This is a genomic window from Staphylococcus sp. GDH8C109P, assembly GCF_017893405.1.
Classification (GTDB): Bacteria; Bacillota; Bacilli; order Staphylococcales; family Staphylococcaceae; genus Staphylococcus; species Staphylococcus cohnii.
Map to the genome: position 1 here is coordinate 57,672 of NZ_JAESMX010000027.1, position 56,763 is coordinate 114,434.

The following is a 56,763-nucleotide window of genomic DNA, read 5'->3' on the forward strand; positions in this document are numbered from 1 at the left end:
AATCATTGATAAATTGTTGTTAACGCTAGCTGGTATTACGCTTTTTGTAATGGTTATCTTATCGATTTATCAAGTCGCAACACGCTTTATTTTTAACACACCAAGTACGACGAGTGAAGAAATTGTTAGATTCTTGTTGATATGGTTTGGATTATTGAGTGCAAGTTATGTCTTTGGGATTAAACAGCATATTGCCATTGTATTTATCAGAGAAAAGTTACCTGAAAAAATACAGCTATACTTGGAAAAGATTTCGGACATTATATTAATTATCGTGGCACTCGTACTCATGATTTGGGGTGGCTTTGAAGTTGTGAAATTGACTTGGTCTCAAATCGCACCGTCAACAGGTTTATCAATGGCAGCGATGTATGGCGCATTGCCTGTTTCAGGTGTATTTATGATTTTTTATGCATTTTATAATTTATTAAGTAAAGAGGAAATGACTGCAGTTCAAGAGCATGATGAGCTTGAAGGCGGTGATGGCTTATGACAACAATAGCAGGATTAGTATTATTCATCACTTTCTTCATTTTTCTTATCATTGGCTTACCTATTGCATTAGCGATTATTTTAAGTTCTATTATTACGCTGTTATTGATTTTACCATTCGATGTCACTATCGTAACTGCAGCACAGCGTATGGTAACTGGTATTGATGATTTTACGATGTTAGCGATTCCGTTATTTGTGCTAGCGGGTATCATCATGAACAACGGTGGTATTGCATTTAGATTAGTTAACTTTGCGAAGGTGCTCGTTGGCAGATTACCAGGATCATTAGCCCATACCAATATCGTTGGTAATATGCTCTTTGGATCCATCTCTGGTTCGAGTGTAGCTGCAGCAGCTGCCATGGGTCGTATAATGGGACCTATGGAAAAAACACAGGGTTATAAAAAAGAATACTCGGCAGCAGCAAATATCGCATCAGCACCTTCAGGTTTACTCATCCCACCAAGTTCACTACTGATTGTTTATTCATTAGTCAGCGGCGGGACATCCATTGCAGCACTATTTATCGCGGGTTATATTCCAGGGATTTTATGGGGTATTGCGTGTATGATCGTTGCTTATGTAATGGCGAAAAAACAAGGGTATAAAGTATCAGAGAAAATAAGTTGGAAAGATAGATTATTCTTAACATTGGATGCATTACCAAGTTTGTTTTTAATTGTAGTGGTTATCGGCGGTATTGTCGGAGGTATATTTACAGCAACAGAAGGTGCAGCAGTCGCAGTTTTATATTCTGTAGTACTTTCGTTGATTTATAAAAGTTTAAAAATCAAACAATTATCCAACGTTATCAAAGAAACAGCTGAAATTAGCGGAATGATTTTATTCTTAATCACCGCTTCGGCATTATTTTCACTTGTGATGAGTTATACCGGTTTACCAGAAGCGATATCCAATGGCATTATCTCAATGACTGACAATCCGATTGCATTGTTATTATTAATCAACGTTATTTTATTAGTCATTGGTACTTTTATGGATATTACACCAGCAGTACTTATATTCACACCAATCTTTTTACCGATTTCAGAAGTATTAGGACTTGATCCAATTCATTTTGGTATCATTATCGCGTTTAACTTATGTATTGGTAATATCACACCACCAGTTGGTAGTGCGTTGTTTGTGGGCGCAAGTGTAGGCGGTGTGCGTGTTGAATCAGTATTTAAATATTTAATTCCATATTTTGTAGCATTAATTATTTTAATGCTCATCATTACTTTTATTCCACAATTATCACTATTCCTTCCAAAATTACTAGGATTATAGAAAAGGAGCAATTATATGACTTTAATTAATGATAATTTTTTATTAAATAGTAAAACAGCAGTAAAGCTATACCAAAAGGTTAAAGATTTACCAATTTATGATTTCCATTGTCATTTAGACCCAAAAGAAATTTACGAAAATAAAAATTATGACAATATTACACAATTATGGTTAGGTGGAGATCATTATAAATGGCGTTTAATGAGAGCTTATGGCATTGAGGAAGCTTTTATTACAGGCAGTGTTGATGATTTTGATAAATTCCAAGCATTTATGCATATGTTACCGTATGCTATTGTGAATCCGATGTATCATTGGTGTGCATTAGAATTAAAACGTTATTTCAATGAAGATACAGATTTAGATAAAGTGAATATCAGTAAATTATATAAATCACTAAATAAAAAGTTAGCAAAACCTTCACATACACCACAAAATTTAATTAAGCAAAGTAATGTTAAAGTGGTATGTACAACGGATGATCCATGTGATGATTTGAAATATCATAGGTTATTAAATGAAGATAGCAACGTTACATTTAAAGTCATCCCTACGTTTAGACCGGATAGTTATGTTTTCTTAAATAATGAGTCTATCCATACAAAAATTGACCAATTAAATCAAGCGACTGATTGTGATGTTGAAGACTTAAATACTTACATTGATGCGTTAAAAGCGCGTGTACATTATTTTGATAGACAAGGTGCACGTAGTTCAGATCAAAGCTTTGAAAAGACCCCGTTAGTAACAGCAACTGTTGAAAAAGCGACTGAAATTTATAATGCGCTAAAACGTGGTGAACAAGTAACAGAAACTGAACAATACGAATTAGCAGGTTATATATTAACTGAAATTAGTAAAGTTTACGAAGAATTAGGTTGGGTTGTACAATTCCACCTTGGACCAACAAGAAATAATAACTCAAGCATGTTTAAAATTACAGGACCAGATAGTGGCTTTGATAGTGTAGGCGAACAGCTAAGTGCTAAAAAATTAAATGCCTTATTAGATCATCTAGAACAAAATCATGCGTTATCAGATACGATTATTTATCCAAATAATGGTAATGACCATTTAATGGTACAAGCAACTGCAGGGAACTTTACAAATAGTAATCACAAAGTCCAACTCGGTGCTGCATGGTGGTTTAATGACACAAAAGAAGGCATGGAGCAACATTTAGTAGAGTATGCTAATGTCGGTTTATTATCCAAATTTGTAGGTATGCTGACTGATTCACGTAGCATGATTTCGTATACACGTCATGAGTACTTTAGAAGAATATTATGTAATTTCTTAGGAGATAGAATTGAAAAAGGTGAGATTCAATTATCAGAAGAAACCATCACTAATATAGTGAAAGATATTTGTTATAACAATGCAGTAAAATTATTCAAAATAGAAGGCGTTGAGGAGGTATAACCATGGAATTATCATTTCGTTGGTATGGAGAAGATGACCCGGTAACATTAAATAATATAAGACAAATTCCAGATATGAAACAAATTGTTACGGCTATTTATGACATTCCTGTGGGAGAAGTCTGGACTAAAGAAAAAATTGCAGCATTAAAACAGTCAATTGAAGATGCAGGTTTGAAGTTTGAAGTTGTAGAAAGTTTACCTGTCAGTGAGGAAATAAAGCTTGGTACAGATAAACGAGATCAACTCATTGAAAACTATAAAACTTCATTGATTAATCTCGCTGAAAATGGTGTTAAAACGGTAACTTATAACTTTATGCCAGTATTTGATTGGACACGTTCGCAATTAGATTATGATTTGTCAGATGGTTCCAATACATTGATTTATAATCATGATCAAATTAAAGATATTGATCCACTAACGACGAATTTAAATCTACCAGGTTGGGATGAAAGTTACACACGTGAAGAGATGAATCAACTGATTACATCTTATCGTGAAACATCTGACGAGCAATTATGGGATAATTTAAAATACTTCTTAGATGCGGTGTTACCAACTGCTATCGAACATGATGTGGATCTGGCTATACATCCGGACGATCCACCTTGGCCGATATTTGGGATACCACGTATCATTAAAAACAAAGAAAGTTATGAACGTTTATTATCCATTAGCAATGATACACATAATGGTATTTGCTTCTGTACTGGTTCATTAGGCGCTTTAGCAGAAAATGATTTGCCGAGTATGATTCGAACATTTGGTGATCACATTCATTTTGTACACATGCGAAATGTTAAACGTATTGGTGAATATTCATTTATAGAAACAGGTCATTTATCTAAACATGGTTCAGTAGATATGAAAGCTGTTACTGAAGCGTTGAGAGATATTGATTACAAAGGTACTATCAGACCCGATCATGGACGTATGATTTGGGGAGAAACAGGTAAAGCTGGTTATGGCTTGTTCGATAGAGCTTTAGGTGCTACGTATATTAATGGATTAATAGAAGGAGTGAGTAAATAATGGCAACACAATTCAAAGATGTTAATGTCGTTATTACAGGTGCGACAGGTGTCATTGGTTCTACTTTTGTCAAAGCACTTGTAGAGAAAGGCGCGAATGTAGGGATATTAAGTCGTTCCGAAGACAAAATTGTGGAATTACAAGATGAAATTGATAAAGACAGACAGCAAACGGTAGGGCTAGTAGCAGATGTGCTAGATAAAGCAGCTTTAGAGCAAGCGAAACAAACATTCAATGATAAGTTTGGCGCAATTACGATACTTATCAATGGCGCAGGTGGTAATCATCCTGATGCGACAACGAATGATGAAATGTACGACAAAGCAGGCGACAAAACGTTCTTTGATCTTACAGAAGAAGGTGTAGATAAAGTATTTAAATTAAACTATACTGGCACATTTTTACCATCACAAGTATTCGGCAAAGATGTAGTTGCGTCTGAAACAGGAACAATTATCAATATTTCATCTATGAACGCATTTACACCGTTGACAAAAATTCCAGCGTACAGTGGTGCAAAAGCTTCAGTAAGTAACTTTACACAATGGTTAAGCACTTACTTTGCAGGACAAATTCGTGTGAATGCAATTGCACCAGGATTTTTCGAAACAAATCAAAATAAGGCATTGCTAAGAAATGAAGACGGTTCATATTCAGAACGTGCTCAAAAAATACTTTCGCAAACGCCAATGGATCGTTTTGGTGTACCTGAAGATATTTTAGGCACATTATACTGGTTAATGGACCACGATATGAGTGGTTTTGTCACAGGTATTGTAGTTCCAGTTGATGGTGGCTTCTCATCATATTCTGGCGTATAAATTAAATAGAATAATCAAATAAAAAATCAACACTTTCACTGTTATGAGATGAAAGTGTTGATTTTTTTGTTGCAGCACTAGTTGATTAAAATAGCAGTGATTCTATTCGTCTTGATAAGTAATATTATTGCGATATAATACATCTTCTAATTAGGACGGAAAAAATATTTGTTATCAATATGTTTTATTTAGTAGGTATTTTTCCAGCATTATACTTAGTTGAAAAATATGGAAGAAGACCAACTTTGATATGGCCCTTCTTGATTACTGCACTAGCTTTGTTATCATTAGGTATAGTATCTGGAGGAAGCGCTCCATTTTTAATTATACTTGTACTATTTATTATTTACGGTATTTTCAATACAGCGATGGGAAGCCATCAATGGATTTATCCATATGAACTATTCCCAACTTATGTACGTGGTACAGGTGGAGGCTTTACTACTACTGTGAGTCGATTAGCATCCGCTTTAAGTACATTTTTCTTTCCGATGATTTTAGAAAATTATGGGTTAAGTATAACAATGTATATTTCAGCAACCCTATTGTTTATTGGTTTTATACTGTCAATTTGTATGGCACCGGAAACGAAAGGGAAAAATTTAGAAGAGCCAGGAGCTATTTAGGTTAAATTTTAAAGTTTTTGGTCTAGGTATAAATGAATGGCTTTGATTTAATTGAATACGATTGTTTTGAGCTGAATGAAGCGAAAAGTTGACTAGATAAATTGTTTATTAATCCTAGTTATTTTTGCTGGGGCGAGGCAAAGGCATCTACTATGAAAGTATGATATTTGTCTCGCTCTCGTTTGTTTCGATTGTTGTGTTTTAATCTATCGGCACAACGATTATTTATTTTGAAAACCTGATAAATAGTACATAGTAACTAACTTTGAAGGGGATGTATGATTAATGAGCAAAGATAATAAGGCTGCAGTTAAGACTGCGCTCGCTTATCTTAGTTTTATAGTTGGCGCAGGATTTACAACGGGCCAAGAACTATTACAATTCTTTGTTAACCATGGAAATTATACATATATTGCAGTAATTCTTACAGGTATTATTGTAACGTTTGCAACTAGACAAATTTCAAAAATTGGTTATCGTCTGGACGCGAATACATATGAAATTTCATTGAACCATATTTTCGGGAAATATGTCGGTAAGGTTATAGATTATTTAACAATTTTCTTTTTATTTGGTTTAACTGTCGTCATGATTGCTGGTGGAGGCTCTGCGCTTTATCAAGGGTTTGGACTTCCGATGTGGACAGGTTCATTAGCGATTGTAATTTTACTTTTTATTGTACTGCAACTTAGATTTAATAAAATTATGACAATATTAAGCGTAGTGACACCGTTTTTAGTAATCGCAGTTTTAGTGATTGCGGGCTATAACATTATTAATCCTACTATTCCATTTTCAGAGGTAGCACAATATACAAAACCATCTAAAACGTCTAGTTCTATATGGTGGTGGGATGCGATTGTTTATGGAGGATTAATTATTGGAAATAGCTTTAGCTTCTTAACCATCGTTGGTAGTGATGCTATGAGTCATAAAACAGCGCGTAGAGGAGCATTTTATGGTGGCCTATCATTTAGTATATTATTATTAATTATGACGTGTGGATTAATGGCTAACATCCAAAATGCTAATAGTGTAGATATTCCTACATTATTATTGGCCAATGATATACATCCTTATATAGGTATATTTATGTCAGCAGTGATGATTGGTGTTATTTTTAATAGCTGTATCGGTATGTTGTATCCATTTTTAAGTAGGTTTACACGACCAAGTAGTAAAGGCTACGTTGCACTTTTAGCAATTTCTCTAATTGTAGCTTTTATCTTAAGTTTTATTGGTTTTGTAGATCTTGTAAACTTTGTGTTTAAAACATTTGGTTATATCGGTCTGTTTATCAGTGCTGCACTATTAATTAGATGGGTTTATAATAAATTTAGTGAAAAACGTTTAATGTAATCACTAAAAGCGTAAATAAAAGACGTATAGTTACCAATTTTGTAAGCAATTGGACTATACGTCTTTTTTATTTAAGACAAGAAACTTGTGATTGCGTCAACTAGACTATAAAGGCCTAAGAATGTGACGATTAAAACAACGATAAAACCGATAATATTAAGCCAAATGTTATTGACAAAACGGCCCATTAGATTTTTCTTGTTGATGATAATAAAGATGAGTATGGCAACGATAGGTAATATAATACCATTTAAAGCTTGTGCCACTAACAATACTTCTAATGGTTCAAATCCGAGTGAAGATGTTGTAATGCCAATAAGGATAATGACTGTAAATACGATCTTGTATTTTTTACTTTCCATGCCACCTTTCCATCCCAATAAGCTACTTATTGTAGCTGCCGCACCAGTAGGGGAAGCAATCGCTGATGAAAGCCCGGCTGCAAACAAACCAATGCTAATTGCAAAGGGTGCAGCATCACCTAAAACTGGTTTAAGTGGTCCAGAAAGTTGAATAATACTTTTGACTTCATCGCCTCGAATTAATGTGGCAGCGGCAATAAGAATAGCTGCCGAAATAATTCCACCAACAGTGATTGAAATAATAGTATCCCAACGCGCAAATTTGAGTTCTTTTATACCATTAAAACGTTCGTGTACTGCTGTAGAGTGGATGAAGAAGTTATAAGGCACTACTGTTGTTCCAATTAATGCTATGACAGTTATAATAGAGCCATTAGGAATCGTAGGTACAAATACACCCTTTAAAATACCGAAAATATCTGGCTTAATCACAACCATAGTTGTAATAAAGATGATGCCCATGATTACCATAAGGAAAATCATTATTTTTTCTAAAAATTTATAGTTACCAAATAAACCGATAAGTAAAATAATAAAGCCGATGATAGGCGCTACTAGATTTTCTGGTAAATTTAATAGATATGCTGCACCGAGTGAAGTTCCAATTAAATCGCCACTAATATAAGCTGCACAGCCAATGGTTACGGCTATTAAGGTAAACCATACAATAATCAGTTTACCTACTTTATGGGCAAATAATTCTTGTATTGCTTCCCCTAAACCTTCTCTTGTGACGAGTGACAGTCGAATAATCATTTCTTGGAGTACGATGGTTGCAACAATTGAGAATACAACAGCCCATAATAGACTATAACCAAACCCAGCGCCACCTTGTGTCATCGTTGTTACGGTTCCGGGACCAATAAATGAAGCGGTGATAATCATACCAGGACCAAGAGATTTAATAATCTTCCTTACATTTTTGACCAATGTCATCACCCCTCATTATTTCGTTTTATTTAAATAATTTACATGACCCGCAAGCACATATAATACAGCTGTTGAAACGAAGTGTGCAGAATTCTGGTTTGCATCTTGCATTGGGTAAACTTCTACATAATCCATACCGCATAGGCCTAATGCACCAAACTCATATATCATTGTTAATAGTTCATAAGAACTTAGCCCATTGCCATCTACAGGACCGCCTGGATTAAAGGCAAAGTCTAGTACATCACTGCAAATCGTTAAATAGACGACATCTACATCTTTACTCGCCTGAGCATAAATGTCTCTAGCATATTGCTTTAAATCTTTTGCTGCTCTAATATCATTAATCGTAAGTGTTACTGCACCAGCTTCTTGAGCATAACGGCCCGTCTCTGGTTTGTTTCTAGGACCATGAATACCTGTATGAATGATACTTTCATTACGTATACCGTCTGTTTCGTATAATCTCATGAATGGGGTATTACGGGCGTAAATTTCTCCTTCATAATCGGGCATATTGTCATAATGCGCATCTAAATGTATAATGCCCACTTTTTTACCCGTTTCTGTCAGTGACTTAAGAATAGGGTAAGTGACACCATGTTCACCACCAAAACCAACTAAAAATTTTCCGCTTTTCCATAGCCTTTTAGTGAATTTTTCAATGTTTTCATAGCTTTGTTGATTATTGTGCGCAACAAATGGTACATCACCGACATCTCCCATTGTTAAATGTTCACTAATATCAATATGGTTCAACTCTGGTAAATATTGACTATAACGTGCTGAACAAACTCTAATTTGCTTTGGACCTAATTCAACCCCCGTATAGTCACCCCAAGTACTTTCACCTTCAAAAGGTGCACCATAAACAATAACATCTGTATCTAAATTATCTGTGGATGTAAGATTTTTACTATTTAAAAAACATGGTACATTACCATAAATATTGTTTTTCATAATGTATAACCTCCCCTTTGTTGTAAATAAGTATATATTGGATAATTTTTTATTTCAAACAAATTCAGAAAATTCTATTTTTAAATCTTTTGAAAATGTAAATATTTCAATAGGAAAGTGTTTTTATTTTGAAATTTGATTAAAGCACGAATGATAAAGTAAAAAAAGCTGATTCAAATTTGAATCAGCTTTTTGCGACATAAAATAGAAAATTAGTATTATGCCCAGCCACGGAAACGTGTTGCTTCAGCTGTACGTTTAAGACCTACAACATAAGCTGCTAAGCGCATATCCATTTTTCTATTTTCTGCCAAATCATAAATTTTATTAAATGCTTCAACCATCTTTTCTTCAAGTTTCGTGATAATTTCTTCTTCAGACCAATAATAGCCTTGATTATTTTGAACCCATTCGAAATAAGATACCGTTACGCCACCTGCACTAGCAAGTACATCTGGTATGATTAAAACGTCACGGTGCGTTAGTATTTTAGTTGCTTCTTGTGTCGTAGGGCCGTTAGCTGCCTCTGCCACAATTTTAGCTTTAATTAAATGTGCGTTTGTTTCTGTAATTTGATTTGATAATGCTGCAGGAATTAAAATATCACAGTCGAGTTCAAATAATTTTTCATTAGGAAGAACTTCTTCAAATAATGGTGTTACACGACCATGTTGTTCCTTCAATGCTAGAAGATGTTCAATATCTAGACCTTCAGGATCATATAAAGCGCCTCGACTTTCCGATATAGCCACAATTTTAGCACCTTTATCATGCAAAATTTTAGCTATGAAACTTCCGGCATTCCCAAAACCTTGAATCACTACACGAGAACCTGCGATATTAATATTTCGACGTTTTGCAGCTTCTTCAATTGTGATTACAGCACCTAGCGCTGTAGCACGATTACGGCCTTGCGAACCACCTAAAGAAAGTGGTTTACCTGTAATAAACGCAAATGCATTTGAACGGTTGATTTTACTATATTCATCCATCATCCAAGACATAATTTGGGGGTTCGTATATACATCTGGTGCTGGAATATCACTGGCAGGTCCTACAAATTGCGAGATAGCTTTGACATAGCCACGTGATAAACGTTCTAGTTCTAAATTACTCATTTCTCTTGGATCACATATGACACCGCCTTTACCACCACCAAAAGGTAAGTTTGTGATACCGCATTTCATTGTCATCCACATTGATAATGCTTTGACTTCTTCTACATTCACGTCAGGGTGGAAGCGAATACCACCTTTTGTTGGGCCAACAGCTTGATTGTGTTGCGCACGATATCCTTTAAACGTTTTGACAGTGCCATCATCCATGCGTACAGGAATTCGAATTTCTAAAAATCTTAAAGGTTCTTTGACAAGTTCATACATACCATCATCAAAACCTAATTTATGTAGGGCTTCTTTCATAATTTCTTGAGTCGAAGTTACTAAGTTATTATTTTCTGTCATGTTTATCTCCTCTATCATTACTTCAATATATAAGTTACTTATATATAAATGTTATCGATAATAAGATATAAAATCAATACATAATAACTGAATTTTTATAAAAGTTAGAAAATTCAATTAATATAAAGGTGTATAATTTTTTGTGAATAAATATTCCATTTTAAGCTTAAATAGTGATTAAATATTGCAGAGGATACCAAGAAAACACATTACAGTGGTGAAAACCAACATTACAAAATTGATTAATTATACTTAAATCTTAATAGATATTGAAAAGGGAATGGTGTTGTAGATCGTTATATTTAATGTTACTAAAATATAAGTGCTCATGGGATAGTTATAAGTGATTTTTAATGTTGTACGAAGATGGATAGTCATGATTAAAAACGTATATATTTATTAGAATAGTTATATTTTTTATGACTCGTTACTTTGTGTATTGCTTATCTATATTGGACTATGTCATAACTAGACTTCTCTACAATAGCTGTGAACAATGAAGTAACATTCGGCTTAATTGTTATATTTTATATAGATCTCACTTCACAAAAATAATATAGAATATAATGTACAATGAAAAAACAAATGAATCATATCGTCAATGACTAATAAATTTAATTGTATAAATAAAATAATAGTGTAATAACACAATTTTATTTAAAATAATTTTGAGGAATAGTTGTAATTTTCAGAAATAAATAATATTATACAATCAAACATTTTTGATTTATAGTATTTTGCAACTTGAAGTTAAGGGGTATGATTTTAAGTTCTATATGTTGATTATGTTTTAAAACAAAGGAATTGGAGCAAATTTATGACAAATAAATTAAACAGAGAGTTAAGCAATAGACACATTCAACTTATTGCTATTGGTGGTGCTATTGGTACTGGCCTATTTTTAGGGGCGGGTCAGTCTATCAGTTTGACTGGGCCATCGATATTACTCACTTACATTATTGTAGGTTTTGTTTTATTTTTATTTATGCGCGCGATGGGGGAAATGTTGCTTGCTAATACAAAATACAAAACATTTGCAGATATTGCTCATGATCAAATTGGGCCTTTTGCCGGTTTTGTAACAGGATGGACGTATTGGTTAACATGGATAACTTCAGGTATGGCGGAAATTACAGCTGTTGCGAAATATGTAGAATATTGGGTTCCAGATTTACCAAATTGGATTACATCATTAGCTTGTATTTTAATACTCATGACTTTTAACTTAACGAGTACTAAAATGTTTGGTGAGCTAGAATTTTGGTTTGCCATTATTAAAGTTGTAACGATATTATCACTCATTGTTGTGGGTGTAGTGATGATTATATTTGCGATACAAACGCCATTTGGAAAAACGAGTATATCTAATATTTATAGTAACGGTGGATTATTTACACATGGTGCTTCTGGATTCTTTATGTCATTTCAAATGGTTGTTTTCTCATTTACAGGTATAGAAATTTTAGGTATTACAGCAGGTGAAACGAGAAATCCACATAAAACGATACCTAAAGCAATCAATAGTGTACCTATCCGTATTTTATTATTTTACGTGGGTGCTTTAGCCGTTATGATGTCCATTATCCCTTGGCAAGATATAGATCCGAACAATAGTCCATTTGTTAGCTTATTCGCATTAATTGGTGTACCATTTGCAGCTGGTTTAATCAATTTTGTAGTACTTACAGCAGCATCATCGGCTTGTAATAGTGGTATTTTTGCAAATAGTAGAATACTCTTTGGGCTGTCAGAAAAAGGTCAAACACACCATTTGTTAATGAAAACGAATCATAGAGGTGTTCCTTTTGTGGCAATACTTGTCACTTGTGCGTTATTATCTATAACTGTACTTTTAAATTATTTTATTCCAAATGCGACACAGGTATTTTTCTATGTAACTGCAATTTCAACTATTTTGCTAGTTGTAGTATGGATGTTTATCATGCATGCTTATGCAAAATATGCGAAGTCAAATCCTAATAACCACAAAGAAAGTCAATTTAAGTTACCGGGTGGTATTCATACTGCAAGGTTAGTACAATTATTCTTTGTCTTTGTGTTGTTGATATTATTTATTGTACCTGACACTAGAATGGGTGTTGTGTTGTCGCCAATATGGTTTATCTTATTGGGACTTATCTATTTTAATTACACGAAAAAAGAAAAAGCACTTCAATCACAATCCAAAGAAAAAGTATAATAAAAACATTTTTAGGGAATATAACCAAAGTAATGATTACGTATAGGTTATATTCCTATTTTTTTAGGAGGAGAAAAATGGCGATACAATATGCTAAAGATCAATCAGGTGTTTATCAAACAATAAATTTGAAGATTAAGAGTGACGCACATAGTATTTTTGATTATTTAAGTACCACGGAAGGGATACAGCAATGGTTTCCCCAATTGTCATTTCAAGAACGAATAGAAGGTGGAAAAATGTTGTTTCACTTAGATGATAGTGAAGATTTAGAAATGCGTATTACACATTTTGAAGCAAATAAAGCGATTGGTTTTACTTGGGATATTGGGAAAGTGAAATTTGAATTATATGAACACCAATCATATGTAGAACTCATTTTTTACGAATACTTACCTTTTGAATTTCCGCATATTACATTAGATTTTGCTGGATGGCAATTTCAAACAGAAAGTATCAAAAGTATAGCCGAAACAGGTAAGCCGTTAGAGCAACAGGATTGCGATTTTGAAGTGAAGAAAACTGAAATTGAAGCCAGTTTGGCTGTGATTTAAAGTGAAATGCATTAAAAATTCATCAAAAAATAAGGCAAGCAAACGGAAACGCATTTCGTTTGCTTGCCTTATTAATACGACCAAAATATACGGTGACTGAAAATTTTTATTTTAAGAAATTATTTGCACATCAATGATTTGTTTAGATTATATATGCTTAATATTAATAACTGGTGTTTTTAGCTACTTTTTTTCCATGTAGAATGAAATAAAGTACTATAGATAAAACAACGAGTACAGCCATAGTGATATATAAATTACGATAACCCATAATTGGGATGATCACACCTAAAATAAATGGTCCTATGCCAGCTCCAAAATCTGCAAACATATAGAAAGTAGAAGTTGCAAGTCCAATTTTTTCTACTGGCGACTGTTGTATAGCAATAGCTTGCGCACTTGGAATGATTGTACCGTAACCAATACCAATAAAAATTGCTGAAATAAGCAATAATAAACTTGTATGTGTTGCACTTAAAAGTATGAGTCCAAACATGAAGCTAATTAATACTGGGTACATCACCTTATTTTCACCGAAGTGATCATAAATTTTTCCAGTAAACGGACGTGTAACAAAAGTACTCACTGCATATACAATAAAGAAGAAACTAGATGCCGTAGCAAGGTTGATTTGTTCTGTATAAACAGTTAAAAACGATAATACACTAGAATATGCGATACCAACGAATATGATAACAAAGGATATTGGTAATGCTTCTTTTTGGATATAAGCACTAAGTCCTTTTTGCTTAGGTACATTGTCCGTTGTTGACGGTTCTGGTTTTGGTAATCCTTTGATGAATAATGAGATAACAAAAGCGAAAATAATAACTACCAAGCTAACGATAAAAATAGATTCGAAACCAAATCTTTGATTTAATATGATACCAGTGAATGGTCCGATTGCTGAAGCGGTTGTTACACTTAACGCATAATAACCAATACCTTCACCTTTACGTTTATCTGGAATAATTCTAGATGAAATTGTACCAGTTGCAGTTGAAGATAAACCAAAAGCAATACCATGTAATAATCTTACTATCATTAATATAAGAAGACTGTTGATTGCAAAGTATAAAGCAACAGTGATGATTGAGAAAATAATACCATATATTAATACTTTTTTAGGTTGCAGATTATCGATAATTCTTCCCGATACTAAACGTCCAAATAACATACCGATGATGAATATACCAGCTGCTAAACCACCCATGCTTTCCGAAGCGTGGTATTTATCAATCGTAAATATAGTGACAGTAACGATTAATGTATAATGTATTAAATACATTAAAAAGTTTGTAATTGTAATGAAGATAAAATCTTTTGACCAGAGTTTATCGTACATATTTAATACCGTCCTTTAATATAAATTTTTAACCATGATTTATTATAATAGATAATATATACTAATGTATAATTAGAATTTTTAAAGTTTACATAAGTTTTACTAATGCAAGGAGAGATATAATGAATTTTGAACAATTATCGTACGTAAAAAAGATTTATGAGTTAGAATCTATTGTTCATGCTTCGGAAGCTATGCATATTAGCCAATCAGCAATGAGTCAGTCTATTGCTAATTTGGAGTCAGAGTTAGGATATAAAATTTTTAGTCGTTCCCGCAAAGGGACATTGCCGACGGAGGTTGGAAAGCGACTTATACCTTTGATTATAGATATTTTAGAAGCTCAGGCGGGTTTATTATCTGAAGTAGAAGCATTACATAGTAATATCAAAGGTTCATTGAAAATTGCTACCATACCAACTTTATTCAATAAAATTGTACCTAAAGCTTTATCAAATTTTAAAAAAGACTATGCGCATATTGACGTAGAAGTATTTGAAAGTGATAGACAAGAAATTATAAAAATGATTGAAAATAATGAGATAGACATCGGGCTTATAGGAAAAACTGAAAATGAAACTTTTAGTCATCGTATTGTCCCACATTCGTTAAATTTATCTACTGATTTTAAACTCATTGTACCTAAAAAATCTAAATTGTCTTTAAAAAGCATGGTTGAAATGGAATCGATTAAACAGTTTCCTTTTGTCTTGTATGATCGCAATTTTTATCATAATAACTTTAAAGCATTTGAAGATGAGAATGGGCCATTAAAGATTGTGTTTAGAACGAATAACCCAAGTGTATTGATTAAAACAGTTTCTGAAGGATTGGGTGTAAGTATTGTATCGAGTTTGATGCTAGAAGATGATCCATTTATATTAAATGGTTTAATTGAGATGCTACCCATTGGTTCACCGTTTGATTATTATATTTATTTTACAGCTTTAACGAATGTTGATCACGTTAATGAACAAACAATTCGTACTTTTATTGAGTATTTAAAAAAATAAAGTCCCACTAACTCAACAAATTGAGAAGTGGGACTTATGCATGAGCTTTAGCGTTATGTTTTCAAATGTAGGCATCGCTACAGGGGGGAGGACGAAATATTATTCTTTAAAATAGATCTCTATCTCATTACCCCTTATTTTGTGTTTGATATTCTAGCATGGTTAACATACTAGTTTAGATATAAAATTTATGACTGTATTTTATCAACGAATTGATGAAATTGTGTAATGTCTGACAATTGTTGGTTACATTTAATACTGTCAAAACAAATGTAGTCACCTTTTTTGGTATATTGTCCATCACCAGAAGTACGGGTTTACGCATAAATAAAGCGACATTAGATTCTTTGTTACAAATTGCGCAATAACCCTTAACGGTTTGGTTAGCAATGTCACCATAAAACCCAGTTAGTAGTCCTTGTTCGTCATAATAGATGATGAATTTTCTGTTTGAAGCGATATCGTTCCATCCAATATAAGTACTTTCCAAAAGAATTTCATCGCTAATAAGTGGTGATTTAAGCTTTTTAATTTTACGAAAAGTTTTTTCAACTTGCTTCTTTGAAGGGTGTTCAAATGGTCTGACATATGTTTGCAAAATTGCTAATATCTTATCTACTTGGGCTTTAGAAATGCGTATATTCATTAATTTTTCAATAACTTCAATCAGCGTATCGTCTGTTTGATAAAACTGTTGATAAATGTCTTCTTTGGTTGTTTCCTTTATTGAAGTAATTGTATTTAAGTCATTTACAGATTTATAAGCGTTAAGTAAATGTGCGATGCGTTCTTTGATATAGTTAAATTGATATGGATAAAGTTGTTTTTCCAATTTTTAAATTCCTTTCACATTATAATTCTTAAAAGCAAAAGATGCTTTGTGAAAAGAAATTTTAAACAAAGCATCAAACTATAGATAGTAATTGCTTTGTATTAATAATGAAGCATTGTTATGCAACATATCATCATCTCCACGTAATGTATTTGTTTGTTTTATATCAAATTCATAAGGAAATGTCAAAATCAATAGATGATAAAGTTTTCTCATGAATTGAGATATAAAAACTTAACAGCAATCAGTTTTTACCTGCAATATCATTAAACTATAACAAATCGATTTATGTACACTCGTGGTATACAAAAAAGCGCTTTTATAGTATAATATTTATAAATACTAGATGTTTGTCCACTACAAAAATACATTACATTTTCTGTAATAAACAAGGGAGTTTTTGATTATGAAAAAGATAATGATTACAGGTGCTTTAGGTCAAATTGGTACGGAGCTCGTAGTAAAATGTAGAGAGTTATATGGTAATGACAATGTGCTTGCTACAGATATTAGAGAGCCAGAAGCTGGTTCAGCGATTGCTGATGGCCCATTTGAAATTTTAGATGTTACAGATAAAAACAAAATGACGGAAATCGTAGAGTCATTTAAACCGGATACTTTAATGCATATGGCTGCACTATTATCTGCAACGGCCGAAAAAAATCCACAATTTGCATGGGATTTAAATATGGGTGGTCTTTTAAATGCTTTAGAAGTAGCTCGAGAATGTGATTTACAGTTCTTTACACCAAGTTCAATTGGTGCATTTGGACCTTCAACACCGAAAGTAAACACACCACAAGTTACGATTCAACGACCAACTTCTATGTATGGTGTTAATAAGGTTGCTGGTGAATTATTATGTCAATATTACTTTGATAAATTTGGTGTAGATACAAGAAGTGTTAGATTCCCTGGATTAATATCACATATTAAAGAGCCTGGTGGCGGTACAACAGATTATGCAGTAGATATCTATTTTAAAGCAGTTCGTGAAGGACAGTACACAAGCTATATTGCTAAAGATACATTTATGGATATGATGTATATGGAAGATGCGGTTGATGCAATTATCAAGTTAATGGAAGCAGACGGTGTGAAATTAATTAATCGTAATGCTTATAATTTGAGTGCAATGAGCATTGAACCAGAAATGGTCAAAGCGGCAATTCAAGAACATTACCCAGATTTTAAATTAAATTATGAAGTTGACCCAGACAGACAAGGTATTGCGGATAGTTGGCCAAATAGTATTGACACTAGTTGTGCTAGAGCAGAGTGGGACTTTAATCCTAAATATGATTTGGCTAAAATGACAGAAGTGATGCTTAAAGAAATCTCGAAAAAAGATAAAGTCAGATAATTATCTTTGGAATGAATGATGAAACGATGATTAACTTATAATAACCTTTTTCAAAATAAAAGCGCTAATTCATTACGGTTAGTGCTTTTTGATATTTAAATTTTTACAATTTTGATTGGATATGCTTGTCTGGGGGATTTACATATTTCAAACCTATAATCTTTCAGTCCTCTTATTTTCTTAAAAGATAGCACTGTGGCAATTTATTTGTAATTGACAAGTTTTTATACTAAAAATATGCTTTCTTTCGCATTGTTCAATACATTTGATCATTGAAAACTTTAAACTTAATTTCTATATAATAAATTGCGGTATATAAATGAGAATGTCTACAGTAATATTTATAGATATGAATATTTTCACTTAAATCAGGCTACTTATGTACTAACTTTTTATATGATGTGACCCTTGATTTAATTAGCGTAGCATAAAGACATTGCTATTTTTTAAATTTTTTGAAAATTATTGAACGAAACTATTCTGATTGGTATAATTTAATGTATTACCTATTAATAGAACATTGGAGGAAACAGTCATGTCAGAAAAAATTAAATTGATACAGCGTGAAACCCTTAAAGAAAAACCGGATCCAAGTAATTTAGGATTTGGAGAATATTTCACAGATTATATGCTCAGTTTCGATTATGATATTGATCAAGGATGGCATGATTTGAAAATTGTGCCTTATGGACCAATTGAGCTTTCTCCAGCAGCCCAAGCATTACATTATGGACAAGCAGTATTTGAAGGATTGAAAGCCTACAAACATGATGGTGAGGTAGATTTATTCCGTCCATCTGAAAATTTTAAACGTATTAACAATTCGTTGGCACGTCTGGACATGCCTAAAGTTGATGAAGATACCTTGTTAGAAGGTTTGAAACAATTAGTAGATATTGAACGTGATTGGGTGCCAGAAGGGGAAGGTCAATCATTATACATAAGACCCTATGTATTTGCTACTGAAGGTATTTTAGGTGTACGACCTTCATATTCATATAAATTATTGATCATTCTATCACCATCAGGTTCTTATTATGGCGGTGACTCTTTAAATCCTACAAAAATTTATGTGGAAGATGAATATGTGCGTGCAGTCCGTGGCGGTGTTGGTCATGCAAAAGTCGCTGGTAACTATGCAGCTAGCCTTTTAGCACAGACAAATGCATCAGCACAAGGTTATGATCAAGTACTATGGCTAGATGGTGTAGAGCAGAAATATGTTGAAGAAGTCGGCAGTATGAATATCTTCTTTGTAGAAAATGGCAAAGTGGTTACACCAGAATTAAATGGTAGTATTTTACCAGGTATTACACGAAAAACAGTCATTGAATTAGCGCAAAACTTAGGCTATGAGGTAGAAGAACGTCGTGTATCTATCGATGAGCTGATTGAAGCACATCATAATGGAGAATTAACTGAAGTGTTCGGTACAGGAACAGCAGCGGTTATTTCACCAGTTGGTCAATTGAAATACGGCTATACTGAAATCGTCATCAATAATAATGAAACAGGAGAAATAACTCAAAATTTATATGATAACTATGTTGGTATTCAAAGTGGTAAACTTGATGATCCAAACGGCTGGAGAGTAGTCGTGCCAAGATACTAAGTTCTATCAAAAATCGATAACAATAGATATTACAATAAAAGGAGCAAGTCAGAAATCTAATTTAACAAAGATTTCAGCGTCTTGCTCCTTCTTTTTTGTTTGAAAACCATCAGCATTAAGACAACAATGTTTTAACTTATTGCCAATATTGATATAGTGGACCACCCTTGCCATATATTGGATCTGTGTCAGGTAAACTTGTGCTTTTGATGTTCTCTAAATTTTGTGGCCATTCCTCAGGTTTCCCTGTACAAAAATCATAATCATTACCATTGGGGTAAGCACCTATGACTGCAAAATCATGATGACTATGAACAAGCTTATGGCCAAAACCAGCCGGTATGATAATGACATCACCCTGTTGTATATCAACGTAAGGGCCAAGTTCACCACCTAGTTGTACGGAGGCCTTTCCTGAAACAACGATAAGTACTTCATGTGTATTGCTGTGATAATGATGTATTGGAAATATGCCACCACGCCAAGCATTTGACCAATTGTTCTTAGATAAAATATCTAGAGGGCTCTCTTCTTGCTTGATTACATTTTTATATAGTAGTAATGCATATCTAGGGTTATTGGGAATCGAATCATCACTGTCGCAAGAAATGGTTTCTATTTGAATATTATGATTAGGCGTCAATGTATTCACCTCTTTTGTGGTATTACTATACGTCATAACCTAAATAATAGTTTTTTAAACGGTGATCATAGTCAGTGTGTTAGTTGAGTTATTTGTTTTAAGAACGATTTTTATATTAAAATTAAGTAGTAAATTGAGTGATACATATTGTTTAACATAGGAGCTGTTGAAAACATGGAATGGATATTATTTGATAAAGATGGCACAATCATATATTTTGATCGCAGTTGGATGAAAATAGGGTTGCAACTCGTTGATGACTTTATGGAAACATATAAGGATTCGATTGCTGATATAGATGAAAGCTACGCGTATTTAGGTATCATAGATGGTGAAATTCAACCAGGTACGATTATGGCGTCGGGAGCATTAGATGAAATGATTGAGGCATTTTGTAAAATTGCAAATCAAGATGTAACAAGTTGGGCTCAACAAAGAAGCCAAGTACTTGTTGATAATAGGGTGCCAGAAAATGTTTTAGTCGAAGGCATTAGCGAAACATTAGATACGTTAAAACAAAGAGGTTACAAATTAGGTATTGTGACAAGTGATTCTAAAAAAGGGGTAGAGCAATTTTTGGAATACACACAATTCGACCATTACTTCGATATTGTCATTTCTACCGAAGCGGATGCTGTTGAAAAACCCAATCCGGAAGTGTTGAATCCGCTTTTTTATAGATATAATGTTGAGCCTGAAAATGTAGCAATTATAGGTGATACTGCGAATGATATCCAAACTGGTATCAATGCCGAATTAGGGTTGAAAGTTGCAGTGTTAACAGGTGTTGGTTTAAAAGAATCTTTTAATCAAGCGGATTATATTTTTGAAACAGCAAATAGTGTCGTCGATATATTATAATAATAGAACGGCACAAAATATAGGAGTGGGGCAGAAATCTAATTTTATTAAATAGATTTTATCCCACCGCGTAAGAATGACTAGAATTGAAAAAGCTTGATTTAAAGCGCATTTTCAGTTCGGTCATCTACTGTCAATATGAAATGAGGTTGGTACGAAGCCATTATGTTTCAACCTCTTTTTGTATAAAACGTATATGGGGTGATTGAATGATTGATGGAAGATATGCAACTTATCGTGGAGAAACATATAAAGTGGTAGAAATTGTAAGTAATGAAGTATTGTTAGTCACTGAGGATGAACAAGCTACAGAACATGGTTTTGAAGCACAAACATATCGTCACGCTGCGCATACACTATATTATAAACATGTAGCCAGAGACGATGTTGATGAACTTTATGAATTATATCAAGAAGCGAGATATAGTGGTGCTATTTTTGATTTGTATCAAGACGTAGAGGGTCAATTGTATATTGGAACTGAAGATGAAGATAAAGCAAGTACATTTGGTCTCGACCAAACAGACGAATATTATTATAGTAAATATGTTGATGAAGATGAGATAGAAAAGATTATATATCGTAAACATATTGAATAAAGTCCCACTTCCCAACTTGTTGGGTTAGTGGGACTTATGCATGAGCGACAGCTCAGGTAAATAAGTTATCTTGTTGAAGTTGGGCCAGAGCTAATTTATTTAAAATGACTTCGTTGTCTGACTCCTTATAGTGCGCTACAAAAGCTGTTTTATAGCGCAGTATTGTAGTTTTTTTAATATTTTCAAACAGTGAAAATATTATCGTTGATCTACATTGCGATACGTTTCAATGATGTGACGGATTTTATCAATGACAGGATTTAAGGATTCTGGATCTGCATGTAAATCATATTCATTGATGTTCACCCTTACAACTGGACACGCATTGAATTCACTAATCCAGTCTTCATAACGTTTGAATAATTTTTGCCAATATTCTGGATCTGTTTCAATTTCCATTTGGCGACCACGTTGCTTGATGCGATCAATCACTTCATCATAATCACATTCTAAATAAATAAGTACATCTGGTTTTGGGAAGTAAGGTGTCATGACCATAGCATTAAATAGTTCAGAATACGTGTTAAAGTCTTCTGGACTCATTGTGCCTTGTTCTTCATGCATCTTAGCAAAAATATCAACATCTTCATATATTGAACGGTCTTGGATAAAACCACCACCGTATTCAAACATACGCTTTTGTTCTTTGAAACGCTCAGCTAAAAAATATATTTGCAAATGAAAGCTCCATCGTTCAAAATCATTATAAAACTTATCTAAATAAGGATTGTGATCAACATTTTCAAAAGATGTTTTGAAATTTAATCTTTGTGCTAAAGCTTTCGTTAATGTTGATTTTCCAACGCCGACTGTACCAGCGATTGTTATCACAGCATCTTGAGGGATACCGTATTTATTCATCATCTTTTCCTCCAATCAATGGTTGCACTAAATTTAAAATATAATTATAATCATTTTCTTGCTTCATGAAATCTAAATCAGTCGTATCTATTCGAATCACACTTTCACCATCTGCTTTTAATGAACGATAATATGCATTATAATCACGTTTTAAATTAAGTAAGTAGTCGTCTTCTATCTGATGTTCGAAGCTACGATTGCGTAATGCGATGCGCTTTTTCAATACTTCTAAATCTGCATCTAGAAAGATAATCGCATTTGGCATTTCCAAATCTTCAGTTAAAATATCGTAAATTCTAGAAAATTTATCGAATTCAGAAGGTGTTAAAGTATTATTTGCAAATATTTTATTTTTATAAATATGGTAATCACTTACGATACCAGTTTGAATTGCTTCAAGATCTTGAAATTGTTTGTAACGATTACATAAAAAGAACATTTCTGTTTGGAAACTCCATTTGGAAATGTCTTCATAAAAATCGGATAAAAAAGGATTTTCATTTACAATTTCTTTTTCTTCATAATAATTAAAGGTTTGACTAAGCTTATGTGCTAGTGAAGATTTACCGACACCGATCGGTCCTTCAACAGCAATAAATTGTTTTTTCATGTTTTTACCGCTCCAATGTTAAAATAGACAATAAATATTGTACCATATGTGAGGTGATAGACACATGTATACTGACCAATTTTATATGAAAATTGCGCTAGAAGAAGCGCGAAAAGCTGGTGCTATCGGAGAAGTACCAATAGGCGCCATTGTCGTGAAAGATAATGAAGTCATTTCACGGGCGCACAATTTACGAGAATCCAGCCAAGATCCTACTGCACACGCTGAACATCTTGCGATACAAAAGGCTGCCAAACAGCTTAATAGTTGGAGATTAGCATCCTGCAAACTTTATGTTACTTTAGAGCCTTGTGTGATGTGTTCAGGCGCAATCGTTATGAGTCGTATTCCCGAAGTGATTTATGGGGCACAAGACTTAAAAGGTGGCTGTGCAGGTAGTTTGATGAATCTTTTGCAAGAATCGAGATTTAACCATCGCGCAAAAGTTACTACAGGTGTATTAGCAGAGGAATGTGGTCAATTATTGAAGGCATTTTTTAAAGACATTAGACAAAAGAAGAAAATCATACGAACAGAGGATAATACAAATAGTGAAACTTTTGGTAAAATATGAATGTGTTACAAAATTATGGCAAATGATAAATGTGTCATTAAACAGGTGTTATTGAGATAAAGTAGAAACGAGGTAAGCCAATGATAAATTTAATTGCAACAGATATGGATGGTACGTTATTGAACGCTGCACATGAAGTATCAGAAGACAATATCCAAGCTATCAAATATGCACAATCACAAGGTATCACTGTAGTAATTGCTACTGGACGTGCATTTTATGAGGCAAATGCACCAATCAACCAAACAGATTTAAAAGTGCCATATATTTGTTTGAACGGTGCAGAAGTAAGAGATGAATCATTTAATATTATGAGCACTTCAAATTTAAACAGAGAACTTATAAATCGAATTACTGAAGCATTAAATAAAGAAAACATTTTCTATCAAGTGTATACGAACTTAGGCATCTATACTGAAAATCCATTGCGGGACTTAGAAATTTATATTGATATTGCACAACGTGCAGGACAAGAAGCAGATGTGGAAAAAATAAAAAGTGGAATTCAAAAACGTATTGATAACGGTACGTTAAAAGTAGTTGATAATTATGACAAAATTCAAGATACACCTGGTGAAATTGTAATGAAAATATTAGCTTTTGATAGTGATTTAGAAAAAATTGATCGAGTTAGTGAAACATTAGCAAAATCAGAAAGTTTGGCAGTTTCTTCTTCATCACGTGGAAATATAGAAATTACGCATTCAGATGCACAAAAAGGTATTGCTTTAAACACGATTGCAGAGCGTCTAAATATTGATATGAAAAATGTTATGGCAATTGGTGATAATATGAATGATGTTTCAATGTTGGAACGTGTTGGTTATTCAGTCGCTATGGAAAATGCGGCACCAGAAGTGAAAGCAATCGCAAAGTATGAAACAGATTCTAATGAACAAAGCGGTGTGGGTAAAGCGATAATGAAACTACTTAGAGAAAATAACAAATCATAGCATGAGGTGAAAGTGTAGATGAAAGGATTAATCATAATAGGGAGTGCTAAAATGGGTTCGCATACGAATGCCTTAGCCCATTATTTAAAAGGTCATTTTGAAGACCAATATTTTGAGGTAGAAATTTTTGATTTAGCAGAACATCCAATTCATCAATTGGACGTTTCTGGCGTATCTTCGCCAAGTGAAGTATATAAAAATAATTTAACATTATTACAAACTAAAGCGCGAAATGCAGATTTCTTTGTATTAGGAACACCAAACTACCATGGTTCATATTCCGGTATTTTAAAAAATGCATTAGATCATTTAACGATGGATGATTTTAAAATGAAACCAGTGGGATTAATCGGCAACAGTGGTGGTATTGTAAGTTCTGAACCACTGTCTCATTTACGTTTGATTGTACGTTCATTACTTGGAATCGCAGTACCAACGCAGATTGCGACACATGATACAGATTATAATAAATTAGATGATGGTACTTATTATTTGGATAATGAGGAGTTTCAATTACGTTCGAGATTATTTGTTGATCAAATTATTTCGTTTGTAAAAAATAGTCCGTATGAACATTTGAAATAATGTGAAGTTATTTTTGATTAATAGATTATAATAGAAGTTGTATCTTACGATGTACATAATCTAAAGGCTTTTGGAGCGCATATAAAATCAAACGTTAATTTGATTTTATATGCGCTCTTATGTTGTTGGTAATGAATTAAGCACTACTGTGAAGTATTGAATCAACAATTAAATGATACTGTTCAATCAGCTGTTTAATTTCTGCTAACTTGATATCATGCAAATAAATACATCTTTCATCAGATTGATCTCGAGACTTTTTTAAAAGATTAAGTTCGATAAAATGATTGATTTGTGAAGAAACAGGTGAATTTTGGACTTGTAATAACTTTTTCAATTCAATAGCATTTATTTTATTTTTATTGAGATAGAGTAATTTATCCAAAATGATTAATTCGGAAATAGTAAGATTCAAGTTTTGTTTCACCACTTTATTAATCAACCCTCTTTTTTCTTCATAAATAATAGTATTCATGTTGTCACCACACTTTTAATATTTTACTTTTATGCGTTAGATTGAAATTGTTGATAAAAATCGAATTTTAAATGTTGAATTTCTGACCGACTTTTTGTATGGGGTTGAATATCGGAAGGATGGCAACCAATAACATTGTTGAAAAGATAGCAATATTCATTTTGAGTACGAAAACCGTAACGTTGTTGTACGATATTTAAATGATCACCGTTAAGCAAATCGCATACGGAAGCATGAATTTTAGATGACGTAATATATTGAGATAATTTACAGTTCATCAATGTTGAAAATTCTCTCGATAGAAAGCTATTGTTTACAAAAAAATAATTAGCGATTTGTTTGCAAGTTATTTTAGTGGTTAAATGTGTGTTTACATATTGAACCACATCTTTAATTAAAGATGTTTTATAACTGCATTGTATTTCAGAACTTTGCGAGTTATGATACTCAGAATATTGAATACTTTTAATCAAATGTTTAATGGCTTCGTTTAAGTTACTTATAGATTGATGTTGAATCGCATCAATTATATCTAAAAATTGGACGCGTCTCTCTTTTTTAATCGATATATGTTCAATCGCATCAAAATTTAGTTGCTGAAAGTATTGATAATAGTAAAAATTATTTAGTGAAAGACAAATTAAACTACCGTTAAAAGAGATTTGCTTAATGGATTCATAGTCATGGATATGAAATACGTCACCTACTTTAAAATGATGGAAAGTAGTGTGTTTCAAAGCCATAAATGCTCCTTCTGTTATTAAAAAAACATGCAGAAAATGTGGTCTGCTTAATTGACTTATAGGGACATGCTTCGCATGATATGTTTTTAAAGTATAATCCATTTTATTGATTTCACCACTTACATCAAAATAAAAATTAATTATAAACTACTACTGTCATTATTTTAATATGAAAATTGTATATAGAACATTAATAAAATTTAACAGTTAATATACATTATTTTATAATTAGTTGCAGATGGGGATATTTAGTGGTGGTATTTTTAAATGAACCATTAAAATTTTACTATTACAAATTTAAGTAATGAATTTGGAGAAAAATAACATTATTTAGTAACTATAGAAAGTTTAATTGTTCGGAAAATGTTTTGAAAATAAAACAAAGTTAGAATCAAAAATAATAGGCTGCTAAATTTCTATATTATTTAGAAATTCAGTAGCCTAATTTTTGATGACTTGCTATATTGATTTGTAGTTATGAGTGCTATTTTCTATATTTTATTTTTGCAAAAGCATCATGTTGGTGAATAGATTCTTCGTTTCTGCATTCAATGTCAAAACCTTCGATCCAATCAAAATCAACTAAATCTGCTGCGATAAGTCGAATTAAATCTTCAACAAACCTTGGATTTTCATAAGCACGTTCCGTGACACTTTTTTCATCTGGTCGTTTTAATATAGGATAAAGTATAGAACTAGCATTGGCTTCCATTGCATCTAAGATTTTTTCTTTGTAATCATCTGTTAAAATAGCTTCGTTGCTCAAAATAGCTTTAACTGTAATGATACCGCGTTGGTTATGTGCCGAATACTCGCTAATTTCCTTTGAACAAGGACACAATGTTGTAACTGCAGCTTGAAGTGTAATTTCTTTGCGTGTAATACTATCTTTGTCTATCGCCATACCATATGTCACATCTGCATGACCTACTGCTTTGATATTCGTGATTGGACTGTGACGGTCAAAGAACCATTTAGCTGACACATCAACACCAGCAGCATTTTGTTCCATGCGTTCTTGTAAGCTACGCAAAAGTCGGTATAAAGAATCAAAATCTAATTCAATGCCGTTATCGTAATGTTTTTCAACACTTTCTAGAATGCGGCTCATGTTTATACCTTTTTCATCTTGATTAAGGCTAGTTGAAAAACTGAAGTTTCCAGCTGTTTGGAAACGATCTACTAATACGGGGTATACAAGATTTTTAATGCCTACTTCTTCAATTTCAAATAAGTAGTTTTTATTCGTGCTTTGTAAATCTGTCATTTCTTCTTTAACGGTTGGTTTTGTACCTTCGATTGGATCAACTGAACCAAAATGCTTCCATCGACCTTCTCGAGTTGATAAATCAAATTCTGTCATGATATTGCCTCCACTTAAGATTCAAAGTTATAAGTCCAATAAGGTTCAACTTCTAAAAAGCTTTGCGCTTCTCCAGAAACATCAGGTGTAGCAAGTTGTTTCAAGAATGGTCCAGTTTGCGATGCGTGTGCTTCAAAAGCGCGAAGTTTTACCTCTTTATAATCACTGATCTCATTTAGAATGTCAGGTTCACCTAATTTTTCAGGCGCATCATTACTAAATGCAACAAGTTGTAGACGGGGTCTTTCTGATGGCTTCATGCGTCCCACAGTTCTCACGACTGCTTCTGCTGTAGCTTCATGGTCAGGGTGTACTGCAAACTGAGGGTAGAACGATATGATGACGGATGGGTTTAATTCATCAATTAATGATTGCACCATCTCATCCATTTCGTCGTGAGGTTCAAATTCTACAGTTTTATCACGCAAGCCCATTTTGCGCAAATCAGTTATACCAATGGCTGCCATCGCAGCTTCTAATTCTTTTTCACGAATATCTGGTAAAGATTCACGAGTGGCAAATGGTGGATTGCCTAAATTACGTCCCATTTGACCTAATGTTAAACAAGCGTATGTGACTGGTACACCATTATCTATATAACGTGCCAATGTACCTGCAGATGAGAATGATTCATCATCTGGATGTGGAAATATAACTAATACATGGCTTTCCTCTGTCATGATTCATCCTCCTTATGCTTTAAATGGTTGAGTGCTTATTTCTAAAGCAGCTGCTAATTGACCTTCATAATTAAAACCAGCTAATAGAAACTCACCATGTTCATTTATTTCGTAGTGTGTTAAACCTTGAACGTAGACCCAACCGCCATCTTTTAGTTTTAAACCTACGCGATATGGATCTTTATTACCACCTTTAAGCTGTGCATGCTCAAAAGTGACTTGAATATTTCTTAAAAAAGTGCCCGCGTTAAATACACGTTGATCAAAGTGTGCTGCATATGCACCATTTGTCGTCTCTACATGTAAATACACGGGTTTATCTTCATATGAAGAAAGTAATGTTTGTACTTTTTCATCTATTATTGGTTCCAAACTTTTGCCTCCTTGATTCCAAAACCCTATACTTTTATGAAATAAATTGTACTATACAAGTGTTAATAAAAATAATTAGTCTAATCTTTAGTGTAAACTGACTTTGAAACATTTTCTACCTGAAAAGTGAATTTCAACTTAGATTTATACATAAAATTTGATTATCTATTTATTTTACTAAAAACAGCGATGAAAATGTATTAGTCTGCTCATTATACCTTTAGTCATTTTATATAATATTTGCAATTTACTAAATATCTATTTTCTGTAAAAAATATCAAAAGAACGTATAATAGTAGTATCATCAAATTTTGCTTATAACAAATAATAAATTCAACATATTGGGGAGGGCAATGACATGAAAATTACAAATTTAGGTTCGAGTGAATATGCTTCATTTTATGTTGCATGTGAATTGTTTAAACAAATGAGCCAACAACCACATAGTAAGTTAGGGCTAGCTACTGGTGGGACAATGGTCGAAGTTTATGAATTTCTAGTTAGCTTACTGCAAAAGAATCAACTAGATGTATCTGAAATAGAAACATTTAACCTGGATGAATATGTCGGCTTATCAGCGACACATGAACAAAGTTATCATCGATATATGAATGATATTCTATTTAATCGTTATCCATATTTCACGAAATCTTTGATACACATTCCGGATGGAGCTGCAGATAACTTAATGGCAGAAACGAAAAGATACGAAGATTTAATCAATCAAAAAGGGCCGCTGGATATACAAATATTAGGTATAGGTGAAAATGGTCATATCGGCTTTAATGAACCAGGTACTGATATGAATAGCACAACTCAAGTTGTAGATTTAACTGCTAGTACAATCAATGCAAATAGTCGTTATTTTGACAGTGAAAGTGAAGTACCTAAACAAGCTGTGTCTATGGGCTTGGCTTCAATTTTAAAAGCGAAAAGAATCATTTTGTTAGCATTTGGAGAGAAAAAGAGAGCAGCAATTGAACAATTAGCTAAGCATGAAGTAAATAGAGAAGTGCCAGCTACAATATTGCTCGCACACCCAGATGTTGAAATTTACGTTGATGATGCTGCAGCACCACGCTTGTAATCACTCAGTTTAAATCATCATTGTAAGGGTAAATAATGTATGCGTAAGTTTTTAAATAAAGTAAGTTAGGTCATGATTTCCATGACTATCATTAAATCAAGAAGGGATGATCATTTTGGAATTACAACTAGCAATTGATTTATTAAATAAAGAGGAAGCGGCAGAACTTGCAAATAAAGTTAAAGACTATGTTGATATTGTAGAAATTGGTACACCTATCGTAATTAATGAAGGTTTACCGGCTGTACAACATTTAGACAATAATATAGATGGTGTGAAGGTACTTGCAGATTTAAAAATTATGGATGCGGCAGATTATGAAGTGAGCCAAGCTGTTAAATTTGGTGCAGATGTAGTTACAATTTTAGGTGTCGCAGAAGATGCTTCTATTAAAGCTGCAGTAGACGAAGCACATAAAAATAATAAAGAATTACTTGTAGACATGATTGCAGTACAAGATTTACAAAAACGTGCTAAAGAATTAGACGAATTAGGTGCAGATTATATCGCTGTTCACACTGGTTATGATTTACAAGCAGAAGGTGAATCTCCATTAGAAAGTTTAAGACAAGTTAAATCCGTAATTAACAATTCTAAAGTTGCTGTAATTGGTGGTATAAAACCAGATACAATTAAAGAAGTCGTAGCCGAGGATCCTGATTTAGTTGTAGTTGGTGGCGGTATTGCTAACGCGGATGATCCAGTTGAAGCAGCAAAACAATGTAGAGATGCGATTGAAGGTAGATAAGATGAGTGAAATTACAAATTATCGTTTGATTTTAGACGAGTTAGATCATACGTTATCTCATGTTAAAGATAGTGAAACACAAGCTTTTTTATCACAAGTGATTAAAGCAAATCATGTGTTTGTAGCGGGTAAAGGACGTTCTGGATTTGTAGCAAATAGTTTTGCTATGCGTTTAAATCAACTTGGAAAATTTGCTTATGTTGTTGGTGAATCGACAACACCTTCAATTACTGAAAATGATTTATTTATTGTCATTTCAGGTTCAGGTTCAACGGAACATTTGAGATTATTAGTTGAAAAAGCAAAATCTGTCGACGCAGAAGTCGTGTTATTATCTACGAATCCAAATTCGGCAATTGGTGCATTGGCTAATACCGTTATAGAACTTCCTGCAGGTACAAAATATGATGCAGAAGGATCTGCACAACCTTTAGGTAGTTTGTTTGAGCAAGCAGCACAAATCTTTTTAGATAGTCTAGTACTAGATTTAATGAACGAACTTAAAGTCGATGAAGAAACGATGCAAAGTAATCATGCTAATTTAGAGTAGTATATTTATTACAACAAAATGTATTATCGTTGAGTATGTTAAAAATGCATCTCATTCTCATAAAAAGAGAGCTAATTCCAAAAGGATTAGCTCTCTTTTTTAAGGTTGAAATTTTGCGATTTTAACCGTACATGCTTATCAGAAAGTATGGTTAATTTTTATGATTGTGAATTTTATTATAAATCAAATCACCAATATATTGAGATGCTTGGCCATTTTCAACTGAACAAAACTTATTATGAAAAGTGTTTATTTTATCGCTGTATTGTTGTGCATAATAGCTAAAGTGATTTAAGCCTTCAATCAACTCATCAGTATTTGTGAAAATAGGGCCTGGTAATTCATGTAAATAATCAATATAAAATCCACGTAAATTTTCTTTGTATTTTTCTATATCATAAGCATAGAAAAATTGAGGGCGTTTCAAAACACCATAATCAAACATAACAGAGGAGTAATCCGTGATTAAACCATCGCTTATTAAGTAAAGTTCAGATACATCATTATAATCAGAAACATCAATGATAAAGTCTTCATAACCGCTCAGATCAAGCTCATTTGCAATTAAATAGTGCATGCGTAATAAGATGATATATTGATCACTAATATTTGCACGGAGTTTAGCTAAATCTAGTTGTACAGTTTGTTGGTAATTACCTGCTTCATCGTATTCATCATCTCGCCATGTTGGTGCATATAAAACAACTTTTTTATTAATAGGTATATTTAAGTTTTCTTTAATTTCATTTATATATGGCTGATTCTGAGCATGATTGACTAAATTATCATTTCTAGGATAACCGATTTCTAAAATATTTTCTTTTTGCATCCAAAACGCTGATTGAAAAATAGCGGTAGAATAGGCATTGGGTGATATTAAGTAATCCCAGCGGCGAGTTGCGTTATAAAATGATTTTTTATAAGATGCAGTAGTTGTATTGGGCATCCGTACTACTCTCATATCATTTGCTAATTTTTTAAGTGGAGTACCATGCCAAGTTTGAATATATAATTGATTATCTTTTTTGTTGATATGCACTGGTATCCTGGCGTTTGTAACCCAAACATGTGCTCTTCGATAAATGTCGAAATAGGATTTACTATTTTTAGCAATTAAATTTAATTCTTGGGGGAAATTCGCTTTGCTTTGTGTATCATAAATCCAATAATACTTGAAATCAGGGTATTTATGTTGCATATATTCATAAATGTACTTTGGGCTATCGTTATAATTTTTTCCTCCAAAAGATTCAAACACTATCGTTTCATTGTCTACATCTTTCTTCTTATTGAATAAAAGGTATTTCGAAAGCGCTTTATTTGGTTTGTTTAAAATGATGTTTTTTAAATATCTTGTACGTAATCTCCACTTATTAATAGAAAGTGCTAGTCGATAATCTGTATGTTGCAATAATAATAATTCGATTTTAAATAGAAACTTGGTTTCGCGTTGAATAGCTGGCATTAGTAATGGAATTAAGTTAGTTAATGATTTATGACCGATGAGATATTTCTTCTCAATATCAGGATCACTGGGTTCAAACCAAAGCTTGATAGCTTTTAATATGCTTTTACATACATATTGTTTTAATACTGGGTCTTCGATACGGTCAAGTGCATCATGAGACGCTTTAACAAAATCTTTAAATAAATAGTCAAAAGATTGTTCGCGTAGTTTATTTGTATTTAAAGGATCATAAATTTCTCCACAAATATAGAAAGGGATACCTTTAATCTCAACGTAAGTTTTTGCATATTTAAGATAGTCTATGATAAATGACCAATCTGAATAAACATTCAAAGACTCGTTAAACATTAATTTTTGTTGAAGCACAATACGTGTATTAAAAATGATGTTAGCAACAGCATGTTGTGCTAAGATATTACTTTCATTTTTTGGAACTTTTTTATAATTAACTTGTAAAACATCGTCAGTATAAGCCTTTGGTATATTCAAAATAAAATCTGTAATAGGACTAATAAGGGTATCATAGTTTTTTAAATATTTAAGATATATTTCAACTGTATACGGTGCAAGAAAGTCATCAGCATCAACAAATAAAAAATGAGTCGTTTTAACTTGAGCAATGCCTTGATTTCTTGCATGACTATGGCCATGATTTGTATTGAACTTAATGTATTCTACATTTATATTATCATTATCGATTTGCTTAAATAATCGCTTTTCTGAAGTATCGGTAGAACCATCGTTTACTAATATTAAATTAAAATTTTTATCTGTTTGGTTTATTAGTGAAGTGATACATTGCTCAATGTGATCTTCATTATTAAAAAAAGGAACTATTATAGACAATGTATTGGTCATGTTTAGTTAACACCTCTTGAAAATAGTATTAGATATAAATACAGGAGTGAGTTAAGAAATCAAATAGAGATTATTTGCTTTCAAATACTCACTCCTAACATTGATATTAATTATTAGATTTTTGATATTTTTGTAATACAAACAAATAGATATCTACTTGTTTGTATTGTTATTTGCTTACGTAAAATATACTTAATGATAATTAGGCGCATTAATTAAAAGAAACGTTCTACGATACTTTGAGCTGCAGTTCCGTTTTCATATGAACAAAATCTTTCATGAAATTGTTCGTATTTCATCTCGTATTCTTGTTGAATTTGTTCAATATTTTTAATAGCATGTATTAATGTTTCATTTGTTTTAATAAGCGGGCCTGGTGCTTCATTTTCAAAATCAAAATAGAACCCTCGCAAACTGTTTTTATAATGTTCTAAATCGTAAGTGAAAAATAGCATAGGTTTTCTTGTATTAGCAAAATCAAACATTACAGAAGAATAATCTGTGATACAAATGTCCGTTATTAAGAATAAATCACTGATATCATTATATTTACTGCCGTTAATTACAAAATTGTCTAAGTTACTATCTAGATTCAATGCATTACTAATTATAATATGTGGTCTTAGAATTAAAATATAGTCTTCACTAAGTTGTTCTTTCATTTGTTGTAAATCAATTTGTAAGTTAATGATATGCTTTTTAGCTTTATTAATTTCATCGTCACGGAAAGTTGGTGCGTATAGAATAATTTTACGATCGTCCTGAATACCTAGACGTTGTTTGATTTTTTCTTTCTTATTATTAATATAAGTTACGTTATTATTGTAGAATATATCATTACGTGGATAGCCAACTTCTAATATTTCTTTATGGAATTCAAAGGCAGATCTAAAACATTCAGATGCATATGGACTTGGTGAAACGAGATAGTTCCAATATTGAATTGCACCATTAACACGGTTTTTATAGTTCGCATCTCTACCTTCAAAGCTTTCCACATCATTCAGCATTTTTTTCAGAGGTGTACCATGCCATGTTTGAATATATACTGTATCTTTTGGTTTTGAAATGTAATGTGGGAAGTTTTGGTTGTTTATCCAATATTTTGCACGTGATAAATAATGATAATATTCTGGTGATAGTCGTTTTACTGTTATGACGTTAGAATCATTAAATGGGAATTGTTGATTACTTACCCATACAATTTGATAACGGTCAGTATATGCTTTTAATGCATCATAGATGACTTTCGGACTGTCACTGACGGCTTTGCCTACATTACTTTCAAATACAACTAAATCTTTTTTGACTGGTACAAACTTAGAAATAGCTGAGTTATATTTATCCATTACATTAAAGTATTGCTTGCTCTTTCTAAAACGTTTGAATAAATGTTGTGACAAAATATCATATTTAAATCTGCTTTTTAATTGGTTAGTTGTTCTATGATTTAAGACTGCTTCGAAAATTCTTTCGCTATTGTGTTGATCATGATATTTCACGAAACGATTTGCTTTTGTTTCGACTGTTTTATCGATTTGATAATGGTTGCTAATCATTTTTTTGAGTAACGACTCTAAATCTTGTTGATTATTGACAATTGTACCAGGCAATTCATTTTCTATATCAAGGTGTGAAGGTTCATTACCTAAAAATGCATGTTTATCAAACTGATAATAAATCACAGGTTTGTTTAAAAAGCTGAAATCAAACGCAACACTTGAATAGTCAGTAATCATTAACTTACTTTCTTGGATTAGTTTCTGTACGTTGACATCACCTTGTTTAATACTTGTAATATAATTTGGTACATTAAATAATTCAATGAAAGGCTGCATATTGGGATGTAAGCAGAAAATGATTTCATTGCCCTTGTCAGCAATAGCCTTAATACTTGGACTATTTAATAATTGGTTAATGTTTTCTAGATATTCAGAATCCTCTAGTCGTTCCCAATTGATTAGCCAATCTCTCCATGTTGGAATAATTAAGATTTGGTCTTTAGTTTTTACTTTTGGATTAAAAAGCTCGTCAAATCGTGCTAAACCTGTCACTGCTACTTGTTTACTATCAAATTTCAAATCTCTAACTACAATTTCTTTTTCTCTTTCTGAGCTGGCAATAAATAGGTCAACATTAAAATCCTTCAATTGATTACCATTGATATTTGATAAATTTTTAACTCCTAAGACACCATGTTGTAAAAAGACTCTAGTTGCCTTGATCTTCTTTGTGTAAATGGCACTGTTGGTAGGGAATATTAACTCAGGATGGTGTGTAGTACAAATATAATCAGCCTGTAGCATAATATTAAAGTGTTCTGGCGATTTATAGTAAATAACATTACCAAAAGGAAGCACATTTTTAGCTTCGATAGAGTCTTTTTCAATTATGTAAAAGACAGGTAATTCAGGATGGTGCGTACGCATATATTTAAAGAAGTGATAACCATTATCTTGAGCTTTATAAGATTTTTCACCGATTACCCAAACTTTTTGATCTTTCTTTTTGAATGGTAATTTCATATTCGGCATTTTTAAATTTTGTATATAAGTTAAATAACTATCGATTGTATATCTATTGATTCTAAATGAAAGATTGCGACCTTTCATTGTTAGATAAGGTGTAATGGAGATGATTTCATCTTCGAATTCAGTAATGATTTCCCCTTTAAGAAAGCGCTCTGCTAATATTCTAGGATTACCTAACTTAACTTCAATAGGCAATTCTGATTCTTGAACATCAATTTCTAAGTAGATATCGATGATATCCCCATTTTCAAATGGATATTTCATAAAATCGATAAGTTCATGATAAATATCTAATGAAAAATTTATGTAAGTTGTCTGTTTTCTTTTAGTAATCGATTTTGCTGGGAAAGCAATAGTCTTTTTTCGAGTCGTAAATCGCGTGCCTAACACTAGAGCAATGTTTTCAAAAGTTGAATTAATGATTGAACATTGTCCCTCTATTTTTGCTTCATGATTATTAAACTTAAATGAGTCAATATGTCTTCTTGAAAAATAGATTTTTGAAGGTGTATATTGAGTCATCGAAAAGTGTAGAAAACCATTTTTAGTAATATAAGGATGGATTGAATACTCACCATCTGTCACTTCTGATAGGTTGCAAACAGTTGAATTTGCGTTATTAACTTTCAAGTTTTTTTGCGTCGTTAAAATTACATCAGATTCTTCAACGACCAAATATAATTTATTCGTTTCTTGTTGTTTAAAAACAGAAATCACTTCATTTAAATCAATTTTAAAGTTGGCTGTATTATCTATAGGTTCATAACAAAGTGAGTTATATTCGTTTTTAATATATAATTTATCAATTGATTTATTTGTTTCATTAAAAGAAATATTAAGGATTGATCCTTCTTGTATTATATTTTGCAACAAACTTCCTCCCCAAAATAAATATTTTTTTATTAGTATAATTATAACAATCTATAGGCTATAATTGTTAATATAATTCAAATTTCAAAAAGAAAATAATTTACATGGAGGTAACATATGAAAAAAGTTTTATTTTCGATTGTCATAACAACCTTCAATAATGAAGATTTTATTAAAAAAACTTTAGATTCAGTTGTAAACCAAACGCTTAATAATAAACAATATGAAATCATTGTTATAGATGATCATTCAAGTGATGGTACTTGGGATATTGTGCAACAAACGAATGCAGAAAATTTATATATGTATAGATTGTCAGAAAATAGTGGTGGACCATCGCATCCAAGAAACAAGGGTATTGAATTAAGTAAAGGAGATTATATATATTTCTTAGATGGTGATGATTGGTTAGAACCTACGATATTAGAAAACATTGCTGAAAATAAACAGTGGTTAAAAAGTGATGTGATTATTTCTAAAGTAATAAAAGTAAGCGACAATAAAAAATCGGTGCATGCTCGGTTTATGACAGATCAGGCACATATTAACCAACGAACTAATAACATTCCATATTTATATTATTATTTAGGACCGAGTGGTAAATTTATTAGTCTTCAGTTGATTAAAAAGAATAACATTCGTTTTTTACCTAACTTACACTTCGGTGAGGATAAGTTGTTTTTTATGAATGTGTTTAGTGTGGCTAAGCGTGCAACAACTACTACTAAAATAGGTTGTTATTTAAATAGATTGTCTCAAAACGTTTCTATTATAAGAAGAACGAATTTTATAAAAAAAAGAGAAAGTGACTTTGAAATTTTCAAAGCAGCTTTACAAATTAAAAATACAAAAACACGAGATAAGTTTTTATTACGTATCGTCGAATATGATTTGTTATATAATTGCAATTCTCATGTATTTAATAATTTAAATGATGTTGAAAAAGAAAGTGTCTTTAAAATTATAAAAGAAATCTATTATAATGATTATGTAAGAAAGAAAATCGTTAAAAATATTAATTATAGATTTAAAAATGCTGTCGAAGCTATTTATGAAAATGATTTAGAAAAATTTGTGTGTTTCTTCATATGGTTGAAACAAGGAGTAAAACTATTAGAACAGCGTGCTCATAATCGTTATAGTTTAACAAGTGTAGATGATTATCATTTTGAATATATTGCACCAATTAGTAACTTAAAAAATTTACAAGTTTCTGAAGAATGTGTATATTTGCAAATCGATATTCATAACCTAGACAAAGAACGTGTGTCAACTATTCAACTAGAAAATCGTAAAAATTGGCAAGATTCAAAATTTGTTCAAACATTTACAGCGAACCAAGGTTTTTTGACAATTGTACTTAATAAAAGTGATTTAGAAGAATTAGTTTTAGGTATTTTTAACATTATGATTATGTATGATAGTTACAAAACATTAAATGTCAAATATGCTTTTACAAAAGAAGTAAATGTTACAGGTAAAATCGCTACATTTTATCCTACAATCAACGGAAATTTAGCACTTAAAGTATCATCCAAAACATGAATTTAATGACTGAACGGGTTTGTGTTTAAAGATGAAAAATAAGTACCTAAAACAAAATGAGCAGGAACAGTAACATCTTAGTCTCAATAATTACTTTGGTATTGAGTAATCCGATTGAACAAACATTTATTTAATTATTTATAAGTTTAGCTATAAATAATCTTTAATAGATGGTATAGACGACCTGAGTAGTTTGTAAAAAGATGCTTTGGAATTTGTACAGTTTCTAGTTAATTTTGTTAGAGTAGGATAGATAAAATTCTATCCTGCTCCTTTTAATAAATGATTATAATTAAAGGAGAACAAAATGGATAATAGGAAGAATTTAATAGACATAGAAAGAAAATTCAGGCCAGAAATAGAAGGTTTAAGGATAGTTGCAGCCTTGTTAGTAGCAATTTATCACATTTGGTTTGGAAAAGTATCAGGTGGTGTAGATGTTTTCTTTGTAATATCAGGATTTTTAATTACTACATCTATTATTTCTACAATAAACCGAACAGGTGATTATAAATTTTGGCCATACATATCTAAGTTGCTAAAAAGGTTATTACCATCAGCATTATTTATTGTTTTAGTGACGTTACTATTAAGCTTGTTCTTTTTACCTTCGACTATTTTAGTGAAAACGATTAAAGAATCATTAGCTTCCATATTTTATTATCAAAATTGGCAATTGGCATTTAGTAGTACGGATTATTTAGATGCTAATCAAATGAAAAGTCCATTAGAACATTTTTGGGCTATGTCTATACAAGGACAATTTTATATTATTTGGTTTTTATTATTTACATTTGTACTATTTTTAGTTAGAAGATATTCACTTTCGAATGGAAAGAAACTCGTAAACTTTTTTTTAGGAATCATATTTATCGTTTCGTTTATTTATTCGATTTACCTTACAATCGTGAATCAACCTTTTGCATATTTTATAACCTTTACAAGAGTATGGGAATTTGCATTGGGTGGATTGCTATGTGTGAATCTAGCTAGTATTAAAATTAATAAAAAAGTAGCTGCAATTATCGGATGGATAGGGTTAGTAGGATTGATATTAACCGGTGCGCTCTTTGATGTTTCTACAATGTTTCCTGGTTATATTGCTTTATGGCCGATGACATGTGCTTTGTTAATTGTACTTTCGGGTAATGTGGATACTAAATATGGTGTTAAGAGATTTTTATCTTTACCTATTATGACAAAATTAGGCGGTATATCCTTTGGTATTTATTTATGGCACTGGGTATTACTTTCATTTTTTAAATATAAAATAGCTGAAAACCCTTCAATATTAGAAGGGGTTATAATTATTTTATTATCTATTGGTCTTTCTTTATTAATGACTAAATATATTGAAGCACCTATAAGAAATAATAAAATAAATAAAAAAGCGTTTAAACCGATTTTAGTGATGTTAGCAATTAATTTGTTATTGGTTATTGCGTTATCCATAATACACTATTCAAATAAAAGTAATATGGACAAGCCTCTCAATACAAGTGATTATCCGGGTGTAAATGCTATTTTTAAACAATTGCATGTAAAAGAACAGGACCCAATACCTAATTCAGCAAATACATTCGATGATTTACCGCAATCTCACAAAGATGGAAGTAACCAAAACCTTAAAGATACGGATGTTAAAATAGGGAAATATGGTAAAACAAAAGATTATAAAGCGACCATTGCATTAGTAGGTAGTTCTCATTCAGAACATTGGCTTGGTGGCTTTATCAAAGCAGCAGAAAAAAATGATTATAGAGTGTTAAATATTACTAAATCAGGCACACGTTTTTCTAGTGGTTATAATGATGATTCGATTAAAGGTAAGTGGGTACAAAATGTGAATGAATATTTGGAAAATAGCGATGATATTGATTTAGTAGTTTCACATGCCACTTCCGCTGCAAGTGATAGTAAGTGGGTTCAAGATCAAATGGTAAATCAACTAAAGATTGTAAAAAATGATTATGGCATTGATGTTTTAGCAGTTAGAGATATACCAACGTATAATTTTAACGTTGCTGAGGAATTTGATAAATTTGGTGAGAAAAAATTAATTAAGAAAATGAATAACTATGATAGTCAACAAGATCAATCGTATTGGAAGCAATTTATACAAAATAATAATGATATGTATACATTCGATCCAACCGAATATTTCAAAGAAGATAATCAATATAAACCAGTTATTGGTAACGTAGCAATTTATAGAGATATGGATCATATGACGAATACTTATTCAGAATCGTTCGGAGATGTGTTAGCAGAAAAATTAAAACATACAATAGAAAATAAAGATGATAATAAAGATAAAAATTTAAATGAAATATAATGTTTAGTATTATTTTATATTTCAATAAATGTGTTTATGGTATTTAATATGAATAATAAAAAAGGGGTATTATTTATGAAATTTTTAAAAGGATTTATTGGCTTCATTTGTATTAATGTATCGATTTTGGGAGTAATAAACATTTTAAAACGGTATAAAAAAGATTCTACCACAGTAGATGAAGATACATCAGACAAAGCATATGCGTTGATCATTAACAATATTGACTAATTGTTCAATGATAGATTAGAGTGAACAGATATGAATTTCTGATTATCAAAAAATAACTAATAAATATAATGATGTTACTGAGAAACTAGGGCGAGTAATTGAAATAAATGCAAAACGTATTTATTTTGAATACTTGCTCTTTTTTTATTGAGTTAGGTTTTCTAACCGTATGATTAATAAACCTATCTTGAAATATATAATCTCCTTAAAATTGGGATGATTCACCACAAATTGATCATTTTTTTGTTTTTTTAAGGAATTTGAACTCAAAATTGCTCAATTTAAATTAAAAACATGGGATATTTATGGCATTAGAAACCAAATGTTTTCATTATATTATGCTATGCTTTAAATGTTAATATATTTTGTATAAAAGTTAACAAAGGGGGCTGGCATTTGAACATTTTAGAAAAAATAGAAAACCACGCTAAACAACAACCGCAGCAAGTTGCTTTGAGTTTTGATAAACAAGATTTAACTTATAGTGAGTTAATTAAAGAATTGAACATAAAAAGTGGCTTGTTTTCTAATATACCCAAGCATAGTTTTGTAGGAGTGGTAACACGACACCCACAAAAGACGTTGATTTTATATTTAGCATTGTTAAAAAGTGAATGTATACCGTGTATTTTCGATAATAGATGGTCGAGCGCGCAAACCTTTAATTTAGTCGGAAAATATGGTGTTCAATATCTCATAGAAGAAGATGATTTAAGCGTACATAATGTGGCTAAAAAGGATAAATTCAAGAACGATGAGGATTTGCTGCATATCGCTTTTACATCCGGAACAACGGGGTTACCTAAAGCATATTATAGAGGAACATTATCTTGGATAAAGTCTTTTTCAAAAAATGATCAATTATTTGACAGAACGATAAATGCAATCGTTGCTCCAGGTCCGATGTCACATTCTTTATCATTATATGCATGCATTTATGCTTTGTATACAGGTAGAACGTTTATAGGACAGCAATATTTTGAAGCAAAGCGTTTAATGCAAACACTCCAACAACATAAAGTAAACACAGCGAGCTTTATGGTACCAACAATGATACAAGCTTGTGTTTCGACTCAAATTTTAATAAAAGGAAAGCATTATATTTTAAGTACTGGAGATAAACTTGCCTTACACGTTCGTCAACGTATTCAACAGTGCTTTCCCGAAAGTGATTTAATTGAATTCTTTGGGACATCAGAGGCTAGTTTTATTAGTTATAACTTCAATAATAGTGCGCCACCAGAATCTGTTGGTAAATTGTTTCACAACGTGCACGTAAATATTGAACAGTCAGACGAATCAGGGATAGGTTTATTAAAGATACGAAGTGATATGTCATTTAATGGTTATGTCGATGAAGATAGCTGCAATGATAGGTGGATTGAAACAGGGGATTTTGCTTCATGTGATACGCAGGGACATTTATTTTTACATGGTAGAAAACATGATCGCATGATTATTGGTGGACGTAATGTTTATCCGTTCGAAATTGAACAGAATGCCAAATGTATTGATTTATTCGATGAATTAGTCGTTATCAGTGAAAAAAATTCTAGATTTGGAGAAATTGCTATTTTACTTTATACAAGTGATCGTACAGTTAGTTATAGCTATTTTAGAACGATAATGAAACATCATGTAGCGCGTTATCAAATACCATCAAAATTAGTTAAAGTAAAACGTATGATCTATACCCCGAGTGGAAAAATTGCGCGAGAACGTATGAAACAATGCTATTTAAAAGGAGAATTATAAATGAATGAAGCGGTAATTGTAGCAGCAAAACGAACTGCATTTGGTAAATATGGTGGGAAATTACGTCATTTAGAACCTGAATTATTATTACAACCATTATTCAATTATTTGAAAAATAACTTTGCAGCAATAGTGAGTAATATAGATGATGTAATTTTAGGTAATGTTGTAGGAAATGGTGGTAACATTGCACGAAAAGCACTTTTAGAAGCTGGATTAAATCAACAAGTGCCAGGTGTGACGATTGATCGCCAATGTGGTTCGGGTTTAGAAGCTGTAAATCAAGCTTGTCGCATGATACAAGCAGGTGCTGGATCAATATATATTGCAGGCGGTGTGGAAAGTACAAGTAGAGCACCGTGGAAAATCAAACGGCCACAATCTGTATATGACACGCATTTACCAGAATTTTATGAAAGAGCCTCGTTTGCACCTAATGACCAAGATCCATCTATGATACAAGCAGCTGAAAATGTTGCTGAAAAATATGGTATATCAAGATTTGAACAAGATAAATTCGCATGGCACAGTCATCAAAAAACGCTTGATGCTTATCAACATCATCATATTACCCAAGAAATAACGCCACTGACGATTAAGGGAGAAATATTTGAACAAGATGAAAGTATTAAAACTAAATTAACGCAACAGACATTAGGACGATTAAAGCCATTATTACCAAATGGAAGCGTCACTGCTGGTAATTGTTGTATGAAAAATGATGGTGCTGTATTACTACTTGTCATGGAAAAATCAGTTGCTCAAGCATATGGCATACAAAGTGGATTATCATTCATTGATCAAGTAACCATAGGTGTTGATCCTAATATACTCGGTATTGGTCCTGTGCCTGCTATTGAAAAGTTAATAGCAAAACAGCAACTGTCTTTAAAGAATATCGATGCTGTAGAATTAAATGAAGCATTTGCCTCTCAAGTTTTAGCAAGTCAACAAGCTTTAAACATACCAGCAGAGAAATTAAATATTTACGGTGGTGCTATAGCTACTGGACACCCTTATGGTGCAAGCGGTGCTGCACTTGTTACAAGGTTGTTTTATATGGAACATAAGTATAGAACAATCGCAACCATGGGTATTGGGGGAGGTATGGGCAATGCAACATTATTTGAAAGATGGTCATGAACAGCAGGAAATGGTATTCCATAAAAAAGATGTAGAAGCTTATAATCAATTGTTTAAACGATCGAATAGCACTGATGTTTCTCCGCTTTATTGTGCGAGTCTATGGCCCGAATTTGAATTGTTCAAACCTTTTATTTCTACTAATTTACTATTAAAATCCACGGAGATTGAGCAATATCATCCTTTAAAAATTGATGTCATATATCAAGTGCGATTGACATTGATTGAACAGAAAAAAATTCGTCAATTTATCAAATATAGCTTTGAAATGAAAATAAATAAAAATAGGACTAATTGTATATATATTATGCAAACGTTTTTAGAGAAGGTGTAAAATGATACAGATATTACCCAACGATGTAGAGCAATATTTGCGTCTTGTCAAAGATGAAAATCCTTTGCATCGTCAGATTGTACCGGGACAAATGATTGTGCAACTTGCATTGATATACAATGAATTGAATTGGAAAAGTTATAAAATTAATTATGTTGAACCAGTTGATATATATGAATTTCTTCAATTTGATTTTGAAAGTGAATATAAATTAGTTGTGAAAAATAATCACAATAAAGTTAAAGTTGCTATTTTGAAAAAATAAGTTGGTAATCAATGAAAATTGTCCGTAATTAGATAATGAATTTAAAAGAAAAATGAGTTTCTTCATATTTAAAATTAAATACAATTTTTGTATAAAAATTAAAAAACGAAAATTAAAAAATTTGAATCAGTTTGACATACACTCCGAACTCAGTATAATAAGTAAACATGTTAAGGGAGTGACTTAAATCGTGGATTATGAACAAGATTTTGATAAACGTAATATCAATAAGGTGAACCCGAGGACTGCGAAAAAAACTGTATTTGCAACCGGTATTGGTAATGCAATGGAATGGTTCGACTTTGGACTTTATTCTTATTTAGCAGTTATCTTAGGACAAAACTTTTTTAGTTCGGTAGAAAATGACCAGCTGAAAACGATATTTACATTTGCAACATTTGCAATTGCATTTTTATTAAGACCAGTAGGTGGCATTATTTTTGGTATTATTGGTGACAAATTTGGAAGGAAAGTCGTTTTGACGACAACCATTATCATGATGGCATTTTCTACTTTGTTAATTGGATTATTACCTACATACGATCAAATAGGTGTATGGGCGCCAATTTTACTATTATTAGGTAGAGTACTTCAAGGTTTTTCAACCGGTGGAGAGTATGCAGGCGCAATGGTTTATGTTGCTGAATCCTCACCAGATAAATCAAGAAATGGTCTAGGTTCAGGTTTGGAAATTGGTACATTATCAGGTTATATCGCTGCATCAGTAATCAGCGGCTTACTATTTTTCTTTTTAAATGAGGAACAAATGGCTACATGGGGATGGAGAATACCATTTATTTTGGGTCTATTCTTAGGTATATTTGGTTTTTATTTAAGAAGAAAATTAGAGGAATCGCCAGTATTTGAAAATGAAATAGCTACACAACCAAAACGAGATAACATCGGCTTTTTCACAATTGTTCGCTATTATTACAAAGATATTATTGTATGTTTTGTAGCTGTAGCATTCTTTAATTGTACGAATTATATGGTAACTTCATATATGCCATCTTATTTACAACAAATAATTAAATTAGATAGCACAACGGTTTCTGTACTTATAACGATTGTCATGGCAGTAATGATTCCATTGGCATTAATGTTTGGTAGAGTTGCAGATCGCATCGGAGAGAAAAAAGTCTTTTTAATAGGACTATGTGGTACAGCTATCTTTAGTACTGTGGCATTTGCGTTATTCCAATCAGGTTCGTTGGTTTTAATCATTGTAGGCATATTTACGTTAGGATTTTTCTTATCTACTTATGAAGCGACGATGCCAGGTTCGTTACCAACGATGTTTTATACGCATATCCGTTATAGAACATTAGCAGTAACATTCAATGTGTCAGTATCGTTATTTGGTGGCACAACCCCGTTAATTGCGTCTTCATTAGTTGCGAAAACAGGAGATCCACTTTCACCAGCTTATTACTTAGCAGCAATGGGTGTTATAGGGATTATCGTTATTTCATTGTTACATGTAAGTACAGCAGGTAAATCACTGAAAGGTTCGTATCCAAATGTTCAAAGTGATGAAGAATATGAATATTATACAAAAAATCCTGAGAAAGCTTTATGGTGGGCAGACGATAAACGCGTATAAATAGTATGGCATACAAATCATTTTTAAATAAAATGTATGAATACTATCGATACTAATATTTAACAATAGTAATTTAAAAACTAGGTTGTTCATTCTCTGTAAAATTGAGAAATGGATGCCTAGTTTTTTCGTGAATTTTTTTATTATAGCAAATAGTTATATATGATTTACAATAGTGTTGATATTTTTATTTTCGTTAATGATTTCATTTTGATAGAGGAATAACACGCGAAAGCAATAAGTCATACAATTTATTTATGTTATGTTTAAGCAGAAAAACAATATACATAGTTTGGGAGGAAGAATGATGACAGTAGAACAGTATTGGGAAAAATTCGTACAATTGTGTCCATCATATAAGAATAAAACATATGAAGCATGGTCGTTTGGTGTAAATGAGGATGAATTAGCAGAATTAGTAAAACAAGGTGAAAAAACGGCTACGACAAGTGGTTATGAAACATATCAAGTAGATTGTGAACCACTACCTCAAGCGGGAGATGTGAGCGTGATTTTAAATAAAAAAGGGGAGCCACAATGTGTGATAGAAACAACACGCGTTTATCAAACACCATTTAATGCGGTTACTGAACGTCACGCTTATTTAGAAGGTGAAGGTGATAAGTCACTCGCTTACTGGCGTAAAGCACATGTTGATTTCTTTGAACCTTATTATACATCTCTAGGTTTGGCATTTAACGAATCGATGATTGTAGTGTGTGAAGAATTTAAGGTGTTATACAAATAAGTAAAGTGGTACATAAGTTAGGGGTGCTTCGAGTGTGCTCTCCAAGCAAACAAAGGGGACAATCTTTGCCTAACTATGTACCACTTAGGGTGAGTGTTTATAAGGGATGTGTTACACCAAGTATCTATAATGGGACAGTTATATATACTTGGAACATATTTCTAAAGGGGAATTCTTTGTTCTGTTTCTTCTAATTTTAGTCTTGGAACTTACGTTTCTGTTTTTTCATCGATGTATTGAAGTGTGGCTAATAACTTAGATTTAAGTTATCGACATCACTTTCAAGTAGAGAGAGTAACGTATATAATTCATTCTTGCTGAAATTTTCATCGCATTTAACAGAAATCGTTTTGAATGTCTTGGTGATAATTTCATAAATCGGGTTACCATTCTCAAAAGATTGTTCGTAGATAATCATGATGTCATACCTCCTTGTCTCTCTACACTTATTATAATAATAGATATGTTAGAAAATAACATGGGCCTGTAGTATCAAATTTTAATCAGACTAATGTCTGATATATTTTGAGTTTGAAAAATTTGATATTATTAACTAAATATGAAGATGTTTTATTTGCTCAAAATAAAGGCATAAGATTTGAGTTAAAGATTGTTGATTAATACAATATTGTAAAATAAAAAAAGAAATCTGAAGCATTATTCGTTATGAATATGTTTCAGATTTCTCTTTTTTATAATTTATACTTCAGTTACTTCAACATCTATATGTTCAATACGATTGTATGCACCATGATCTACAGGACCAACAAAGTCGTTCATTTTCCAGCCGTTTTTAATTGCAGATGCCACAAATGCTTTGGCAGCAATTACGGCTTCTTTTGGAGATTTACCATTTGCTAAATATGCAGTAGTTGCTGCAGCAAATGTACAACCAGCACCGTGATTATAACTTTGCTGGAACATGTCAGTAGTTAATTGATAGAAATTTTTTCCATCATAGTATAAGTCATAAGATTTATCTTGATCTAATGCTTTACCACCTTTAATAATAACGTGCTTAGCACCTTGTTGGTGAATAATTTCAGCTGCTTTTTTCATATCGTCTATTGATTTTAAAGTGCCAAGGTTAGCAAGTTGACCAGCTTCAAATAAATTTGGTGTTACGACTGTAGCTTTTGGTAACAAATACTCAATCATTGCATCAGTATTGCCAGGATTTAAAACTTCGTTTTCTCCTTTACATACCATTACTGGATCAACTACAAAATAGTTCGCACCTGATTCTACATATGCTTCGCCGGCACGTTTAATAATCTCTTGTGTCCCTAACATGCCTGTTTTCACTGCATCTGGACCGATTGATATTGCAGTTTCTAATTGTTTTTCAAATACATCGAATGGAATTGGTGTAACATCATGAGACCAAGATGCTTTATCCATTGTTACAATAGATGTTAATGCAACAATGCCGTATGTTCCTAACTCTTGGAATGTTTTTAAGTCTGCCTGCATGCCTGCACCAGCACTTGTATCTGAACCGGCAATGGTTAATGTTTTTTTCAATGCCATGAATTTTCACTCCTATATATGCGTTTGTATATATCATACCACGTTTGTCGACTATTCTAAATAATGACGTTTACAATGTAATAAGGTTACAATATTGAATAAATCAGTATATCATTTTGATTCTGTTACTGATACATATTAAAATGAAATTAAATATATTCATTATAATTGTGTTTATGATTAAGCTAACACTACTAAATCTCTCAAGCGAGAAAGTAGCGCTTTATGTTACTATATTAATCGAGGTGAACGTGTATGGAATGGTCTGATGTTTTTCATAAAATAACTACGGAGCATGATTTTACTGAAATGCATAATTTTTTAGAAAATGAATATACGACAAAGGTAATCTATCCAGATAGGGAAAACATTTATCAAGCTTTTGATTTAACGCCTTTTGAAAAAGTGAAAGTTGTTATCTTGGGACAAGATCCTTATCATGGACCAAATCAAGCACATGGTTTAGCATTTTCTGTGCAACCGAATGCTAAGTTTCCGCCTTCATTAAGAAATATGTATAAAGAACTTGAAGACGATATCGGTTGTGTAAGACAATCACCACATTTACAAGATTGGGCAAGAGAAGGCGTTTTATTGTTAAATACTGTTTTGACAGTACGACAAGGAGAAGCACATTCTCACAGAGATATAGGCTGGGAAACTTTTACAGATGAAGTGATTAAAACAGTTTCTGAAAATTTGAGTAATGTTGTATTTATTTTGTGGGGTAAACCCGCACAACAAAAAATGAAACTGATTGACACATCTAAACATCACGTTATTAAATCACCACATCCAAGTCCATTATCTGCATATCGCGGGTTCTTTGGTTCAAAACCGTATTCCTTAACAAATGCATATTTACAAAAAAATGGCATTGAACCTATAAATTGGTGTGAAAGTGGGTTATAAAATAAATGGAAAAAGAGAAAATTATTCAACTTATTGAACAAGAATTAGTTCAAGCAGATGAAGCTAAGAATGATGCAGAGTTTGAAAAGCATATCTATGCCATTCATACACTAACGTCTTTAGTAAATAGTGCACATGATAAGCAGCATGTTAAAGATAATACGTATTCAGTGTCTACTTCATTTAAATCATCACAAAATGTAAAACACACTACAGCTAGTGAGAAACAAGGTATCTCTCCTGAAGAAATTCAAGCAATGGGAGGGAAAATACCGGCTTCTTCGACAAAATATACAAATACTAATACTTCGCTAAATTCTAATAAATTAGTAACAGACGATGAAATTGGTAATGGAGATTCAATTTTTGATTTTTAATTTAAGAAAGAGAGGTTTATTTATATGAAATTATTTATTATTCTCGGCGCTTTAAATGCTTTAATGGCTGTAGGTACTGGCGCATTTGGCGCACATGGTCTGGAAGGTAAGTTATCGGATAAATATTTATCTGTATGGGAAAAAGCAACCACTTATCAAATGTATCACGGGCTTGGGTTACTATTAATTGGAATTATAAGTGGTACAACGTCAATTAATGTAAATTGGGCAGGATGGCTTTTATTCTTAGGCATTGTATTTTTCAGTGGTTCGCTTTATATCTTAGCGTTAACACAAATTCGTATACTTGGTGCAATTACACCAATCGGAGGTGTTTTATTTATTATAGGTTGGTTAATGTTAGTGATTGGTACGATTAAATTATAATTTTATAATTGTTATAGAATTCATCTTATGGGTATAATACATCTCATGAGGTGAATTTTATTTATGGGAAAAAATGATAAGAAAGTAGATAGAGGAGATTTAAAACAAAACTTATCTGAGAAATTTGTTTGGGCAATTGCCTATGGTTCGTGTATCGGTTGGGGCGCATTTATTTTACCGGGTGATTGGATTGGTCAATCTGGACCTATTCCAGCAGCTATTGGTATTGTAATTGGTGCATTGTTAATGATTTTAATTGCGGTAAGTTATGGCGCGCTTGTTGAACGGTTCCCAGTTTCTGGTGGGGCTTTCGCGTTTAGCTTTTTAGGCTTTGGCAGATACGTAAGTTTTTTCTCATCTTGGTTTTTAACTTTTGGTTATATTTGTGTAGTGGCTTTAAACGCAACTGCATTTAGTTTATTAATTAAATTTTTATTACCTGATGTTTTAGAAACAGGTAAACTATATACCATCGCAGGATGGGATGTTTATATTACTGAAATATTAATTGCATCATTGTTATTGATTGTATTTATGTTTATAGCTATTAAAGGTACGAGTGTTTCAGGTTCGCTACAATTTTATTTCTGTGTAGCGATGGTCATTACAATCTTATTGTTATTTTTCGGTTCGTTCTTTGGTAGTAATTTCTCATTAGAAAATTTACAACCATTAGCGAACAAAGAAAAAGGTTGGCTTACATCAATCGTAATGATAGTTGCAGTGGCACCGTGGGCTTATGTAGGTTTTGACAACATTCCACAAACTGCAGAAGAATTTGATTTTGCTCCAAATAAAACGTTTAAACTTATTGTATATAGTTTATTAGCAGCAGCATTTACATATGTGCTAATGATTTTGTATACAGGTTGGCTAAGTAGTTCAGAGAATGATTTAAACGGTCAATTATGGTTAACAGGTGCTGTTACAAGTGGAGCATTTGGCTATATAGGTTTGGCAATTTTAGCGATTGCTATTATCATGGGTATTTTTACTGGTTTAAACGGATTTTTAATGAGTTCAAGTCGTTTATTGTTCTCAATGGGACGCTCAGGTATTATGCCTTCAGTATTTAGTAAATTGCATAATAAATATAAAACACCGTATGTAGCAATCATATTCCTTGTAGCTATCACATTGATTGCACCTTGGTTAGGCCGTACGGCATTGACATGGATTGTTGATATGTCATCTACGGGTGTTTCGATAGCATACTTTATTACATGTTTATCAGCAGCTCGTTTATTTAGTTATGACAAAACAAGTAACACATATGGTCCGGTATATAAAACATTTGCGATTATCGGTACAATAGTATCGTTTGTTTTCTTATTACTATTATTAATTCCTGCTTCACCAGCTGGATTATCAACGCCATCTTATATTGCATTGTTTGGTTGGTTAATTATAGGATTAGTCTTTTTCGTAATTCGTTATCCTAAATTAAAACAAATGGATAATGATAAATTAAGTAAATTGATATTAAATCGTTCGGAAGATGAAGTAGTGAACCTTATTAATGAAAATAAAGTACCAGAGCAAACGCATAAATAGATGACATTCGTTAATTATTTATGTGATAAACATATAAATAATTATATATGGTATGCTTACAATATTTTGTGTATGAAAAAAACACCTATCAATAGCAACGGATTTTAATTGCATATTGATAGGCGTTTTTAAAATAAAATTATCATGTCTTATACAAAAAATCTGAGGACTTTTATGTGCCTCAGATTTTTTATGTTCAATTATTAAATGTGCTTTTTGCTGAATTTTGTGCCGGAAACGATGAGTTTAGATATTTGATCAGCAAATAATAAACCTAAAGCGATTGCGCCTGCAATCAGCGTTACTTCTAGCATCGTGTTAATTGCTTTACTAAAGTCTAACAAAATAAGATTTTTCGTAGCGTCAAAGGCTAAACCTCCAGGTACCAAAGGTATAATACCTGGCACCATAAATAGAATAACTGGTTCTTTTTTAAAGCGAGCCATTATATGACTAAGTAAACCCAATGCTAAACTTCCAAAGAAGCTTGAATAAATGGTGTGAAGTTGGAAACCATCATAAAATAATGTATAAACCATCCAACCACAAGCACCAACAATGCCAACAGCATTATATAAATATTTTGGAACATCAAATATAATACCGAAGAATAGTGAAGCGGTATAACTAAATATTAAATTTAAAATCCAAAACATAAGCATTGCTCCTAAGAAATAATAAGTATGGTACCGACACCTGCCCCGATACCAAAGGCAGTTACTAATGCTTCTAATGATTTAGTTGTAAACATTAACATGTGGCCACTGAATAAATCTTGAATAGCATTAGTGATTAAAACACCTGGTACAATTGGCATCACTGCTGAAATAATAATTGTTGAAATAGAGCCACCCTGTATAAGCGTATTTCCCATTACTGCCACTGCGCCAATAACGAGGGCACCCATAAATTCAGGAATGAATTTAGTGTGTAAGTTTCTATTTAAAAGTTCTACAACGAGGTAACCAAAAGCGCCTGCAACGAGTGCAGTGAATACATCAACTAAGTAACCACCTTGTAAATATAGAAAACTGATAGAGATAATCGCAGCTGCAATAAATTTAAAAAATAGATCGTGATTAATACTTTGTTCATGATATATTTTTTGTAATTCTTGATAAGCATCTTCAACTGAGAGTGTGCCATCGGAAAGTTGTCTAGAAACACGATTGGTTCTTGATATACGATGTAGATTGGTGTCTCTTGTTCTTACTCTGTAAATTCTTGGATAAGATTCATTATGTAACATAAAATTAATGACTGTATTCGTAACAAAACTATTACTTTCTGTATAACCTAATGTGAAGGCAATACGAGTCATTGTATCTTCTACACGAGACCCTTCTGCTCCAGATTCAAGTAAAATTCTGCCAGCTAGAATTATGACATCTTTTGCTATTTTTTCTTCATAATTTTCTGAGTATTGAACATTTATTGTCATCTAATCACCAATTATATTTTATTTAACTAAACCATTTGTAACTGTATTTTCATGGGATATATTTAGTAAGTTAATATTTTTTATTGTAACACTTTATTCAAATAATATGTTGGGTAAAAAAACACAGATTGTATTTTAAAAAATTGAATTTTATACAATTTTAGTAATGCAAATATGTTTCAAATGTTTCAAACAGGTTAAAATAGTATTAGTTGACTGTTACAAAATATTGAGTAGCGACAATATTTAACAGTTGACCCTTAAATTAAGTAGTGATTAAAGTTCTCCCAAACACACTACATTCAGACAGGCACACTTGGAATAAAACAAGTGTGCCTTTTTAGTCGCTCTTCTTTCTACGAAGTAGAAAGAAGAGCGACTTATGCATGCGCAGCGCAGGCGAACCAAACGAAACGAAGTAGAAAGTTAGAGCGACTTATGCATGCGTATTATCGGAACATTTGTCTTCAGAGTCCCAGTTTTCAAAATTAAACGTAGTCATTAATTTATATAGCTATTGTAATTGTATTAAGCATGAAAAACAAAATGGCTGTATGATTGGAAAACTTAGATCTAAGGCACAATGCTAGTGATATATGAATGAAAAATAAAAAATGATATATATAAACACCCCTCCATTTAAATGGAGGGGTGTGACGATAGAATATAACGATATTTATATTTCAAACAGTGTTGGTAAACTATCTTTTGTAATAATGTTACCTACATAGAAACTACCAAAATCACCGTAACGTGCTGTCGTTTCGTCAAATCTCATTTCAGAAACAATTTTTTTGAATTGAAGTGGGTCATCTGCAAATAGAGTAACACCCCATTCGAAATCATCAAAGCCCATAGAACCTGTGATAAATTGTTTGATTTTACCAGCATATTGACGACCGATTTTACCGTGATTGTACATAAGTTCTTGTCGGTCTTCTAGTGACAACATGTACCAGTTATAAGTTTCATTACGACGTTTGTCCATAGGATAGAAACAAATATATTCGGATTGTGGTAATTCTGGGTACAATCTTGGTTTGATATGTGGATTTTCGTAAGGATCTTCGTCAGATTTTCCTGCTAAATAATTGCCTAGTTCAATAATAGAAACAAATGAATATGTCGGAATTAAAAAGTCTGTGATTCTCAATTTATTGAATTCATTTTCAAAAGCATTTAAATCTTTTAATTCAGGACGTAATGCCCATAAAAGAATATCTGCTTTTTGACCAGTAATATTATAAAATGCATGATCGCCTACATGGTTAGTACGCGCTTCTTCGTGTTTATCTAAAAATGCTTGTAACTCTTCAACTAACGTTTGACGTTCATTTTCTGGGACTAAACGTAAACTAGCCCAATCTATAGCATATAATAAATGTAAACTATACCAACCATCTAAAGTTTCTGGCGCTTGTGGCATATTGAATCGCTCCTTTATGAAATAATTCTATCTCTACACTGAAAATTCTATCATAAAGGTAACTATAAAACATAAGTAAATGATTACAAATTGGTGACATGGAATTCTATAAAAAAATGACGTATAATAGTAATGGAAAAAATAATAGTATTAAAAATTTGAGGAGGCCCATATGTCTTTATTAGATGTATTACAAGAGAAATTATCAGGAAAAAATGTGAAAATTGTTTTACCTGAAGGAGAAGATGAACGCGTATTAACTGCGGCAACACAATTACAAAGTACGGATTATGTAACACCGGTACTATTAGGTAATGAAACAAACGTTAATGCGTTAGCTAAAGACAAAGGTTTAGATATTTCGAACTTAGAAATTATCGATCCTGAAACGAGTGAGTTGAAGCAAGAGTTAGTGACAGCTTTTGTTGAACGTCGTAAAGGGAAAGCAACTGAAGCCCAAGCTCAAGAAATGTTAAAAGACGTAAATTACTTTGGTACGATGCTAGTATATACTGGTAAGGCTGAAGGTTTAGTAAGCGGTGCTGCGCATTCTACAGGTGATACAGTTCGTCCAGCACTACAAATTATTAAAACAAAACCAGGTGTAACTAAAACATCAGGTATATTCTTTATGATTAAAGGTGAAGAACAATATATCTTTGGTGATTGTGCAATCAATCCTACATTAGAAGCAGAAGATTTAGCTGAGATTGCAGTAGAAAGTGCAAAATCTGTGCAAAGTTTTGGCATGTCACCACGTGTAGCAATGTTAAGTTTCTCAACAAAAGGTTCTGCAAAATCAGATGATGTTGAAAAAGTTTCAAATGCTGTAGCGTTAGCACAAGAAAAAGTTGAAACTGATCAACTTAAAGATGTAGTTATTGATGGAGAATTCCAATTTGATGCTGCAATTGTACCTGAAGTTGCTAAGAAAAAAGCACCAGATGCACAAATTCAAGGCGATGCAAATGTATTTATTTTCCCAAGTTTAGAAGCGGGTAATATTGGATACAAAATTGCGCAACGTCTTGGTGGTTATGATGCAGTAGGTCCAGTATTACAAGGTCTTAATTCACCAGTGAATGATTTATCTCGTGGTTGCTCAATAGAAGACGTGTATAATTTATCAATCATCACTGCTGCTCAAACATTACAATAATGGATCTAGCAAGTAAGTATTTTAATAGTGCCACTTGGCGTTATGTGGACCATTCTTCTGGATTAGCGCCGATGCAGTCATTTGCCTTTGATGATACTTTGTCAGAAAGTGTCGGCAAAGACTTATCAAGTAGTGTGGTACGTACTTGGATACACCAACATACAATTATTTTGGGTATCCATGATTCAAGGTTGCCGCATTTGCAAGATGGTATTCGCTATTTAACCGAAGAACGAGGGTATAATGCGATTGTGAGAAACTCAGGTGGTCTAGGTGTCGTACTAGACCAAGGTGTACTCAATATATCACTTATTTTTAAAGGCAAACATGACATTACAATTGATGAAGCATTTTCAGTTATGTACTTATTAGTGTCCAAAATGTTTGAAGATGATGATGTGGAAATTGAGACCTATGAGATTGAACAATCATATTGTCCAGGGAAATTTGATTTAAGTATTAACGGGAAGAAATTTGCGGGTATTTCACAAAGACGTGTTCGAGGTGGCATAGCTGTCCAAGTATATCTATGTGTTGAAGGCGATGGCAGTGAACGTGCTGCATTAATGAAAGCATTTTATGAACGCGCATTACAAGGTGAAAGTACTAAATTTGAATACCCTGATATTGACCCTCAATGTATGGCGTCTTTAGCGCAATTATTAGGCAGAGCGATAACAGTTCAAGACGTAATGTTCCAGTTGTTATACGCGTTAAAAGATTTAGGCGCTAATTTGACAATGGAAGATATTACGGATGATGAGTGGCAACGATATGAAGGTTATTTTGACAAGATGATTGAACGCAATGCTAAAGTTAATCAAAAAATGGACGAATGATACAAAGACTAGAAACGATACATTGTATTCGTTTCTAGTCTTTTTATTGGATAAAAAAACCATACGC

At 32.3% G+C, this 56,763-nt stretch carries 55 protein-coding genes and 1 pseudogene (2 of these 56 running past the window's edge); 36 read left to right on the forward strand and 20 right to left on the reverse strand.

The genetic code is table 11. The features are described 5' to 3' along the window. On the forward strand, positions 1-9 hold the 3' portion of the coding sequence (locus KA867_RS12845; protein WP_210138282.1) for a TRAP transporter substrate-binding protein. The gene continues 1,029 nt to the left of window position 1, outside the view; the window shows 9 of its 1,038 coding nt (coding positions 1,030-1,038); its start codon lies beyond the left edge, outside the window; it ends in the stop codon at positions 7-9. Beyond that, positions 1-493, forward strand: the 3' portion of a protein-coding gene (locus KA867_RS12850) for a TRAP transporter small permease (RefSeq protein ID WP_210138283.1). The gene continues 17 nt to the left of window position 1, outside the view; the window shows 493 of its 510 coding nt (coding positions 18-510); its start codon lies beyond the left edge, outside the window; its stop codon occupies positions 491-493. The genes KA867_RS12845 and KA867_RS12850 overlap by 26 nt, the downstream gene beginning before the upstream one ends. Next, complete coding sequence (locus tag KA867_RS12855; RefSeq protein WP_107384037.1) at positions 490-1,785, forward strand: TRAP transporter large permease; 1,296 nt, start codon at positions 490-492, stop codon at positions 1,783-1,785. Before KA867_RS12850 ends, KA867_RS12855 begins: the two co-directional genes overlap by 4 nt. 15 nt (positions 1,786-1,800) lie before the next feature. Further along, positions 1,801-3,207 carry a glucuronate isomerase gene (gene uxaC / locus KA867_RS12860; RefSeq protein ID WP_210138284.1) on the forward strand — a complete coding sequence of 469 codons (1,407 nt, stop codon included), beginning with the start codon at positions 1,801-1,803 and terminating at the stop codon, positions 3,205-3,207. 2 nt (positions 3,208-3,209) lie between these two features. After that, the gene (uxuA, locus tag KA867_RS12865) at positions 3,210-4,241 is read left to right on the forward strand and encodes a mannonate dehydratase (RefSeq protein WP_210138285.1); all 1,032 of its coding nucleotides are present in this window, start codon (positions 3,210-3,212) and stop codon (positions 4,239-4,241) included. Further along, complete coding sequence (locus KA867_RS12870) at positions 4,241-5,062, forward strand: SDR family oxidoreductase (RefSeq protein ID WP_210138286.1); 822 nt, start codon at positions 4,241-4,243, stop codon at positions 5,060-5,062. The genes uxuA and KA867_RS12870 overlap by 1 nt, the downstream gene beginning before the upstream one ends. A gap of 179 nt (positions 5,063-5,241) precedes the next feature. Beyond that, on the forward strand, positions 5,242-5,688 hold the full coding sequence (locus tag KA867_RS12875) for an MFS transporter (RefSeq protein WP_210138287.1): 447 nt from the start codon (positions 5,242-5,244) through the stop codon (positions 5,686-5,688). Between the two features lie 285 nt (positions 5,689-5,973). Further along, a complete protein-coding gene (locus KA867_RS12880; RefSeq protein WP_210138288.1) occupies positions 5,974-7,047 on the forward strand; it encodes a YkvI family membrane protein in 1,074 nt (357 codons plus the stop codon). A 71-nt stretch (positions 7,048-7,118) separates the two neighbouring features. Here the strand turns inward: KA867_RS12880 and KA867_RS12885 are convergent, their stop codons facing one another. The 3 genes from KA867_RS12885 to KA867_RS12895 form a co-directional block, all read right to left on the reverse strand. Next, positions 7,119-8,294: an Nramp family divalent metal transporter gene (locus KA867_RS12885; RefSeq protein ID WP_394859105.1), complete on the reverse strand. Its 1,176-nt coding sequence runs from the start codon at positions 8,292-8,294 to the stop codon at positions 7,119-7,121. A 60-nt stretch (positions 8,295-8,354) separates the two neighbouring features. Further along, positions 8,355-9,299, reverse strand: coding sequence for an agmatinase family protein (locus tag KA867_RS12890; RefSeq protein WP_210138289.1), 945 nt, complete (start codon positions 9,297-9,299; stop codon positions 8,355-8,357). 218 nt (positions 9,300-9,517) lie between these two features. After that, the gene (locus KA867_RS12895; RefSeq protein ID WP_107384029.1) at positions 9,518-10,762 is read right to left on the reverse strand and encodes a Glu/Leu/Phe/Val family dehydrogenase; all 1,245 of its coding nucleotides are present in this window, start codon (positions 10,760-10,762) and stop codon (positions 9,518-9,520) included. Positions 10,763-11,579: 817 nt separating this feature from the next. Here KA867_RS12895 and KA867_RS12900 point away from each other — a divergent pair. Together KA867_RS12900 and KA867_RS12905 are read left to right on the forward strand one after the other, a co-directional pair. Beyond that, positions 11,580-12,962 carry an amino acid permease gene (locus KA867_RS12900; RefSeq protein ID WP_210138290.1) on the forward strand — a complete coding sequence of 461 codons (1,383 nt, stop codon included), beginning with the start codon at positions 11,580-11,582 and terminating at the stop codon, positions 12,960-12,962. Between the two features lie 77 nt (positions 12,963-13,039). Further along, positions 13,040-13,516 (forward strand): SRPBCC domain-containing protein, encoded by a 477-nt coding sequence (locus KA867_RS12905; RefSeq protein WP_210138291.1) that lies wholly within the window; start codon positions 13,040-13,042, stop codon positions 13,514-13,516. Positions 13,517-13,679: 163 nt separating this feature from the next. Here KA867_RS12905 and KA867_RS12910 read toward each other — a convergent pair whose 3' ends face one another. Continuing rightward, positions 13,680-14,861, reverse strand: a complete 1,182-nt coding sequence (locus tag KA867_RS12910; RefSeq protein ID WP_210138292.1) for an MFS transporter — start codon at positions 14,859-14,861, stop codon at positions 13,680-13,682. A 122-nt stretch (positions 14,862-14,983) separates the two neighbouring features. On the opposite strand from KA867_RS12910, the gene KA867_RS12915 reads away from it, so the two are divergent. After that, a complete protein-coding gene (locus tag KA867_RS12915) occupies positions 14,984-15,874 on the forward strand; it encodes a LysR family transcriptional regulator (protein ID WP_210138293.1) in 891 nt (296 codons plus the stop codon). A gap of 188 nt (positions 15,875-16,062) precedes the next feature. On the opposite strand, the pseudogene fusF reads toward KA867_RS12915, so the two are convergent. Continuing rightward, a pseudogene (gene fusF / locus KA867_RS12920) lies at positions 16,063-16,706 on the reverse strand (fusidic acid resistance EF-G-binding protein FusF). A 406-nt stretch (positions 16,707-17,112) separates the two neighbouring features. Between fusF and KA867_RS12925 the strand changes: the two are divergent. Both KA867_RS12925 and KA867_RS12930 read left to right on the forward strand, forming a co-directional pair. Next, the gene (locus KA867_RS12925; protein ID WP_210138294.1) at positions 17,113-18,069 is read left to right on the forward strand and encodes an NAD-dependent epimerase/dehydratase family protein; all 957 of its coding nucleotides are present in this window, start codon (positions 17,113-17,115) and stop codon (positions 18,067-18,069) included. 535 nt (positions 18,070-18,604) lie between these two features. Beyond that, complete coding sequence (locus KA867_RS12930) at positions 18,605-19,681, forward strand: branched-chain amino acid aminotransferase (RefSeq protein WP_210138295.1); 1,077 nt, start codon at positions 18,605-18,607, stop codon at positions 19,679-19,681. Between the two features lie 136 nt (positions 19,682-19,817). Here the strand turns inward: KA867_RS12930 and KA867_RS12935 are convergent, their stop codons facing one another. After that, a complete protein-coding gene (locus KA867_RS12935; RefSeq protein ID WP_481906161.1) occupies positions 19,818-20,333 on the reverse strand; it encodes a cupin domain-containing protein in 516 nt (171 codons plus the stop codon). A 165-nt stretch (positions 20,334-20,498) separates the two neighbouring features. On the opposite strand from KA867_RS12935, the gene KA867_RS12940 reads away from it, so the two are divergent. Both KA867_RS12940 and KA867_RS12945 read left to right on the forward strand, forming a co-directional pair. Then, on the forward strand, positions 20,499-21,185 hold the full coding sequence (locus KA867_RS12940; protein ID WP_210138297.1) for an HAD family hydrolase: 687 nt from the start codon (positions 20,499-20,501) through the stop codon (positions 21,183-21,185). A 209-nt stretch (positions 21,186-21,394) separates the two neighbouring features. After that, the gene (locus tag KA867_RS12945; protein ID WP_210138298.1) at positions 21,395-21,784 is read left to right on the forward strand and encodes a hypothetical protein; all 390 of its coding nucleotides are present in this window, start codon (positions 21,395-21,397) and stop codon (positions 21,782-21,784) included. Positions 21,785-21,982: 198 nt separating this feature from the next. Here the strand turns inward: KA867_RS12945 and KA867_RS12950 are convergent, their stop codons facing one another. Together KA867_RS12950 and KA867_RS12955 are read right to left on the reverse strand one after the other, a co-directional pair. Further along, complete coding sequence (locus tag KA867_RS12950; protein WP_107384018.1) at positions 21,983-22,645, reverse strand: deoxynucleoside kinase; 663 nt, start codon at positions 22,643-22,645, stop codon at positions 21,983-21,985. Next, positions 22,638-23,255: a deoxynucleoside kinase gene (locus tag KA867_RS12955; RefSeq protein ID WP_064263287.1), complete on the reverse strand. Its 618-nt coding sequence runs from the start codon at positions 23,253-23,255 to the stop codon at positions 22,638-22,640. The genes KA867_RS12950 and KA867_RS12955 overlap by 8 nt, the downstream gene beginning before the upstream one ends. Positions 23,256-23,319: 64 nt before the next feature. On the opposite strand from KA867_RS12955, the gene tadA reads away from it, so the two are divergent. From tadA to KA867_RS12970, 3 genes are all read left to right on the forward strand, one after another. Beyond that, positions 23,320-23,829, forward strand: a complete 510-nt coding sequence (gene tadA, locus KA867_RS12960) for a tRNA adenosine(34) deaminase TadA (protein ID WP_210138299.1) — start codon at positions 23,320-23,322, stop codon at positions 23,827-23,829. A gap of 80 nt (positions 23,830-23,909) precedes the next feature. Further along, the gene (locus KA867_RS12965; RefSeq protein WP_210138300.1) at positions 23,910-24,782 is read left to right on the forward strand and encodes a Cof-type HAD-IIB family hydrolase; all 873 of its coding nucleotides are present in this window, start codon (positions 23,910-23,912) and stop codon (positions 24,780-24,782) included. An 18-nt stretch (positions 24,783-24,800) separates the two neighbouring features. Then, entirely contained in the window at positions 24,801-25,367 is a 567-nt protein-coding gene (locus KA867_RS12970; RefSeq protein WP_103211207.1) for an NADPH-dependent FMN reductase, read from the forward strand. Positions 25,368-25,503: 136 nt separating this feature from the next. Here the strand turns inward: KA867_RS12970 and KA867_RS12975 are convergent, their stop codons facing one another. The 5 genes from KA867_RS12975 to KA867_RS12995 form a co-directional block, all read right to left on the reverse strand. Next, complete coding sequence (locus KA867_RS12975) at positions 25,504-25,842, reverse strand: transcriptional regulator, SarA/Rot family (RefSeq protein WP_210138301.1); 339 nt, start codon at positions 25,840-25,842, stop codon at positions 25,504-25,506. Positions 25,843-25,871: 29 nt separating this feature from the next. After that, entirely contained in the window at positions 25,872-26,585 is a 714-nt protein-coding gene (locus KA867_RS12980) for a helix-turn-helix transcriptional regulator (protein ID WP_210138302.1), read from the reverse strand. Between the two features lie 484 nt (positions 26,586-27,069). Continuing rightward, positions 27,070-27,948, reverse strand: a complete 879-nt coding sequence (gene folE2 / locus KA867_RS12985) for a GTP cyclohydrolase FolE2 (RefSeq protein WP_210138303.1) — start codon at positions 27,946-27,948, stop codon at positions 27,070-27,072. A gap of 14 nt (positions 27,949-27,962) precedes the next feature. Continuing rightward, entirely contained in the window at positions 27,963-28,628 is a 666-nt protein-coding gene (bshB2, locus tag KA867_RS12990; RefSeq protein WP_019468220.1) for a bacillithiol biosynthesis deacetylase BshB2, read from the reverse strand. A 12-nt stretch (positions 28,629-28,640) separates the two neighbouring features. After that, positions 28,641-29,000 (reverse strand): YojF family protein, encoded by a 360-nt coding sequence (locus KA867_RS12995; protein WP_019468219.1) that lies wholly within the window; start codon positions 28,998-29,000, stop codon positions 28,641-28,643. Between the two features lie 358 nt (positions 29,001-29,358). On the opposite strand from KA867_RS12995, the gene KA867_RS13000 reads away from it, so the two are divergent. From KA867_RS13000 to hxlB, 3 genes are all read left to right on the forward strand, one after another. Continuing rightward, positions 29,359-30,087: a glucosamine-6-phosphate deaminase gene (locus tag KA867_RS13000; RefSeq protein ID WP_210138304.1), complete on the forward strand. Its 729-nt coding sequence runs from the start codon at positions 29,359-29,361 to the stop codon at positions 30,085-30,087. Between the two features lie 115 nt (positions 30,088-30,202). Beyond that, positions 30,203-30,835 carry a 3-hexulose-6-phosphate synthase gene (hxlA, locus tag KA867_RS13005; protein WP_210138305.1) on the forward strand — a complete coding sequence of 211 codons (633 nt, stop codon included), beginning with the start codon at positions 30,203-30,205 and terminating at the stop codon, positions 30,833-30,835. 1 nt (position 30,836) lies between these two features. Next, positions 30,837-31,385, forward strand: coding sequence for a 6-phospho-3-hexuloisomerase (hxlB, locus tag KA867_RS13010; RefSeq protein ID WP_210138306.1), 549 nt, complete (start codon positions 30,837-30,839; stop codon positions 31,383-31,385). A 151-nt stretch (positions 31,386-31,536) separates the two neighbouring features. Here hxlB and KA867_RS13015 read toward each other — a convergent pair whose 3' ends face one another. Together KA867_RS13015 and KA867_RS13020 are read right to left on the reverse strand one after the other, a co-directional pair. Beyond that, positions 31,537-33,711 carry a bifunctional glycosyltransferase/CDP-glycerol:glycerophosphate glycerophosphotransferase gene (locus KA867_RS13015; protein ID WP_210138307.1) on the reverse strand — a complete coding sequence of 725 codons (2,175 nt, stop codon included), beginning with the start codon at positions 33,709-33,711 and terminating at the stop codon, positions 31,537-31,539. Positions 33,712-33,926: 215 nt separating this feature from the next. Next, entirely contained in the window at positions 33,927-37,112 is a 3,186-nt protein-coding gene (locus tag KA867_RS13020; RefSeq protein WP_210138308.1) for a CDP-glycerol glycerophosphotransferase family protein, read from the reverse strand. 117 nt (positions 37,113-37,229) lie between these two features. On the opposite strand from KA867_RS13020, the gene KA867_RS13025 reads away from it, so the two are divergent. The 9 genes from KA867_RS13025 to KA867_RS13065 all read left to right on the forward strand — a co-directional run bounded on the left by KA867_RS13025 (position 37,230) and on the right by KA867_RS13065 (position 47,071). Beyond that, a complete protein-coding gene (locus KA867_RS13025; RefSeq protein ID WP_210138309.1) occupies positions 37,230-38,657 on the forward strand; it encodes a glycosyltransferase family 2 protein in 1,428 nt (475 codons plus the stop codon). 307 nt (positions 38,658-38,964) lie between these two features. Beyond that, the gene (locus tag KA867_RS13030; protein WP_210138310.1) at positions 38,965-40,992 is read left to right on the forward strand and encodes an acyltransferase family protein; all 2,028 of its coding nucleotides are present in this window, start codon (positions 38,965-38,967) and stop codon (positions 40,990-40,992) included. A 75-nt stretch (positions 40,993-41,067) separates the two neighbouring features. Then, the gene (locus KA867_RS13035) at positions 41,068-41,223 is read left to right on the forward strand and encodes a hypothetical protein (RefSeq protein ID WP_210138311.1); all 156 of its coding nucleotides are present in this window, start codon (positions 41,068-41,070) and stop codon (positions 41,221-41,223) included. A gap of 396 nt (positions 41,224-41,619) precedes the next feature. Further along, complete coding sequence (locus KA867_RS13040) at positions 41,620-42,978, forward strand: AMP-binding protein (RefSeq protein WP_210138312.1); 1,359 nt, start codon at positions 41,620-41,622, stop codon at positions 42,976-42,978. Next, on the forward strand, positions 42,979-44,121 hold the full coding sequence (locus KA867_RS13045; RefSeq protein WP_210138313.1) for a thiolase family protein: 1,143 nt from the start codon (positions 42,979-42,981) through the stop codon (positions 44,119-44,121). Next, on the forward strand, positions 44,093-44,455 hold the full coding sequence (locus KA867_RS13050; protein ID WP_210138314.1) for a hypothetical protein: 363 nt from the start codon (positions 44,093-44,095) through the stop codon (positions 44,453-44,455). Before KA867_RS13045 ends, KA867_RS13050 begins: the two co-directional genes overlap by 29 nt. 1 nt (position 44,456) lies before the next feature. After that, entirely contained in the window at positions 44,457-44,720 is a 264-nt protein-coding gene (locus KA867_RS13055) for a hypothetical protein (RefSeq protein ID WP_210138315.1), read from the forward strand. Positions 44,721-44,910: 190 nt separating this feature from the next. Further along, positions 44,911-46,323 carry an MFS transporter gene (locus tag KA867_RS13060; RefSeq protein ID WP_210138316.1) on the forward strand — a complete coding sequence of 471 codons (1,413 nt, stop codon included), beginning with the start codon at positions 44,911-44,913 and terminating at the stop codon, positions 46,321-46,323. Positions 46,324-46,630: 307 nt separating this feature from the next. Then, on the forward strand, positions 46,631-47,071 hold the full coding sequence (locus tag KA867_RS13065) for an ASCH domain-containing protein (protein ID WP_210138317.1): 441 nt from the start codon (positions 46,631-46,633) through the stop codon (positions 47,069-47,071). A 247-nt stretch (positions 47,072-47,318) separates the two neighbouring features. On the opposite strand, the gene vraX is transcribed toward KA867_RS13065, so the two are convergent. Together vraX and thiD are read right to left on the reverse strand one after the other, a co-directional pair. Beyond that, positions 47,319-47,489, reverse strand: coding sequence for a C1q-binding complement inhibitor VraX (gene vraX / locus KA867_RS13070; protein ID WP_157947957.1), 171 nt, complete (start codon positions 47,487-47,489; stop codon positions 47,319-47,321). A gap of 281 nt (positions 47,490-47,770) precedes the next feature. Beyond that, positions 47,771-48,601 (reverse strand): bifunctional hydroxymethylpyrimidine kinase/phosphomethylpyrimidine kinase, encoded by an 831-nt coding sequence (gene thiD, locus KA867_RS13075; protein ID WP_107383632.1) that lies wholly within the window; start codon positions 48,599-48,601, stop codon positions 47,771-47,773. A 255-nt stretch (positions 48,602-48,856) separates the two neighbouring features. On the opposite strand from thiD, the gene KA867_RS13080 reads away from it, so the two are divergent. From KA867_RS13080 to KA867_RS13095, 4 genes are all read left to right on the forward strand, one after another. Beyond that, positions 48,857-49,513, forward strand: coding sequence for a uracil-DNA glycosylase (locus KA867_RS13080; protein ID WP_107383633.1), 657 nt, complete (start codon positions 48,857-48,859; stop codon positions 49,511-49,513). 5 nt (positions 49,514-49,518) lie between these two features. Then, positions 49,519-49,890 carry a DUF5327 family protein gene (locus KA867_RS13085; RefSeq protein ID WP_210138318.1) on the forward strand — a complete coding sequence of 124 codons (372 nt, stop codon included), beginning with the start codon at positions 49,519-49,521 and terminating at the stop codon, positions 49,888-49,890. Between the two features lie 24 nt (positions 49,891-49,914). Next, complete coding sequence (locus KA867_RS13090; protein WP_210138319.1) at positions 49,915-50,277, forward strand: DUF423 domain-containing protein; 363 nt, start codon at positions 49,915-49,917, stop codon at positions 50,275-50,277. 63 nt (positions 50,278-50,340) lie between these two features. Continuing rightward, positions 50,341-51,831, forward strand: coding sequence for an APC family permease (locus KA867_RS13095; protein WP_210138320.1), 1,491 nt, complete (start codon positions 50,341-50,343; stop codon positions 51,829-51,831). A 203-nt stretch (positions 51,832-52,034) separates the two neighbouring features. On the opposite strand, the gene KA867_RS13100 is transcribed toward KA867_RS13095, so the two are convergent. From KA867_RS13100 to hemQ, 3 genes are all read right to left on the reverse strand, one after another. Further along, a complete protein-coding gene (locus tag KA867_RS13100; protein WP_107383637.1) occupies positions 52,035-52,487 on the reverse strand; it encodes a threonine/serine exporter family protein in 453 nt (150 codons plus the stop codon). A gap of 11 nt (positions 52,488-52,498) precedes the next feature. Beyond that, on the reverse strand, positions 52,499-53,266 hold the full coding sequence (locus KA867_RS13105) for a threonine/serine exporter family protein (protein WP_481906162.1): 768 nt from the start codon (positions 53,264-53,266) through the stop codon (positions 52,499-52,501). Between the two features lie 682 nt (positions 53,267-53,948). After that, on the reverse strand, positions 53,949-54,698 hold the full coding sequence (gene hemQ, locus KA867_RS13110; RefSeq protein WP_107383639.1) for a hydrogen peroxide-dependent heme synthase: 750 nt from the start codon (positions 54,696-54,698) through the stop codon (positions 53,949-53,951). 172 nt (positions 54,699-54,870) lie between these two features. Here hemQ and pta point away from each other — a divergent pair, with 172 nt between their 5' ends. Together pta and KA867_RS13120 are read left to right on the forward strand one after the other, a co-directional pair. After that, the gene (gene pta / locus KA867_RS13115) at positions 54,871-55,857 is read left to right on the forward strand and encodes a phosphate acetyltransferase (RefSeq protein WP_210138322.1); all 987 of its coding nucleotides are present in this window, start codon (positions 54,871-54,873) and stop codon (positions 55,855-55,857) included. Further along, positions 55,857-56,696: a lipoate--protein ligase family protein gene (locus KA867_RS13120; RefSeq protein ID WP_210138323.1), complete on the forward strand. Its 840-nt coding sequence runs from the start codon at positions 55,857-55,859 to the stop codon at positions 56,694-56,696. Before pta ends, KA867_RS13120 begins: the two co-directional genes overlap by 1 nt. Positions 56,697-56,763: the final 67 nt, after the last annotated feature.

Excerpts from the sequence above, each read along its gene's own strand:
- KA867_RS12855 (WP_107384037.1), top strand. The coding sequence starts at position 490 with ATGACAACAATAGCAGGATTAGTATTATTCATCACTTTCTTCATTTTT.
- hxlB (WP_210138306.1), top strand. The coding sequence starts at position 30,837 with ATGAGTGAAATTACAAATTATCGTTTGATTTTAGACGAGTTAGATCAT.
- uxuA (WP_210138285.1), top strand. The coding sequence starts at position 3,210 with ATGGAATTATCATTTCGTTGGTATGGAGAAGATGACCCGGTAACATTA.
- KA867_RS13065 (WP_210138317.1), top strand. The coding sequence starts at position 46,631 with ATGACAGTAGAACAGTATTGGGAAAAATTCGTACAATTGTGTCCATCA.
- KA867_RS12900 (WP_210138290.1), top strand. The coding sequence starts at position 11,580 with ATGACAAATAAATTAAACAGAGAGTTAAGCAATAGACACATTCAACTT.
- KA867_RS13030 (WP_210138310.1), top strand. The coding sequence starts at position 38,965 with ATGGATAATAGGAAGAATTTAATAGACATAGAAAGAAAATTCAGGCCA.
- KA867_RS12925 (WP_210138294.1), top strand. The coding sequence starts at position 17,113 with ATGAAAAAGATAATGATTACAGGTGCTTTAGGTCAAATTGGTACGGAG.
- KA867_RS12910 (WP_210138292.1), bottom strand. The coding sequence starts at position 14,861 with ATGTACGATAAACTCTGGTCAAAAGATTTTATCTTCATTACAATTACA.
- KA867_RS13000 (WP_210138304.1), top strand. The coding sequence starts at position 29,359 with ATGAAAATTACAAATTTAGGTTCGAGTGAATATGCTTCATTTTATGTT.
- KA867_RS12890 (WP_210138289.1), bottom strand. The coding sequence starts at position 9,299 with ATGAAAAACAATATTTATGGTAATGTACCATGTTTTTTAAATAGTAAA.
- KA867_RS13085 (WP_210138318.1), top strand. The coding sequence starts at position 49,519 with ATGGAAAAAGAGAAAATTATTCAACTTATTGAACAAGAATTAGTTCAA.
- KA867_RS12895 (WP_107384029.1), bottom strand. The coding sequence starts at position 10,762 with ATGACAGAAAATAATAACTTAGTAACTTCGACTCAAGAAATTATGAAA.
- KA867_RS12950 (WP_107384018.1), bottom strand. The coding sequence starts at position 22,645 with ATGAATAAATACGGTATCCCTCAAGATGCTGTGATAACAATCGCTGGT.
- KA867_RS12880 (WP_210138288.1), top strand. The coding sequence starts at position 5,974 with ATGAGCAAAGATAATAAGGCTGCAGTTAAGACTGCGCTCGCTTATCTT.
- KA867_RS12980 (WP_210138302.1), bottom strand. The coding sequence starts at position 26,585 with ATGGCTTTGAAACACACTACTTTCCATCATTTTAAAGTAGGTGACGTA.
- KA867_RS12905 (WP_210138291.1), top strand. The coding sequence starts at position 13,040 with ATGGCGATACAATATGCTAAAGATCAATCAGGTGTTTATCAAACAATA.
- pta (WP_210138322.1), top strand. The coding sequence starts at position 54,871 with ATGTCTTTATTAGATGTATTACAAGAGAAATTATCAGGAAAAAATGTG.
- KA867_RS12955 (WP_064263287.1), bottom strand. The coding sequence starts at position 23,255 with ATGAAAAAACAATTTATTGCTGTTGAAGGACCGATCGGTGTCGGTAAA.
- KA867_RS13090 (WP_210138319.1), top strand. The coding sequence starts at position 49,915 with ATGAAATTATTTATTATTCTCGGCGCTTTAAATGCTTTAATGGCTGTA.
- KA867_RS12915 (WP_210138293.1), top strand. The coding sequence starts at position 14,984 with ATGAATTTTGAACAATTATCGTACGTAAAAAAGATTTATGAGTTAGAA.
- tadA (WP_210138299.1), top strand. The coding sequence starts at position 23,320 with ATGTATACTGACCAATTTTATATGAAAATTGCGCTAGAAGAAGCGCGA.
- KA867_RS13035 (WP_210138311.1), top strand. The coding sequence starts at position 41,068 with ATGAAATTTTTAAAAGGATTTATTGGCTTCATTTGTATTAATGTATCG.
- thiD (WP_107383632.1), bottom strand. The coding sequence starts at position 48,601 with ATGGCATTGAAAAAAACATTAACCATTGCCGGTTCAGATACAAGTGCT.
- vraX (WP_157947957.1), bottom strand. The coding sequence starts at position 47,489 with ATGATTATCTACGAACAATCTTTTGAGAATGGTAACCCGATTTATGAA.
- KA867_RS12970 (WP_103211207.1), top strand. The coding sequence starts at position 24,801 with ATGAAAGGATTAATCATAATAGGGAGTGCTAAAATGGGTTCGCATACG.
- KA867_RS12930 (WP_210138295.1), top strand. The coding sequence starts at position 18,605 with ATGTCAGAAAAAATTAAATTGATACAGCGTGAAACCCTTAAAGAAAAA.
- KA867_RS13080 (WP_107383633.1), top strand. The coding sequence starts at position 48,857 with ATGGAATGGTCTGATGTTTTTCATAAAATAACTACGGAGCATGATTTT.
- KA867_RS13120 (WP_210138323.1), top strand. The coding sequence starts at position 55,857 with ATGGATCTAGCAAGTAAGTATTTTAATAGTGCCACTTGGCGTTATGTG.
- KA867_RS12940 (WP_210138297.1), top strand. The coding sequence starts at position 20,499 with ATGGAATGGATATTATTTGATAAAGATGGCACAATCATATATTTTGAT.
- KA867_RS13055 (WP_210138315.1), top strand. The coding sequence starts at position 44,457 with ATGATACAGATATTACCCAACGATGTAGAGCAATATTTGCGTCTTGTC.
- KA867_RS13045 (WP_210138313.1), top strand. The coding sequence starts at position 42,979 with ATGAATGAAGCGGTAATTGTAGCAGCAAAACGAACTGCATTTGGTAAA.
- KA867_RS13095 (WP_210138320.1), top strand. The coding sequence starts at position 50,341 with ATGGGAAAAAATGATAAGAAAGTAGATAGAGGAGATTTAAAACAAAAC.
- bshB2 (WP_019468220.1), bottom strand. The coding sequence starts at position 28,628 with ATGACAGAGGAAAGCCATGTATTAGTTATATTTCCACATCCAGATGAT.
- KA867_RS12875 (WP_210138287.1), top strand. The coding sequence starts at position 5,242 with ATGTTTTATTTAGTAGGTATTTTTCCAGCATTATACTTAGTTGAAAAA.
- KA867_RS12945 (WP_210138298.1), top strand. The coding sequence starts at position 21,395 with ATGATTGATGGAAGATATGCAACTTATCGTGGAGAAACATATAAAGTG.
- KA867_RS13015 (WP_210138307.1), bottom strand. The coding sequence starts at position 33,711 with ATGACCAATACATTGTCTATAATAGTTCCTTTTTTTAATAATGAAGAT.
- KA867_RS12885 (WP_394859105.1), bottom strand. The coding sequence starts at position 8,294 with ATGATTATCACCGCTTCATTTATTGGTCCCGGAACCGTAACAACGATG.
- folE2 (WP_210138303.1), bottom strand. The coding sequence starts at position 27,948 with ATGACAGAATTTGATTTATCAACTCGAGAAGGTCGATGGAAGCATTTT.
- KA867_RS13050 (WP_210138314.1), top strand. The coding sequence starts at position 44,093 with ATGCAACATTATTTGAAAGATGGTCATGAACAGCAGGAAATGGTATTC.
- KA867_RS12975 (WP_210138301.1), bottom strand. The coding sequence starts at position 25,842 with ATGAATACTATTATTTATGAAGAAAAAAGAGGGTTGATTAATAAAGTG.
- uxaC (WP_210138284.1), top strand. The coding sequence starts at position 1,801 with ATGACTTTAATTAATGATAATTTTTTATTAAATAGTAAAACAGCAGTA.
- KA867_RS13025 (WP_210138309.1), top strand. The coding sequence starts at position 37,230 with ATGAAAAAAGTTTTATTTTCGATTGTCATAACAACCTTCAATAATGAA.
- KA867_RS12965 (WP_210138300.1), top strand. The coding sequence starts at position 23,910 with ATGATAAATTTAATTGCAACAGATATGGATGGTACGTTATTGAACGCT.
- hemQ (WP_107383639.1), bottom strand. The coding sequence starts at position 54,698 with ATGCCACAAGCGCCAGAAACTTTAGATGGTTGGTATAGTTTACATTTA.
- KA867_RS13100 (WP_107383637.1), bottom strand. The coding sequence starts at position 52,487 with ATGTTTTGGATTTTAAATTTAATATTTAGTTATACCGCTTCACTATTC.
- KA867_RS12870 (WP_210138286.1), top strand. The coding sequence starts at position 4,241 with ATGGCAACACAATTCAAAGATGTTAATGTCGTTATTACAGGTGCGACA.